Raw genomic sequence first — 57671 nt, 5'->3', positions numbered from 1 at the left:
AGCGTGCTGTCGCAATAACACAGGCGGGTGACGCCCCGATGGTTGAGCAGATGCGCATCGATACGCGCCGCCTGGGGGGTGATATCAGCCCGCACGCCCATGGTCCGGCCGGACAGCTGGTCGACCAGCTTGAAGGTGCGCAGCTTGAGATCCTGGCCGGCACCGGTCAGCAGCGATTCGAGGTACTCCAGCATCGGTGGCATGACCAGTTCGAAACCGCGACTGCGGAAGTGATCAAGCACCGTCCGGCGCAGGCGTTCGATGCGTTCGGCCTCGGCGGGCAGTGCGTCGGCAAGGTATTCGGGTAACAGCCAGTTCATGAGAAGAGCATCAGGAGGATCAGGCCGATCAGCATCGAGGTCAGGCCCACGAAGCGAATCTGCCCATCCGAGAATTGAATGAGACGGCGAAAGGTTTCACGCCAAGCAGCCGGTGCGACAAAAGGCATGAGGCCTTCGAGCACCAGCATCAGCGCGAAGGCGAGCAACAGCGTCGAGATCATTTGCCCTTGTCGTTTCCACGCCCCGAACTCTTCATGTACTTGAAGAATTCGGAGTTCGGTTCGACGACCAGGACGTCGTTCTTGCTCTTGAAGCTGCCGCGATAGGCCTCGAGGCTGCGGTAGAAGGCGTAGAACTCGGGATTCTGGCCAAAGGCCTGGGCGTAGGTGCTGGTCGCCTTGGCATCGCCCTCGCCCTTGATCTTCTGGGCATCGCGATAGGCCTCGGCAATGATGATCTCCCGCTGGCGATCGGCATCGGCGCGAATCTTCTCGGCCTCGGCGGCACCTTCCGAACGCAACTCGTTGGCGACCCGCTTGCGTTCCGCCTCCATGCGGCGATAGACGGCATCGCTGACCTCGGTCGGCAGTTCGACCCGCTTGACGCGGACATCGACGATCTGCACACCGATCTTGCGCGCGTCGGAATCGGCCTTCTCGCGCATCTGGTCCATGATCTTGTCACGCTCGCCAGACACTACATCATGCACGGTGCGCTTGCCGAATTCCTCGCGCAAGCCGGCATTGACGGTCTGGTTCAAACGCGTTTTGGCCCGTGATTCGTCCCCGCCCACCGAAATGTAGAAGAGCTTGGGATCAATGATGCGCCACTTGATGTAGGAATCAACCAGCACGTTCTTCTTCTCGGAGGTAATGAAACGCTCCGGCTCGGCGTTATCCAGCGTGATGATGCGCTTTTCAAAATAGCGCACGTTCTGCACCATCGGCACCTTGAAATAGAGGCCCGGCTCGGCAATTGCCCGCTTGACCTCGCCCAGCTGGAACACCACGGCATACTGGCGCTGATCGACGGTAAACATCGACATCGCGAGGCCAACCAGGGCAGTTGCGACGACCGCCCCAAACAGATTGATACGCGAGCTCATCAACGCCCCTCCCGGTCACGCGAACGCAGCGAACCATCGCGCGAACTTGAAGAATATGAGGTACCCCCCACCTTCGGCGCGCTTTCCATTTGCGGCGGCGCCTCCGACGACAGCGGTGCATTCGGGCGAACGATCGCGGACGGCGCCTGTACTTCCGTCGCCTGCTGCGGCACGGTGGCGGCCGCCGCCTGCATCAGCTTGTCGAGCGGCAGGTAAAGCAGATTCCCCTGCCCCTTGGCGTCGACCATGACCTTGCTGGTGTTGGCGTAAATCTGCTGCATGGTATCGAGATACATCCGCTGACGCGTCACCTCGGGCGCCTTCGCATACTCGGTGACTACCTGCTTGAAGCGGGAGGCATCACCTTCGGCGGTCGAGATCACCCGTTGCTTGTAGCCATCCGCTTCCTGCATCAAACGGGCAGCCGTGCCCTTGGCCTTGGGGATCACGTCGTTGGCGTAGGCCTGGCCTTCGTTCTTCTGGCGCTCGCGATCCTGTCCGGCCTTGACGGCATCGTCAAATGCCGCCTGCACCTGCTCGGGCGGCTGGGCGTTCTGCATGGTGACCTTGGAAATCTGGATGCCACTCTGATAGCGGTCCAGAATTTCCTGCATCAGGTTGGCTGCCTGGGTAGCGATTTGCTCACGCCCCTCATAGAGCACGAAATCCATCTTGCTCTTGCCAACGATCTCACGCACGGCCGTCTCGGCAGCACCCATCACCGCATCGTCCGGATGGCGATTGTTGAACAGGTACTCGACCGGATCCTTCAGGATGTACTGAACAGCGAACTGGATGTTCACGATGTTCTCGTCGTCGGTCAGCATCAAGGCTTCCTTGAGCACCTTGTTGCGCTCGCTGCCGCGATAGCCGATCTCGATGGTACGCACGCCGGTCAGATTGACCAGCTCATGTGACTGGATCGGATAGGGCAAGCGCCAGCGCAGGCCCGGTTCGGTCGTTTCATTAAACTTGCCGAACTGCAGCACGATGCCACGCTGCGAGGCATCGACGATGTAGAAACCGGAAGCCAGCCAGACGATCGCGATCAAGCCGATCAGCAGGCCGATGCCGCCCCCCAGAAACCTCGGATTGAAATCGATCTGCGGCATGCGCGGACCATCGCCGCCACCGTTGCCACCGCCCCCTCCGCGCTTGTTGCCGAACATGCCGTTCAGCTTGCGGTTGAAGTCACGCCAGAGATCTTCCAGATCGGGAGGTCCATCATTGGGACGACGCGGCCCATTGCCGCCCGGCTTTTTATCGCCGTCATCGCCACCACGACTGCCCCACTGCGGGTCATTGAGCGACATGAATATACCTACGGTAGGAATCATGAATGTTGGGGATTCAATAGATGTAGTCGTTATGAGCTTCGCGTTCGGCCTCGTCCAGCGCCTTCCTGCGCGCCTCGGCCTTGGCACGGGCGTATTCGGCCAGGGTTTCGCGCAACAGGTCGAGTCCCTCGCCCGAGCGCGCACTGACACGAACGCGCGCGATATTACCATACTCGTCCCGCTCGACCCCGGAAGCTGCCTCAGTGAGGTCTATCTTGTTCCAGACAAGAACCTGTGGCACGCGTTCAGCACCAATTTCCGCCAGTACCTTGTCAACCTCGGCAATCTGTTCATCCCGCGCGTGACTGGCACTATCCACAACATGCAGCAGGACGTCGGCGTCGGTCGCTGCCTCCAGGGTGGCATGGAAAGCATCGACCAATGAGTGCGGCAAATCGCGGATGAAACCCACCGTATCGGAAATGACGATATTGCCGGCCCCCTCGATCCACAATTTGCGCGAAGTGGTGTCGAGCGTCGCGAACAACTGGTTGGCCGCGTAGACCCCGGCATGGGTCAGCGCATTGAACAAGGTCGACTTGCCGGCGTTGGTGTAGCCAACCAGCGATACGCTGAGCACGTCACCACGCATGCGGGCCTTGCGCTGCACGCCACGCTGCCGGGTCAATTTCTGCAGGCGCTCCTTGAGCAGCTTGACGCGATTTCCGAGCAAACGGCGATCGGTTTCGAGCTGTTTTTCACCCGGGCCGCGCATACCGATACCGCCGCGCTGCCTTTCGAGGTGGGTCCAGCCGCGCACCAAGCGGGTGGAAAGATGTTCCAGCTGCGCCAGTTCGACCTGCAGCTTACCTTCGGCGCTGGAGGCGCGCAGCGCAAAGATGTCGAGAATCAGGCTGGTACGGTCGATGACGCGACACTTCAACTCCCGCTCCAGATTACGCTGCTGGGCCGGCGACAGGTCATGATTGAAAATCACCAGATCGGCCTCACCGGCCGCGACCATGGCGCCGATCTCATCGACCTTCCCCTTGCCGGCATAGGTTTTGGGATCGGGGCTCTGCCGCCGCCCACGCACTTCGGCAGCGACAAAACCGCCGGCCGACTCGGCCAGCAGGCGAACTTCTTCAAGCTGGTCCTCGATGTCGGCCTGACCGAAGTCGAGCTGAACGATCACCGCGCGTTCGCCGGCGGCCGGTCGTTCAATCATGGGAAATTCCTGGAGAGAGAAACGCGAGCCCGCCAGGTTGGCGGGCTGCCAGACAGGGGCTGATTATTCGGCCGCCTGTTCCTGCTGGAGGTTGACCGGGCGAGCCGGAACCACCGTCGAGATGGCGTGCTTGTACACCATCTGGGTTACCGTGTTCTTGAGCAGAACGACGTACTGATCGAAAGACTCGACCTGACCCTGCAACTTGATGCCGTTGACCAGATAAATCGAGACGGGGACATGCTCGCGACGAAGCGCATTGAGGAAGGGGTCTTGTAAGAGTTGCCCTTTGTTGCTCATGGTGTGGACTCCATGGTGTTGTTATGAGGGTCCTAATGTACCCAAAATTGAACAGCGATGCCAAAGAATTTGCAGATTATTTCTTGTCTTTGTCTGCAAACGGGTTCTTCGCGGTAACGAACTGGATACGCAAGGGCGTTCCCTGCAGTTTGAAGGCTTCGCGGAAGGTATGCTCAAGATAGCGTCGGTAGCTGTCAGTAATATGGTCCACCGCGTTGCCGTGGATGACGATGATCGGCGGGTTGGATCCTCCCTGGTGGGCGTAGCGCGGCTTCGGGCGGAAAACGTTGTGCTTGGCCGGCGCCTGCTTGGCCACGGCATCGATCAGGACGCGCGTCAGACGCGGGGTCGTCATCTTGGCCATCGCTGCGGCATAAGCGGCATCGACCGACTTGAAGAGATTTTCCAGGCCAATGTTCTCGCGTGCCGAGATGAAGTGGAACTTGGCGAAATCGAGGAATTTCAGCTTGCGCTGCAGGACCTGGCGAGTCTGCTCGCGGGTATAGGCATCAAGCCCGTCCCACTTGTTGACTGCAACGACCAGGGCACGACCGGATTGCACGATGAAATCGGCAATGTGGGCATCCTGGTCGGATACGTCGGCCTGGGCATCGACCATCAGGATGACGACGTTGGCATCTTCGATGGACTGCAACGTCTTGACCACCGAGAATTTCTCGATCGCCTCGAACACCTTGCCCCGCTTGCGCATGCCGGCCGTATCGACCAGCACGTACTTGCGACCGCCGCGTTCGAAGTCGATTTCGATGGAGTCGCGGGTCGTGCCCGGCGCATCGAAGGCGATGACGCGCTCTTCGCCGAGCAGGGTATTGATCAGCGTCGATTTCCCGACGTTCGGACGCCCGACGATGGCGACGCGCACGGCGTCCGAGTGCCACTCGTCCTCTTCCGGCTCCGGAAAGCTTTCCAGGGCCATTTCGACCAGGCCGCGCACCCCTTCGCCATGGGCCGCAGAAATGGCATTCGGCTCGCCCAAGCCCAGTTCGTGGAAATCAGCCTCGACCATGCCGGCATTCATGCCCTCGGCCTTGTTGACCGCGACAAAGACCGGGCGGTCGATCCGACGCAGCTTGTTGGCGATTTCCTTGTCGTGCGGCGTCAGGCCGGTGCGGCCATCGACCACGAAGATGATGGCGTCGGCTTCGGCGATGGCCTGCTCGGTTTGGCGGGCCATCTCATGCAGGATACCATCCTTGACCAGCGGCTCGAAACCGCCGGTGTCAACGACCAGATAGGGTTTCTTGCCCAGTTTGCCGTGGCCATAATGGCGGTCGCGGGTCAGGCCGGGCAAATCGGCCACGATGGCGTCGCGCGACTTGGTCAGGCGGTTGAACAGCGTGGACTTGCCGACATTGGGACGGCCAACCAGAACGAGCGTCGGTTTCATTGCACCTCGATCGCGCTGACCTCGCCACCGGTCGTCTGGACCAGCACGGCGGAACCGAGCGCTTGCAGCGGCGCGCGAACCGGCGTGCCATCGGTTTTCTGGCGGGCGGCAAAACTACCGTCTTCCCGCGACAGGAAATGAACAATACCCTCCGCATCGGCCACGACAACCAGGCCTCGCCGGATGACGGGAGCCGAGAGGCGGCGATTCTTCAGCTTGTCCTGCTTCCACAGGCTGCTGCCGGACAGGCGGTCGAGCCCGTAGACGGTGCCCTTGTCGTCGGTGACAAACAGGTAGCGGCCGTCCATCGCCAAACCGCTAACCGAGGAGATATCCCGCGACCAGACCATGGCGCCGCCCTGCCCCATGTCAAAGCAGGCAATGCGCCCCTGGAAGGCGACAGCGCAAATCTGACGGCCATCAACCACCGGCGGTGCGACAACATCAGCCACGCGATCCAGTTCGGTCGCGCCCTTGGGCAGGGCGACCGTACCTTCCCAGACCGGCGCACCATTTTGAATGGCAAGGGCGACCAGCTTGCCGCCCGGATAGCCGACAAAAACATAGCGATCGGCCAGGACCGGGGAACCCGCGCTGCGCACGGAGAGCGGCGGCGTCGCCCGCTGGTAGGCCCATTTGCGCCCACCATCCGTGGCATCGAGCAGGAATACCTGATTGTCGCCGCTCTTGACGACGACACCATCATCCCCGACCACGGGGGAGGCGAGCACCTCCGACGACACTTTGGCCTTCCACAACGGCTTGCCATCGTCGGCGGCGAAAGCCAGCACCTCACCCTTCGGCGTCGCAACGACGACCAGCTTGTGATTGGCGCCAACCCCGGCCGACAGCGGCTGGTCGGCATCGATCTTCCATACCGTCTTGCCGTCCTCGATGCGGCTCAGCGCACCCTTGGCCCCGGCGGCATAGACAACGCCCTCGACCACGGCCGGCGTGAAGCTGTAATCACCGGCCTTGGGAATGCTGGCCGACCAGGCGATCCGAACATCGGCCGTCGGCTTGAGCGGCGGCAGCGGAGCCATTTTCGGGCCCGAACTGGAGAACGGGTTGATCGCATCCAGGCCATCGGAAATGGTGGCGCAACCGCCGAGCAGCAAGCCGGCGGCAGCGAACAGGGTGGCAAGGCGGCGCGACATCAGGCGGCCTCGCCCAGGCTGTCGAGTTTTTGCTGGAGCAATTCACGACTGGCGGAGGGCTTGTCGTCCTGTTTGTCGAGTGCTGCCTTGTAGGCCGCACGGGCTTCCACCTTCTTGCCCTGGGCGCTCAGCACATCGCCCTTCAATTCGAGGAAGCGGGCTGCGAAGGCTGGTGCATGCGCCCCCTCCAGTTGTTTGAGGGCATCATCGTAAGCCTGCTCGTCGAGCTGCACGGCTGCCAGACGCAAGCGGGCAAGGTCGCGCGCCTCGTTCTTGCCATGCTCGGCCACCCAGGCCAGCTGGGTCTTGGCGGTTTTCAGGTCGCCACCGTCGAACGATTGCTTGGCGGCGACCATTGCACCCAGCGAGGCATAGGTCGTGCTACCGAATTTCTCAGCCAGTTCGCCGGCTGCCGCCTTGACCTTCTGCGCGTCCCCCGCCGCCGCGGCCTGTTCGAGAACGCCGTAGATTGCCGCGGCCTTGGCGGCCTGTCCCCCCTGGTACCAGTTCCAGCCCTGCCAGCCAACGACGGCCAGTGAACCCGCCATGACCAGTCCGGTTACCAGATTGCCGTAAAGCTTCCACCAGGTTTTCAGCGTGTCGATCTGTTCCTGTTCTTCGAGGTCGTAATGCGCCATGCTGCTTATTCCTCTTCGTCTTCCGAATCAATCAGTTGGTCGAAAATGGCATCGGCCAGGTCATCGACTTTCAGTTTACGTTGTTCCACGCCTTCTTCGCGTAGCGCCTTCAGTTGTGCTTCACCGGTCGCCGCTTCATCGTCGCCAATGATCACGGCAAAAGTGGCACCGCTACTGTCGGCTTTCTTCATCTGCGACTTGAAGGAACCGCCACCGCAATGCAAGAGGACATCGATGCCCTCGTTGCGCAGGCCTTCGGCGACGCGGAAGGCCAGGCGAGCCGCCTCGTCTCCCTGATGCACGACGTAGACGTCCGGCGCCGGGGCCGAGGGTTCACCACCGGATTCCTTGATCAACGCGATCAGGCGCTCGACCCCCATCGCGAAGCCGCAAGCCGGCGTCGGCTTGCCGCCTAGCTGACCGACCAAGCCGTCGTAACGGCCGCCGGCGCAGACCGTACCCTGGGCACCGAGACGGTCTGTAACCCATTCGAAGACGGTCAGGTTGTAGTAGTCGAGACCACGTACCAGGCGCGGATTGATCGTGAACGGGATGCCGGCATCGCGCAGCACGCGCTGTACGCCTTCAAAGTGGGCCAGCGATGCTTCGCCGAGATAATCGATCAGCTTCGGTGCGGCAGCACATAGGTCCTGCAGGGCCGGATTCTTCGTATCGAGAATGCGCAACGGGTTGGTATACAAGCGGCGCTTGGCATCTTCGTCGAGAATCTCGGCGTGCTCCTCGAAATAGGCGATCAGCGCCGCGCGGTGCTGGGCCCGTTCTTCCGGCTGGCCGAGGCTGTTGATTTGCAGTTCGATGCCGTCGAGACCCAGGTCATCCCACAGGCGGGCGCCCATCAGGATCATTTCGGCATCGATGTCCGGCCCGGCAAAGCCGATCGCCTCGACACCGACCTGATGGAACTGGCGGTAACGGCCCTTCTGCGGCCGTTCATGGCGGAACATCGGACCGAAATAATAAAGACGGCGCGGAATCTGATTCGCCAGGCCATGCTGGATGACCGCCCGCACGCAACCGGCCGTGCCTTCCGGGCGCAGTGTCAGCGCCTCGCCATTCAGGCTGTCTTCGAAGGAATACATTTCCTTCTCGACAATGTCGGTAACTTCGCCGATGGCACGCTTGAACAGCGGCGTCGGTTCGACGATGGGCATGCGGATCGGCCGGTAGCCGTAGGCTTTCAGCCAGGAACGGACGATATCTTCGAAGAGTTCCCAGGATTCGGCTTCGTCCGGCAGGATGTCATTCATCCCGCGTACGGACTGGAGGGTTTGACTCATGCTTGCAGTTTCTTCTTGTAGGTGCGCTGGACGTAGCGCTCGATGATGTCCTTGAATTCGCTGGCGATGTTATCGCCCTTCAGCGTCACAGTTTTGACGCCATCTTCGTAAACCGGGGCCGATGGCGCTTCGCCGGTGCCCGGTAGCGAAATGCCGATATTGGCGTGCTTCGATTCACCGGGGCCATTGACGATGCAGCCCATGACGGCCAGCGTCATGTTTTCCGCACCGTCGTAATGCAGCTTCCACTCCGGCATCCTGGCACGCACGAAATCCTGGACCTCGCCAGCCAGTTCCTGGAAAAACGTGCTGGTCGTCCGGCCACACCCGGGGCAAGCCGCGACCATCGGTGTGAAGGCACGCAAGCCCATGGTCTGCAGGATCTCCTGGGCGACGATGACTTCCTGCGAGCGCGAACCACCCGGTTCCGGCGTCAGCGAGACGCGAATGGTATCGCCGATGCCTTCCTGCAGCAGCACGGACAGGGCGGCCGTCGAGGCGACGATGCCCTTGGATCCCATGCCGGCCTCGGTCAGGCCGAGATGCAAGGCGTAATCGGCGCGCTTCGCCAGTTCGCGGTAAATGGCGATCAAGTCCTGCACACTCGAAACCTTGCAGGACAGGATGATCTTTTCGCCGGCCAGGCCAACCTCTTCGGCCTTGGCGGCCGATTCGAGGGCCGAAGTGACCATGGCGTGGCGCATCATTTCCGTCGCATCGAGCGGCTCGGCCCGCTTGCTGTTTTCGTCCATGATGCGGGCCAGCAATTCCTGATCCAGACTGCCCCAGTTCACGCCGATGCGTACCGGCTTGTCGTAGCGGCAGGCGAGTTCGACCATCTGGGCGAACTGCTCGTCCTTCTTCTTGCCAAAACCGACATTGCCCGGATTGATCCGGTACTTGGCCAGCGCCTCGGCACAGGCCGGCTCATCAAGCAGTAGCCGATGGCCGTTGTAGTGGAAATCGCCAATCAGCGGCACGTTGCAGTTCATCTTGTCGAGATGATCGCGGATCTTCGGCACGGCCGCCGCCGCCTCCGGCGTATTGACCGTGATCCGCACCAGTTCGGAGCCAGCACGGGCCAACTCGGCACACTGGATGGCAGTGGCCAGGTAGTCGGCGGTATCGGTGTTGGTCATCGACTGGACAACGACCGGCGCATCACCGCCGATGCGGATGTGGGCGATGGATGTGGCGCGGGTCGGACGCTTGCTCACGGCGCTCACGGCTTACTCCAGAACCAGGCGGGCGACATCGCCCTTGGTGTGCGGTGCCAGGTCGACCGGCTGGCCGCGCCAGAACAGGCGAACGCCCGGTGCGTAACCAATCGTCAGCGACAACGGTCCCTGGCCGGAAACCGCCTGCTCGGCACCGGCACTGAGGCGCTGCGAGAAAATCACCTTGTTGTCGCGATCGCGGACTTCGATCCAGGAATCCTTGTCGAACAGGAAGCGCAACTGGGGCACTGCGACGGCCTGTGTCACCCCCTGGGCCTCCGGTGCAGCGGCCGGCACCGGGGCACTGGCTGGCGCTGGGGCGTCCGCCGGGGCCAGGACCTGCGGATACATGATCTGCTGCTGCGTTGATCCAGGCGGAAAAACCGGCTCATTGACAGCGCTGGCCGCTTGTTCGGTCGCCGGCGCCGGCGACGTAGCCGGAACCGACTCAGCGGCATCTTTGCGCGACAGCGAATCGATCAGCGATTGGGCACGCTCGCGCCAAGCCGACAAATCGCCGGGCATCAGGAAATAGAGCGCGGCGGCAAGGGCGACGAAGCCAAGGCCGAGCGCCATCACCTGACGGTCGCGGCGGGCGCTGCCCGAGGTGATCGAGGAGGGCATCGGCGCCGGCCCGGTATCCTGTTTGCCGAGATTATCGACCGGCTTTTCCAGAATGCGGTCGAGTTGGGCCATCAGCGGGGCCGCGTCGACCTGCACCAGACGGGCGTAATTGCGCACGAAGCCGCGTATGAAGGTATGGCCGGGCAGGTGCTGCCAATCGCCCCCCTCCAGCGCTTCAACCTGGCGCAGGCCGAGCTTGAGTGTCTGCGCGATATCGGCAAGCTGCAACCCGCGCGCTTCGCGGGCCTGGCGCAACTGCGCACCCACCGGCGTTTCGGCAACGAGGGGCGGCGCCTCCTCGATCACTGCATCCTGGCTACTGACCTGCTCGCTCATTCAAAATTACCCTTGAGGAATTCCTGATATTCGGCCGACGACGGATAACGGCTGCGCAATTGCGAGGCAAACCCCCCCTCGGCATTCCGGTTGCCGAGCCGCCGTTCAAGACGGACACCGAGCCAGAGCGCCTCGGCCGAAGGCGGCTCCATCATCTTCAGCGCATCGTTCAGGTAGATGCGCGACTCTTCGAGAATCCCGCGTCGATAGAACAACTTGGCCAGTTCCAGACGGGCCGTCATGGCACCATCGCGCGACAACTGAACAGCCTTGAGCAGATAGTTCTGCGCCCCTTCCAGGTCACCCGCCTTCAGCGCACAAGTACCTGCATTGGTGTAGGCCCGGTCGGGCGTCTCGTACAGCGGACTTTTCAACGCGTTCAGGAAATAGGCGATCGACTGACGCTCCTTGCCCGTTTCGCAGAGGTACCAGCCATAGTTGTTGTTGACCTCGGGGTCGTTCGGCGCGATGTCCAGCGCACGTCGGAAATCGCTCTCGGCCTTGTCGTTTTCCTTGAGCGCCGTATGAACCAGGCCGCGCACACTATATGCCTGGAAATAGCTGGAATCGGCATTGAGCGCAATCTGCAACTCGTCGAGGGCGACCGCGTAATTGCCAGCCTGGAAGTACATGGCACCCAGTTCGGTATGAATCCGGGCCCGATTGCGCGGATCCGTGTTCTTCGGTTCCTGGCCCGCCGGATTGTTGAACTGGTATTGCTGGGCAATGGCTGGCAGGGTGCAGCAAAACGCCAGGCTGATACCGAGCGCCCATTGCTTCACGGAGAGGGATGCAAACATCACGATCTAGCCTCCATCAGGGGGATTACGCGTCCAGAAGTGCGTTTAGTCTTGTCCTTGACCTGCCCGGCCAGTTGGCCGCATGCCGCATCGATGTCGTCGCCGCGCGTCTTGCGCGTCGTGGTGACGATGCCAGCCTGCATCAGGATATCGGCAAAGCGGCGCACCCGCTCCGCCGGTGAGCGCTTGAACGGCGAACCCGGGAAGGGGTTGAAGGGAATCAGGTTGAATTTGCACGGCACGTTCTTCACCAGGGCCAGCAGTTCGCGGGCATGGGCTTCGGAATCGTTGATGCCGTCGATCATGGTGTATTCGAAAGTGATGAAGTCGCGCGGCGCCTTTTCCAGGTAACGCTGGCAGGCGGCCATCAGCTCCTTCAACGGGTATTTCTGGTTGATCGGCACCAGTTCGTCGCGCAGCTTGTCGTTCGGCGCATGCAACGAAACCGCCAGGGCGACCGGGCATTCTTCGCGCAGGCGGTCCATGACCGGCACCAGACCGGAGGTGGACACCGTGACACGGCGGCGTGACAGGCCGTAGGCGTTGTCGTCGAGCATCAACTTGAGCGCGGCGACGGTGTTTTCAAAATTGGCGAGCGGCTCGCCCATGCCCATCATGACGACGTTGGAGATGACGCGTTCGTCACCATGCACGACGCCGAGGGCCTTGTTGGCCTGCCACAGCTGGCCGATGATTTCCGCCACCGTCAGGTTGCGGTTGAAACCCTGCTTGCCGGTCGAACAGAAGGCGCAGTCGAGTGCGCAACCGGCCTGCGTGGAAATGCACAGCGTTCCGCGGTCATCCTCGGGAATGAACACCGTTTCGACAGCATTGCCATTGCCGACATCGATCAGGAACTTGCGCGTGCCATCGTCCGAAACCTTGTCGGAAACGACAGCCGGCGGGGCCACGACCGCCCTCGCCTTGAGCTTTTCACGCAAGCTCTTGGCGATGTCGGTCATGGCAGCGAAGTCCGCCACGCCGGAACGATGCATCCAGCGCAACACCTGCTTGGCGCGGAAGGGCTTTTCGCCCTGCTCGGCAAACCAGGCAGTCAGGCCATCGGCATCGAAATCCAGCAGATTGACGGTCATGCGGTGTTGCTTAGCGGCCAGCGTAGGTATTCATGCCCGGGAAGAAGAAAGCCACTTCCACGGCAGCGGTTTCCGGAGCATCGGAGCCATGCACGGCATTGGCGTCGATGGATTCGGCAAAGTCGGCGCGGATGGTGCCCTTCTCGGCCTTCTTCGGGTCGGTGGCGCCCATCAGCTCACGGTTCTTGGCGATGGCGTTCTCGCCTTCCAGGCACTGGATCATGACCGGACCGGAGGTCATGAAGGAAACCAGATCCTTGAAGAAGGGGCGCTCTTTGTGCACGGCATAGAACTGGCCGGCTTCCTGCTCGGACAGCCAGGTCATGCGGGCGGCGATGACCTTCAGGCCGGCTGCTTCAAAACGGGAATAAATCTGGCCGATGACGTTCTTCTTGACGGCGTCCGGTTTGATGATGGAAAGGGTGCGTTCGATAGCCATGGGTTTGCTCCGAGAAAGCTAGTCAGTTGAAAAACGGACAATTTTAGCAGACTCCATCGCCTGGCGTCCGCTTCACCGTCCAGCGGGCTTTTCGACCGGCAAGCGGGCGAGAGGTTCGCGCAGCAAGGCGAACTGACGCGGCGCAACATACTGCAGCAGTTCCTTGCCATCGCCATCGACGACGACATCCAGCCCCTTGTCCGGATAGAGCAGATGCACCCGTTTTTCGGACACTGCCAGACGCTCGCCGGGCGGGCCGAAACGCTGGATCACCGTCGCCTCGTCGAGATTGACCGTCGGAATGACGCTGATCGCCCGCACCGGCATGCCGTCGACGGCGGCCAAATCATCGGGGTGCAGGGTGATCTTGCGGGTCGTGCTTTCCATGTGCTGCGCTTTCAGCGCCCGTTCCCGCATGGCGACAATCGCCGCTTCCGGTGCATCGACCGTGACGATGACGCGTGCCAGCACAAAGCCGAGCGACACCTGGGCGTAATAGCCCTCCAGCGCACCCGTTTCGTTGGGTTCGGCAATGATCGCAACGTCGATTTCCTGCCCCAATTTCTGCCGCACCTCGCTCAGGGTACTGACCCCCGGTTGCAGACCGAAAACCTTGCTGCCCCCCTGGCCATCGACCTCCACCTGCCAGGGCAGATTGGCGTTTGGATCGACGCCCTCCTGCTTGGCCACGTCGGGAATCAGGAAGGGAACGATCAGGGCGAGCAGGATCAGGGCGATGATGGAGAGGGCAAATTTCATGGTGTTTCGAGCTTGAGAACAGGCGGTGGATTGTGCCATAGCGCCCGGTCGCAAAAAAAACCCCGGTACGCGACCGGGGTTTTTCGGATCAGGGGGAAAGCAGCTTCAGAGCATGCCCAACTGCTGCGGTAGCCACAGCGACAGCCCCGGCCAGTAGGTGACCACACCCAGGAAGACCAGCATTGACAGCAACCACGGCCAGACAGCAATGGTCAGTTCGGTAATGCCCATCTTGGTGATGCCGGACGCCACGTACAGGTTGAGACCAACCGGCGGATGGCACATGCCGACCTCCATGTTCACCACCATCAGGATGCCGAAATGCACCGGATGGATGCCCAGCGCCGTCGCCACCGGGAACAGGATGGGGGCGAAGATCAGCACGATCGACGACGGCTCCATGAAGTTACCGGCGAGCAGCAAGATGACGTTGACCGCGAGCAGGAAGGTGATGACGCCGAGGCCATTGCCCAGCATCCAGTCGGCCAGCGCCTGCGGGATGTTCTCGTTGGTCATGATGAAGGAGAACAGCACGGCGTTGGTGATGATGTAGAGCAGCATCGCCGACATGTTGGCCGAGTTGAGCAGCACCTTCGGCACGTCCTTCAGGCCCATGTCCTTGTAGATGAAGACCGCGACGATGAAGGCATAGACGGCCGACATGGCAGCGGCTTCGGTCGGCGTGAAGATGCCGGAGTAGATACCGCCCATCACGACGACGATCAGGAAGAGACCCCAGACGGACTTGCGGAAACTGTCCCAGCGCTGCGCCCACGAGGCTTTCGGCTGACGCGGGTAGTTGAACTTGCGGGCGCGGTACCAGGTGACGCCGCCGAGCGTTGCCGCCAGGGCCAGGCCCGGGATGACGCCAGCCATGAACAGGGCGCCGACCGAGGTATTGGTCGCCACCGAGTACATCACCATGACGATGGACGGCGGGATCAGGATGCCAAGCGCCCCGGAGGTCGAGATCACCCCGGCACCAAAGCGGTTCGGGAAGCCTGCCTTGACCATCGCCGGCAGCAGGATCGAACCGATCGCCACGACAGTCGCCGGGCTGGAACCGGATACCGCCGCGAACAGGGCGCAGGCCAGCACACCGGCCAGACCGAGACCGCCATACCAGTGACCGACCATCGACGTGGCGAAGTTGATCATCCGTTTCGCCACCCCGCCGTGGGTCAGGAAGTTGCCGGCCAGGATGAAGAACGGGATGGCCATGATCTCGAACTTCTCGATACCGGTGAACAGCTTGAGTGCCACGGACTCCAGCGGCACCTGCGTCATCGTGAACAGGAAGGTCAACACGGTCAGGCCGAGCGAAATCGAGATCGGCATGCCGGTCAGCATGAGGACAGCCAGCAGGCTGAAAATTACCAGGGCGTTCATTGCTGGTCTCCTTGCTTGTCTTGCGACTGACGACGCTCACCGTGCCGGCGCTCACCCTCATCGTGGCCGGACTGGCCCTGACGACGTTCGTCACCGCTGCGGCGTTCACCGATTTGCGTGTGCTTCAGGTCATGCATGTGCAGGTTGTCACCCATGCCATACACATCAACATCGACCGGCAGTGGGGCTTCTTCGTCTAGGCCATCGACATGGCCGTGGTCGTGGTGCGGCAATTCGCCAGTCTTCAGGAAGCCGACCGTGACCTGCAGGAAGCGGAAGCACATCAGCGACGAACCGAGCGGAATGGCGCTGTAGACGATCCAGGTCGGCCATTCCAGGTCGGGCGTGATCGGCCCTTCGAACAAGCCTTCCTGCTCGATGCCGAAGAAGGTGTAGAACGCATAGTGGGCGCCGTTTTCCCAGACGAAGGTGGCGCCAAGCGTGGCGACGATGCCGGTGAACAAGGCCCCGGCGAGCAGGCCGAAAACGATGAACTTGCCGCGTTTCGAGTCATCCAGACGATTGATCAGCACATCGACGCCGACGTGGATGCCGGTGCGCACGCCATAGGCAGCGCCGAACTTGGCCATCCAGACGAACATGATGATGCACAATTCCTGCGCCCAGCTGAAATTGAGGCTGAGCAACCAGTCCTGCAGGCCGGGAATTTCGACCCCGGCCAGATAGCGGTGTGCCACCGAAACGAAGATGATCAAGGTCGCCGCGCCCATCAGGAAGGTGACCAGCAGTTCTTCGAGGTGGTTAAGTGCTCTGTTTAACATGAGAGTTCCCCCGATTGAATGACGGGGGCCGCAGCCCCCGTCGTTATATTTTCAGGCCAGCTTGGCGTTACAGGCTGTCCGGCTTGAAGCCGATATCGCGATACACCGCCTGGATGGTTTCCTTGCCGACACGGCTTTCCATCTTCTGATGCACCGGCACCATCGCCTTCTTGAAGGCCAGGCGCTCTTCCTTGGTCGGCACATAGACAGCCGTCTTGCCGCTCTTCTTCACGGCTTCCAGCGAGCTGTCGTTCTCGACCTTGGCGATCTGGTTGGCGTAGCGGGTGGACTGCTCCATCGCGTCTTCCAGTTGCTTGCGGATATCCGCCGGCAGGCCGTCCCAGAACTTCTTGTTCACGATGACTGCGTAGCCCAGATAACCGTGGTCGGTCAGGGTCAGATGCTTCTGCACTTCATGCATCTTCTGGGTGTACAGATTGGAGATCGGGTTCTCGGTACCGTCGACCACGCCGGTCTGCAAGGCCTGATAAACTTCGGAGAAGGCCATCACCTGGGGCATCGAGCCAACCGAACGCATCTGTTCCTCAAGCACCTTGGAGGACTGAATGCGCATCTTCTTGCCCTTGAGGTCGGCCGGGGTCTTGATCGGCGAATTGGCCGAGAAGGACTTGAAACCGTTGTCCCAGAAAGCCAGACCACGGATGCCCTTGGGCTCCAGCTTGGCCAGCAACTGCTTGCCGACGGCGCCGGTGGTCACTTTGTGCAGGTCGTCGTAGCCATTGAAGATGAACGGCAGGTCGAAGACCTCGAATTCCTTGACGCCGAGCGGGCCGAACTTGGCCAGCGACGGGGCGAGCATCTGCACGGCACCCAGTTGCAGCGCCTCCATTTCTTCCTTGTCCTTGTACAGCGTCGAGTTGGCGTAGACCTCGACCTTGACCTTGCCACCGGTCAGTTCGGCCGCCTTCTTGGCGAACATCTCGGCTGCCTTGCCCTTCGGGGTATCGGCCGCCACGACGTGGCTGAACTTGATGACGATCGGCTGCTGGGCATAGGCCCCCAGCGAGATGGCGCAGGCGAACAAGCCAACCAGCAAATTAGAAATTTTCATATCTCTCCTCCAGGCAATGGGTCGTTTAATTACGACTGGAGCAAAGTATTACCAAAGGCGTAACCATCGAATATTGTGGAAAACCACAGTAGCGACCCACAAACAGAAACCGCCGGACTGGCCGGCGGTTTGTGGTATCGCGAGGAAACGATCAGTGGTGCTCAACCACCGGGCGCGGCACATGGGGAATCATGATGTCCGGCGCGTCGTCCAGTACCAACTCCGGATGATCCGCCTCGTCGGCAGTTTCATCGTTGAGCACGGCGTTCATGCGGTCGACATCCAGCGCCTTGCACCATTTGGCAACAACCAGCGTGGCGACGCTGTTGCCGATGAAATTGGTCAGGGCGCGGGCTTCCGACATGAAGCGGTCGATACCGAGAATCAGCGCAAGGCCGGCCACCGGCACGGTGCCGACGGCAGACAAGGTAGCAGCCAGCACGATGAAGCCGGAACCCGTGACGCCAGCCGCCCCCTTCGAGGTCAGCAGCAGGATGACGAGCAGCGTGATCTGCTGCGACAGATCCATCGGCGTATTGGTTGCCTGGGCAATGAACACGGCGGCCATGGTCAGGTAGATCGAAGTACCGTCCAGGTTGAACGAGTAGCCGGTCGGCACGACCAGACCGACCACCGACTTCTGGGCACCGGCGTTTTCCATCTTGGCCATCAGGCGCGGCAAGGCAGATTCCGACGACGAGGTGCCGAGCACCAGGAACAACTCTTCCTTGATGTACTTGATCAGCTTGATGATCGAGAAACCATGCACCTTGGCGATGGTGCCGAGCACACCGAGAATGAAAACGACGCAGGTCAGGTAGAAGGCCCCCATCAGGTTGGCCAGCTGCACCAGGCTGCCGACGCCGTGCTTGCCGATGGTGTAGGCCATGGCACCGAAAGCGCCGATCGGAGCGACCTTCATGATCACGCCGACGATACCGAACAGCACGTGCGACAGCTTTTCGATCAACTCGAACACCGGCTTGCCGCGCTCACCAAAGGCGTGCATGGCGTAGCCGAAGAGGATGGAGAAGAACAGCACCTGCAGCATGTCGCCCTTGGCGAAAGCATCGACCACGCTGGTCGGGATGATGTTCATCAGGAACTCGGTGGTTGACTGCATCTTACCCGGGCCGACGTACTTGTCGATGCCCTTGGTGTCGAGCGTGCTCGGATCGACGTTCATGCCGGCGCCCGGCTGCCAGAGATTGACGATGATCAGGCCGATGACCAGGGCGATGGTGCTGACCACTTCAAAATACAGCACGGCGTAGCCGCCGGTCTTGCCGACCTTCTTCATGTCTTCCATGCCGGCGATGCCGACGACGATGGTGCAGAAGATGATCGGGGCGATGATCATCTTGATCAGCTTGATAAAGGCATCGCCGAGCGGCTTCATGTCGGCGCCGGCTGATGGGTAGAAATGCCCGAGGGCGACGCCCAGCGCGATGGCGATCAGAACCTGCACGTACAGACTGTGGAATATCGACTTCCTGGCCATGAATACTGTCTCCGAAATGGCGGATGAAATTATCGGGGCGCAGTATCTTCAGTTCGGCCGGGGGCGGCCATTGTGGCTATCCGAATTGTGGATAACCACAATCGGCCCGCCGGGAAAAACGTGAGGTACCATTTTCGCCATGATCACCCCGTTCGCCTCCCCGCCGGGCAACCCACGCCATATACGCTGGCTGCTCGCCCTGCCCAAGTTCGGCATCATCCTTCTGCTGACCGCGCTGCTCGCCCTGCTCTGGCTGCTCCATCGCAACGAAATCGAGGAGGAGCGTGCCGCGCTGATCAAGGACGTGTTGTGGCTGGAACAGAACCTCCAGTTCCACCTCAACAGCAACGAGGAACAACTGCAGCAGTTGTCGATGGACATGAACACGCTGTCCGACAGCCGCAAGGTCTTTCGCCTGCGCGCCGAACACATGCTGCGCAATTCGCCGGAAATCGCACAAATCCTGTGGCTCAGCCCTGACCGCAAGGTGATCGACGCCCTGCCCTCCACCGCCCCGCCCGAGCAGGAAATCGAAACTTTTGGCCCCTCGTCGATCGGCAAGGCTTTCGACCTCGCCCTCCACATCGGCAAACCACACTACAGCGACCCCTTCTTCCTGGAGGGCAACCGGGCTCATGTCGAACTATTGGTACCGATCCATGGCGAAGGCCAGCAGATATCCGGCATGCTGGCGCTGCTCTATCCGCTCGACACGCTGTTGGCCAATCAGGTGCCCTGGTGGTTCACCGAGAAATACAAGGTCGAGATCATCGACGACAACGAGCAACTGTATGCCGCAAAGACACGGATCGAAGGCAATGGCGACCAGCGCTACGTGATCCCGTTCGACCCGCCGGGTGCCGGCCTGCAACTGCGCGTCACCAGCTATCGGACCCCGGACAATTCCGTGCAGCGCTCGTTGGTCGCCGCCATCGTTCTGCTGGCTGCCGGGGTTTTCTGGAGCCTGTGGCTGGTTCGCGACCTGATGAAGAAGCGCAGCCGGGCCGAGGAAGCCCTGCGTTCCGAGCATGCCTTCCGCGCCGCGATGGAGGATTCGCTGACCGTCGGCATGCGCGCCCGCGACCTGCAGGGCAAGGTCGTCTATGTCAATCCCGCCTTCTGCAAGATGACCGGCTTCAGTGTCGACGAACTGGTCGGCGCCACGCCGCCCATGCCCTACTGGGCGCCGGAGCAGTTGGAAGAGAGTTATGCCATGCACCAGACGGTGCTGGCCGGCGAAGCACCGCCCGATGGCTTCGAGATGACCTTCATGCGCAAGAATGGCGAACGCTTCAACGCCCTGGTCTATGAAGCCAAGCTGATCGACGGCAACGGCAAGCACACCGGCTGGATGGCTTCGGTGCTCGACATCACCGAACGCAAACGGGCAGAAGAACTGGCCCGCCAGCAGCAGGAGCAACTGCAATTCACCTCGCGCCTCGTGACCATGGGCGAAATGGCGTCCACCCTCGCCCACGAACTGAATCAGCCGCTGGCCGCCATCGCCAGCTACAACACCGGCTGCCTGAATCTGCTGGCTAACGGCCAGGCACAGCCGGAAGATCTGCGTAGCGCACTGGAGAAGATCAGCACCCAAGCCCAGCGGGCCGGCAAAATCATTCGCCGGGTGCATGATTTCGTGCGCAAGAGCGAACCGAAACGCGCCCCCTGCCAGCTTGGCGATGTGATTGAGGACTGCATCGGTTTCATCGAGGCGGAGGCGCGCAAGCACCATGTCCGCATCGAATGCGACACGCCGCCCGAGTTGCCGGTTCTCGCTGACCGCCTGCTGCTCGAACAGGTCCTGCTCAACCTGATGCGCAACGGCATGGAAGCGATGGCCGGTACGCCCCCCGCCCATCGCGTGCTGCGCATCGGTATTGCTTCGAGCGCCAGCGAACTGTGCATCAGCGTCAGCGACAATGGCTGCGGCATCCCGCCCGAAGCGCGAGACAAGCTGTTCATCGCCTTCTTCACCACGAAACCGGAGGGCATGGGTATCGGCCTGTCGATCTGCCGTTCGATCATCGAATTCCACCGCGGCCGCCTGTGGACCGAGGACAATCCCCACTCGCCAACCGGAAGCGGTACGATATTCCGCTTCACCCTGCCCCTGGAAAGCGCATGAGCACGCCCCAAGCCTATCTGGTCGACGACGACGAAGCGATCCGCGACGCCCTCTCCTGGCTGCTCAAATCGCGCGGCATCCCGAGCAGCAACTTCGCCTCCGCTGAAAGCTTCCTGGACGCCTGGCACAAGGACATGCGGGGCTGCATCGTGCTCGACATGCGGATGACCGGCATGAGCGGCCTGGACTGTTTCGACCAGCTCGGCGAGCGCCAGTCGACCCTGCCGGTGATATTCCTGACCGGCCACGGCGATGTACCGCTCGCCGTCGCCACCTTGAAGAAAGGCGCCTTCGACTTCTTCGAAAAGCCGTTCAACGACAACGAGCTGGCCAGCCGGGTCGAGGAAGCCATCGCCCTCGATACCCGGCAGCGCGAAGCCAGCGCCACCGTCGATTCGGTCAAGGCCCGGCTGGCCAGCCTGACGACGCGCGAGCGGCAGATCATGGACCTGGTGCTCGCCGGCAAGTTCAACAAGGTCATCGCCGACGAACTGAACATCAGCATGCGCACCGTCGAGGTGCATCGCGCCAACCTGTTCGACAAGATGCAGGTCAAGACGGCGGTCGAACTGGCCAACCTGCTCAAGCCCGGATAAGCCACCGGCCTGTTGCGAAACACTCCGTTCCAGCCGCTTGCCCGAAGATCACGGAGCGGCGAATGCTTCCCTAAGGCTTTTTTTTTCGCTAGCATCACGCCAACTTTTCGGTCGCCGTTCCGGCGCAGCCTGTTCCATACCCCATCCCACGAGGAAACCATGAGCGAGCACATCCATTACGTCACTGACGACACCTTTGAAGCCGAAGTGCTGCAGGCGCAGCAGCCGGTTCTCGTCGACTACTGGGCAGAATGGTGCGGCCCGTGCAAGATGATCGCCCCGATCCTCGACGAAGTCGCCGCTGAGTATGCCGGCAAGCTGAAGGTCGCCAAGGTCAATATCGATGACAACCAGGCCACGCCGGCCAAGTATGGCATTCGCGGTATCCCGACCCTGATGATCTTCAAGAACGGCAACATCGAAGCGACCAAGGTCGGCGCCCTCTCCAAGTCGCAACTCGCTGCCTTCATTGACAGCAACCTGTAATCTCCCGTAGTCTCCTGGCCTGAAGGTGCGCTCTGCATCTTCAGGCAGACGCGACGAGGCTCACTGCTACCGTCCGGCGTCCCTTCCCTCCCCTGGCTCTTCGTCATTGCGCCCCGTTCGGGCCTCTCGCCCGTTTCTCAGCCGGCGCCACACATTCCCTCATGCAACTTTCCGAACTCAAGACATTACACGTCAGCAAACTGCTCGACATGGCGACCGAACTCGCCATCGAGAACGCCAACCGCATGCGCAAGCAGGAGCTGATCTACGCCGTCCTCAAGGCCAAGGCCAAGAATGGCGAAACCATCCATGGCGACGGTACGCTGGAAGTGCTGCCCGACGGCTACGGCTTCCTCCGCTCGGCCGACACGTCCTACTTGGCCAACCCGGACGACATCTACGTCTCGCCCTCGCAGATCCGCCGCTTCAACCTGCGCACCGGCGACACGATCGAGGGTGAAATCCGCACCCCGAAGGACGGCGAGCGCTACGTCGCACTGACCAAGCTGGACAGCATCAACGGCTTCCCACCGGAAGCCAACAAGAACAAGATCATGTTCGAGAACCTGACGCCGCTTCACCCGACGCGTCATCTCAAGCTCGAGCGCGACATCAAGTCGGAAGAGAACATCACCAGCCGCGTCGTCGACATGATCGCGCCGATCGGCGCCGGCCAGCGCGGCCTGCTCGTCGCCCCGCCGAAGTCCGGCAAGACCGTGATGCTGCAGAACATCGCCCACGCCATCACGGCGAACCATCCGGATGTCGTGCTGATCGTGCTGCTCATCGACGAGCGCCCGGAAGAAGTCACCGAAATGACCCGCACCGTCAAGGGCGAGGTCGTCGCCTCGACCTTCGATGAACCGGCCACCCGCCATGTCGCTGTCGCCGAGATGGTCATCGAGAAGGCCAAACGCCTGGTCGAACACAAGCGCGACGTGGTCATCCTGCTCGACTCCATCACCCGCCTGGCACGCGCCTACAACACCGTGCAGCCGGCTTCCGGCAAGGTGCTGACCGGTGGTGTCGACGCCAACGCCCTGCAGAAGCCCAAGCGCTTCTTCGGTGCCGCGCGCAACATCGAGGAAGGCGGTTCGCTGACCATCCTCGCCACCGCGCTGATCGACACCGGCTCGCGCATGGACGAGGTGATCTACGAGGAATTCAAGGGTACCGGCAACTCGGAAATCCACCTTGACCGCCGCATGGCCGAGAAGCGGATGTACCCGGCGATCAACGTCAATCGCTCCGGCACTCGCCGCGAAGAGCTGCTGCTCAAGCCGGATGTGCTGCAGAAGATGTGGGTGCTGCGCAAGCTGTGCTACCCGATGGACGACCTCGAAGCGATGGAGTTCCTGCTCGACAAGGTCAAGTCCACCAAGGGCAACGCCGAGTTCTTCGACGCCATGCGTCGCGGCTAAGCCCGTCGCCAACAAAAACATTGCAAGCCCGCGATTTTTTTAGGATAATCGCGGGCTTCTCAGATCGGCCACATCCGCCGGTCGCTTGATTTAAGGACACAAGATGAAAGCCGATACCCACCCGAATTACCACGACGTCGCTGTGACCTGCTCCTGCGGCAACACCTTCACGACCAAGTCGACCATGGCCAAGGACACCTTCCACATCGAAGTGTGCGCTGCCTGCCACCCGTTCTACACCGGCAAGCAGAAGATCGTCGACACTGCCGGTCGCGTCGAGAAGTTCAACCAGAAGTTCGGCGCCATGCGCGGCAAGGCTGCTGCCTGATCGGCTTGCATTTCGCCATCGACAAAGGCAGCCTGAGGGCTGCCTTTTTCTTTGCCGGCTGCCATGTCTGAATTCCTCCCTCTGCTCCGCCGGGGCATCCGCCTGCCGCCGTCGGGCTGGATGCTCGCCGGCATGCTGGCCTTCTACGTGCTGGCCGGCCTGTTCGGCCGCGACCCGTGGAAGGGCGAGGATGCCGTGCACATCGGCGTGGTCTGGCACATGCTGCACCATGCCGACTGGCTGTCGCCCGACCTGGTCGGCCGGGCCTTCCACGAGCCGCCACTCTATTACTGGAGCGCCGCGCTGACCGGCAAGGTCTTCGGCTGGCTGCTCCCCCTGCACGAAGCGATCCGCCTGGCCAGCGGCATCTGGGTCACGCTGGCCCTGATGGGCCTCTATTACGCCGCCCGCGAGTTGTACGGCGAGGAATCGGCCGCCGCCAGCCCGCTGCTGCTCGCCGGCTGCGCCGGGCTGCTCTTCCATGCCCACGACGCCCAGCCGATGCTGATCGCGCTGGCCGCCTACGGGGGCGCCCTCGGCGCTCTCGCCGCAATTGGTCGCAAACCTCGTCTGACCGGCATCTTCTACGGCCTGGCGGTAGCCGGCTGCCTGCTTGGCACCGGCATCGCCCCCACCCTGCCCCTGCTCGCCATCGCGCCAGTTGCCTGGTGGCTCTCGCCCGATCGCCCGAAGGCCCTGCACACCCTGCTTATCGGCCTGGCCATCGCGACCGTGCTGATCCTGCCCTGGCCCCTACTGCTGCTCAGCCTGGAGCCAGCACGCTTCCACGGCTGGCTGGCCACCGAACTGGCGCCCCTGAAAACCCCCTTCTCGATCAGCGGCCTGGGCCGTTTCATGAGCATGGCCCCGTGGTTTGCCTTCCCGGCCATGCCGCTCGCTGCCTGGACGCTGTGGACACGCCGCCACAATCTGGCTGCCGCCAACCTGCTGCTGCCCCTCACTTTCCTCGTCATCACCCTGCTGATGCTGGCCTGGGCCTATCGCCCGCGCGAAATCCCCTCGCTGCTGTTGTTACCGGCCTTTGCGCTGCTCGCCACCCCCGGTTCGCTGACCCTGCGCCGCGGCGCCGCCAGCGCCTTCGACTGGTTCGCCATGACCACCTTCAGCCTGTTCGCCGTCGTGGTCTGGATCGGCTGGTCGGCCGGTATGCTCGGCTGGCCGGCCAAACTGGCCGAACGCGCCCTGGTGCTGCGCCCCGGTTTCGTCGGCCAGATCCATGTGCTGGCCATCGTTATTGCGCTGGCAGCCAGCATGTGGTGGCTGTGGCTGATCGTTACGGCGCCGCGCTCACCCTATCGCAGCCTGACGCACTGGACGCTCGGCTTCACCACGCTGTGGCTGCTGGCGACCAGCCTGGTATTGCCCTGGTTCGATTATGGCAAGACCTATCGCCCCGTCGCCCAGGCTGTCGCCCGGGCCCTGCCCGCCAACCACGGCTGCCTAGCCGAACGCAGCCTGAGCGACACGCAACTGGCTTCGCTGGCCTATTTCGTCGGCATCGAGCCGGTCGCCGAGAACTCAGCGGCCGGCCGGGCCTGCGACTGGCTGCTGGTGGTCGGTGATACGCGACGCGAACTGGCTGCGCCGAGCGGCGAATGGAGCAAGGTCTGGGAGGGCAGTCGGCCGGGCGACCGCCGGGAGAAATTCCGGCTTTACCGGCGCTGATCCGGCACGGGGCTTCTACCTCCCTCCATCACACCAGCCACAGCCTTGCTGCACAGTGCGAAGAACCAGGAGGCGAAGCCCGTCAGTTCCCGAATCAGGCATCCCCACCGCGCAGGAAATGAGCGCGGTAGTACTTCAGTTCCTCGATCGACTCATGGATGTCGGCCAGCGCGGTGTGCTTGCTCTTTTTCTTGAAGCCCTTGTAGATCTCCGGCTGCCAGCGCTTGCACAATTCCTTCAGGGTGCTGACGTCGAGGTTGCGGTAATGGAAAAACGCTTCCAGCGTCGGCATGTAACGCGCCATGAAGCGGCGGTCCTGGCCGATGGAATTGCCGCACATCGGTGAATGGCCGGCCAGCGAATACTTCTTCAGGAATTCCAGTGCGGCGGCCTCGACGGCAGCCTCGTCCAGGGTCGACGCCTTGACCTTGTCGATCAGGCCGGAACGGCCGTGCGTTTTCTGGTTCCAATCGTCCATGGCAGCCAATATCGCGTCGGACTGGTGCACCACCCAGGCCGGCGATTCGGCGACCATTTCCAGTTCGGAATTGGTGACCACCATCGCCATCTCGATGATGCGGTCGCCATCCGGGTTGAGGCCGGTCATTTCCATGTCCAGCCAGACGAGGTTGTTTGCATTGCCTGCCATATAATTGCCCGATTCCTTGAAAACCCCGATTTTCGCACAGCTTCCCCCGACCTTCGTGACCCAGGACTTCACCCAGATATTCCTCGCCTGCTTCGCCTTGACGCTGGGCATCCGCCTCTGGCTCAAGCGCCGCCACATCCGTTTCATCGCCAGCCATCGCGAGCAGGTGCCGGTTGAGTTCGCCGAGCGCATCACGCTGGACAGCCATCGCCGGGCAGCCGATTACACCATCGACCGCAACAAGGCCGCCGTGCTCGGCATCGCCATCGACGCCGGCCTGTTGCTTGCCCTGACGCTCGGCGGCGGTCTTGCCGCCTTGCACGCTTTCTGGGCGCCGCGTCTCGATGGGCTGTTCTACGGCCTGGCCATGATCTTCAGCCTGATGCTGATCTCCGGCCTGGTCGACCTGCCGCTGTCGCTCTACCGCCAGTTCGTCATCGAGGCGCGGCACGGCTTCAACCGGATGACACTCGGCCTGTTCTTCGCCGATCTGCTCAAGCAGTCGCTGCTCGGCGCCCTGATCGGCGCTCCGGTCATCCTCGCCGTGCTCTGGCTGATGGGCGCCATGGGCGATCTCTGGTGGCTCTATGTCTGGCTGTTCTGGTCGGCCTTCAACCTGCTGCTGATGTTCGTTTATCCGACCTGGATCGCACCGCTCTTCAACAAGTTCGTACCGCTTGAGGAAGGCGACATGAAGGCCCGCGTCGAAGCCCTGCTGGCCCGTTGCGGCTTTCGCTCCTCCGGCCTGTTCGTGATGGACGGCTCGAAGCGTTCCAGCCACGGCAACGCCTATTTCACCGGCTTCGGCGACAACAAGCGCATCGTCTTCTTCGACACCCTGCTCACCCGCCTCGACCCGCCCGAGGTGGAAGCCGTACTCGCCCACGAGCTCGGCCACTTCCGCCGCCGGCATGTCGCCAAGCGCCTGGTCATGATGTTCGCCGGCTCGCTGACCTTCCTCTGGCTGCTCGGCCAGTTGATCGACGCACCCTGGTTCTACGCCGGGCTCGGCGTCGATGCGCAGAATACGGCGCTGGCCCTGATCCTCTTCTTCCTGGTCATGCCAGTCTTCACTTTCCCACTGACGCCGCTGATGAGCACCCTGTCGCGGCGCCACGAATTCGAGGCCGATGCCTATGCCGCCGAGCATGCCGCCGCCGACGACCTCATCCGCGCGCTGGTCAAGCTCTACCGCGACAACGCCGCGACGCTGACACCCGACCCGCTGCATTCGCTGTTCTACGATTCGCACCCGCCGGCAGCGCAGCGCATCGCCCACCTGCAACAGCAGGGAAGCCGGAGCTGATGGACGGCCGCGTCATCGCCGCCCACGGCCGGCAATATGTCGTCGAACTGGCCGATGGCAGCCGGCTCTCCTGCTTCCCGCGCGGCAAGAAAAGCGAGATCGCCTGCGGCGACCGGGTCGATATCCAGCGCACCTCGGACGACCAGGGGGTCGTCGAGGCGATCCAGCCGCGCACCAGCCTGCTCTACCGCTCCAACGAAATCCGCCAGAAGCTGATCGCTGCCAACGTCGATCAGATCCTGATCGTCGTCGCCACCGAACCGGGCTTTTCCGACGAACTGGTGACGCGCGCCCTGCTCGCCGCCGAGAGCGAGGAAATCGAGCCGCTGATCGTGCTCAACAAGTGCGACCTGGCCGACAAGCTGCCCGCTGCCCGCCAGCGGCTGGCCGTCCTCGCCGGGCTTGGCTATCGCGTCATCGAACTCTCGGCCCGCGATCATGCCGAAGATCTTCGCCCCTGGCTGGTCGGCAAGACCAGCGTGCTGGTCGGCCAGTCGGGCATGGGCAAATCGACGCTGGTCAATGCGCTGATCCCCGAAGCCCAGGCGGCGACCCGTGAAATCTCGCAGGCGCTCGACTCCGGCAAGCACACGACGACGCACGCCACGCTCTACCATCTCGACACCACGAGCGACCTGATCGATTCGCCCGGCCTGCAGGAATTCGGCCTCGGCCATCTCGATCGCCAGGAAATCGAACTGGCCTTCCGCGAATTCCGCCCCTACCTCGGTCAGTGCCGCTTCCGCGACTGCCGGCATCATCGCGAACCGGGCTGCGCACTGACTGCCGCGCTGGCCGAAGGCCGGATCGACGCCGGGCGTTTCGCAATCTACCAACGCATCGTCGGCCTGCACAACGGCAGCTGACCGGGCATCCTGCTGGCATCGTCAAAATGCGAAGTTGGCAATATTCCTGCCAGGCAGTGATAATTCTCGCAATTTCGCCACTGACGGGCGATTGACCGATATCCATGGATGACCGCCAACCGACCCTGCTAATCGTCGATGACACGCCCGAGAACCTCAGCGTTCTGGGCGAATCGCTGCAACCCTATTTCCGCGTGCGGGCCGCCAATTCCGGGCGCCGCGCCCTGCAGATTGCCAGGGGTACGCCGACCCCGGACCTCATCCTGCTCGATGTGATGATGCCGGAGATGGACGGTTACCAGGTGCTGGCCGAACTCAAGGCTGCGGAGCACACACGCCGGATTCCGGTCATCTTCGTCACCGCCATGGATGGGACGGCCGACGAGGAACGCGGCCTCGACATGGGCGCCGTCGATTACATCACCAAGCCGATCCGCCCCAGCATCGTGCTGGCCCGGGTTCGCACCCAGCTCGAACTGAAGGCGGCGCGCGACCTGCTGAGCGACCAGAACGCCTTCCTCGAGGCCGAGGTCGCCCGCCGCATGCACGAGAACCAGCTGATCCAGCAGGTCAGCATCCACGCCCTGGCCCGCCTGGCCGAAACGCGCGATCCGGAAACCGGCAAGCACCTGCGCCGCACCCAGGAATACGTGCTCACCCTGGCCAGGCGCCTGGCCGATCACCCGCGCTTCAGCCACTACCTCGACCAGAAGACCATCGACGCCCTTGTCCAGTCCGCTCCGTTGCACGATATCGGCAAGGTTGGCATTCCCGACCATGTCCTGCTCAAGCCGGGCAAACTCACGCCGGACGAGTGGGAGATCATGAAAACCCACGCTGAGCTCGGCTGCAACGCCATCGCCCAGGCCGAAGCCGATGCCGAGAAGCCGGTCGGCTTCCTCGCCATCGCCAAGCTGATCGCCCGTTCGCACCACGAAAAATGGGATGGCAGCGGTTACCCGGATGGCCTGGCTGGCGACGACATCCCGATTGCCGCCCGCCTGATGGCGCTGGCCGACGTTTTCGACGCGCTGACCTGCAAGCGCATCTACAAGCCCGCCTTCTCCTTCGACGACGCCTACCGCATCATCGTCGACAGCCGCGGCCAGCATTTCGATCCGGACGTCGTCGATGCCTTCGTCCACGATATCGAAACCTTCAAAACCATCGCCCGCACCTACGCCGAGTAGGGTATCGTCTCCCCGAACCTGCTCCCCCCGAAGCCTGATGCCCATGTCGACCACCGCCCCCCTCGGCAAGATCATGACCCGCGAGGTGCGCAGCCTGCCACCGGGCGCCACGCTGCGCGACGCGGCACGGCTGATGGCCGGCGAGCACATCTCCAGCCTGCTCGTCGTCGCCGATGGCAAGCCACTCGGCATCCTGACCGAAACGAACATCGTCCGCGCGCTGCATGACCGCCGGCGGGGCGACACGCCCGTCGAGGCAATCATGTCGGCACCGCTGATCACCGCGCCCGCCGACCTCGACCTGCTCAGTGCCCGGCAGCTGGTCGAGGAAAAGGGAATCCGCCACCTCGTCATCACCGATGGCGCAGGCCGGCTGACCGGCATCGTCAGCGATACCGATTTCCGGCTGCACCTCGGCAGCGCCGCCTTCCGCCACTTGCGCACCCTGGAAGGCATCATGGATCGCAAGATCCCGCACCTGGCGCCGGATGCCCGGCTCGACGAGGCCATCGCGCGCATGCTGGAAGATGGCGCCGATTACCTGATTGTCAGCGAAGGCGACCGCCCGCTCGGCATCCTGACCGAGCGCGACGTGCCGCGCCTGCTCGACCGTTTCGCCGAGCCGCACGACATACCGCTCGGCCAGGCGATGACCGCCACGCTGCGCAGCGTGCCGCTCGATACCTCGGTGACCGGCGCACTCGAGGTGATGAATCGCTTCCGCCTGCGCCACATGGTCGTCGTCGATACCGACGGACGGGTCGCCGGGGTGATCAGCCAGCGCCGGCTGTTCGAGCAACTGGCCATTGAGCGTCTGGAAAACGCCCTGCAAAGCGTCCAGCTCGAACGCGACCGCCTGCGCCTGGAAACCCACCTCAAGCTGGCACTCGACATCGGGGGCGCCGGCAGCTGGGAATATTCCTACGACACCGACCGCCACACGCTGAGCGAGGGGGTTCTGCGCATCCTGGGCTGCCCGGCCGAGGCGGCCCCGCGCTCGCTGCAGGACTGGGTCGACCGCGTGCATCCAGACGACCGAGCCCTGCTGGGTGCCGCCCTCGAACGCGAACAGAAGGCGGAAACCCCCGCGCAGCGCCTCGAATACCGTATCCGCCACGCGGACGGGCACTGGATCTGGATCGAAGACCACCGCTGTGTCACCGAGCGCAAGGCCGACGGCAGTCCGCGCATCCGGGCCGGCGTCATGAACGACATCACCGCCCGTCAGGAAGACCGCCGCCAGATCAACCGCCAGAACCGGGCCCTGCGCCTGATGAACGGTATCGCGCAGGCGCTCGTCCGGCATACCGACGAGCCCTCCATGCTGACCGAGGTATGCACGGTGATCGTCGAAATCGGCGGCTACCGCATGGCCTGGGTCGGCAACGTGCAGCACGATGCCGAAAAACGCATCCCGCCGGTCGCCTACTCCGGGATGGCCGATGACTACCTGCGCGGCCTCACCGTCACCTGGGCTGACGAACCGCATGGCCGCGGGCCGAGCGGCCGGGCCGTGCGTTCCGGCGTACCGAGCATCGTGCGCGACATCGAGTGCGATGCCAGCTTCGCTCCCTGGCTGGCCGCCGCCAGGCGGTGTGGCTTCCGGTCGACCATGGCGTTGCCGCTGCATGCCGACGGCGGCGTGATCGGCGTGATGAATCTCTACTCGACCGCCGAGGACGCTTTCGACGACGAGGAAATCGCCCTTCTCGGCAACCTGGCCGGCGAGATCGCCGTCGGCATGAGCATGCTGCGCTCCCGCCAGATTCTGGCTCGCAACGAGGCGATGCTGCTCGAGGCCCAGCGCCTGGCGCGCATCGGGCATTTCACCTTCGATGCGGTCACCGATACCCTGACCGGCTCGCCGACGCACAACGAAATCCTCGGCGTACCGCCTGGCGAACTCATGGATACGCAGAGCTGGCTGGCCGTGGTGCATCCCGAAGACCGCGAGCGCACCGCTGCCTATTCGCGCGACCACGTTTTCCGCGGTCGCCAGCCTTTCGACAGCGACTACCGCATCATCCGGCGCGACGACGGCGAAGTGCGCTGGGTGCGCACCGCCGGCCAGCTGGAGATCGGCCCGGACGGCCGGGTCAGCCGCCTGTTCGGCACCAGCCAGGACATCACCGAACGCAAGCTGTTCGAGGAAAAACTGAGTCAGAGCGCCGCAGCGCTCAGTGAGGCACAGGCCATCGCGCACCTCGGCAGCTGGACGCTGGACATCGGCCACGACAAACTGGAGTGGAGCGACGAGGTCTATCGCATCTTCGGCCGGCCGCACGGCGAAGCATTGCGTATCGCCGACTTCATCGCCTGCATCCATCCGGAGGACCGTGAGCGGGTGCTGGCTGACTGGCAGGCCGCCCTCGGCGGCAAGCCCTACGACAGCGAGCATCGCATCGTGGTCGGCGAAGCGACGCGCTGGGTGCGCGAGCGGGCGCATATCCGCTTCGACCAGGATGGCCGGGCCATATCAGCAGTCGGTACCGTTCAGGACATCACCGAGCGCCGGACGGCCGAAGAACAGTTGCGCAAGCTGTCGCTGGCCATCGAGCAAAGCCCGCACAGCATCGTCATCACCAATACCGTGCCGGAGATCGAGTACGTCAATGCGGCTTTCATGCGCAACACGGGCTACACGCTGGCCGAGGCGGTCGGCAAGAACCCGCGTATCCTGAAATCCGGCCGGACCCTGAGCGGCAATTACGACAACCTCTGGCAAACCCTGGCGCGCGGCGAGATCTGGCAAGGTGAGTTCATCAACCAGCGCAAGGACGGCACGATCTACGAGGAACTGGCGATCATCTCCCCGGTCCGCCAGCCGGACGGGCGGGTCACCCACTACCTCGGCATCAAGGAAGACATCACCGAGAAGAAGCGCATCCAGAAGGAACTGGAACACTATCGCCACCATCTCGAGCAACTGGTCGACGAACGTACCGTGCAATTGATGCGCGCCAAGGAAGAGGCGGAATCGGCCAGCCGGGCGAAGAGCACCTTCCTGGCCAACATGAGCCACGAAATCCGGACGCCGATGAATGCCATCATCGGCCTCACCCACCTCGCCCAGCGCCACGCCGGCGACCCCGAACAACAGAAGCGCCTGCAGAAAGTCGGCGATGCGGCACATCACCTGCTGTCGATCATCAACGACATCCTCGACATTTCGAAAATCGAGGCCGACAAGCTGCAACTCGAAGATACCGACTTCTCGCTCGTCAAGACCTGCCAGGCGGCCTGCGAACTGGTCGCCACCCGCGCCGAGGCCAAGCGCCTGCCGGTACGCTGGCATTTCGACCCGGCCATCCCGGACACCTTGCGCGGCGACCCGATGCGCATTCAGCAGATTCTGCTCAACTTCCTGTCCAACGCCGTCAAGTTCACCGAGCGCGGCCAGATCGACCTGCATACCCAACTGCTGGCCCACGATGAGAACAGCATCACCATTCGCTGCACGGTGAGCGATACCGGGGTCGGCATTCCGGCGGCCAACATTCCCCGCCTGTTCATCCCCTTCGAGCAGGGCGACAGCTCGACCACCCGGCGCTACGGCGGCACCGGGCTCGGCCTGGCGATCAGCCAGAGGCTGGCCAAGGCCATGCAGGGGGAAATCGGCGTCGACAGCACGCCAGGCCAGGGCAGCACGTTCTGGTTCACCGCCCGGCTCAAGGTGGCCAGCGCCACGCCCCAAGCCCATGCCGTCCGCCTGCCACCGGCCCACCACCGCCAGGGTGCCCGGGTGCTGCTCGCCGAGGACAACCCGATCAATGCCGAAGTCGCCTGCGACCTGCTGCAGGGTGCCGGCCTCAAGGTCGATCTCGCCCGTCATGGCGGCGAAGCGCTCGAGCTGGCCCGCCAGCAACGCTACGACCTGGTCCTGATGGACATGCAGATGCCGGTCATGGACGGCATCGAGGCTACCCGGCAACTGCGCACCCTGCCCGGCTGGAACCGGGTGCCGATCCTGGCCATGACAGCCAACGCCTTCGATGAGGACCGCCAGGCCTGCATGGCGGCCGGCATGAACGACCATATTTCCAAGCCGGTATCACCCGACATCCTGTACGCCACGCTGGCCCGCTGGCTGCCCCTGCGCCGGGAGCCCCAGGCGTCGGAAGGCGAGCAGGCGCGCATCAGCGTCCTCGACAACATCACCGGGCTGGACAGCAGCGCCGGCATGCATGCGGTGCGCGGCAAGGTGGATACCTACCTCCGCCTGCTCGCCAAGTTCGCTGAAACGCACAATGGCGACTTCGACCTCATTCGCCGCACACTGGCCGACAACAACCGCGACGAAGCGCGTCGTATCGCCCATTCGCTGAAAGGCGTCTCGGCCACCCTCGGCGCGACCTTCATCAACCAGGCCGCAATCACCCTTGAACTGGCCATTCTCGACGGCGAGCCGACCGCCGCGCTGCAGCCCCTGATCGACCGCGCCGAAGAGGCCTACCACGCCCTGCACAGCCAGCTCGCCGCCATCCAGGAAAACGCCCAGCCACCGGCCATCGCCATTGATGTGACGGCGGCCCGGGCCCTGCTACAGGAAATCCGGCACGAACTCGAGCACGGCGACATGAGCGTCCAGGAACGCGTGCGCGTCCATGCCGAGACGCTGAAGCAACTGCTCGGCCCGCGCTTCAGCGAATTCGACAACCTCGTCTCATCCTTCGCTTTCGAAGACGCCCTGGTCTTGCTTGATCAGGCTGGCTGAGCCGCCAAGGCGGCTTGTAGCAAATCGTCACCGCGGTCGCCAACGTGCCGCGGGTCTGGCTGCACAGTGAGGGGTGATCGGCGAGCCCCCGGAGGCACGCAGTTCCGGCATTCACGAAATTCGCGTTTCATCCGCCATCCAACGGTTTGGGGGAAGGGGGAACGAAGCACTCAGCGTAGGCGGCTATCACCCAGCCAGCGCAGCATCCCGGCAGCCGCCACCCGGCCACTGGCCAGGCAGGCGGTGAGCAGGTAGCCACCGGTCGGAGCCTCCCAATCGACCATCTCGCCGGCACAGAAAACGCCCGGTTTGCCGCGCAACATCAGGGCCTCGTTCAGTGCAGCAAAACGGACCCCGCCGGCGGTGCTGATCGCCTCGTCGAGCGGACGGGCTGCGACGACCGGCACCGGTAGCGCCTTGATCGCGGCGGCCAGCAAGGCCGGCGCAGCAAGGGTTTCCGGCGGGCACAATTCGCGCAGCAGGGCAGCCTTGACACCTTCGATACCAGCCCGCCGGCGCAGGTGGTTGGCCAGCGTATCGCGGCCGCGCGGCCGGGCCAGGTCGGCCGCCAGGCGCTCGACGCTGCGCCCCGGGGCCAGGTCGAGCATGAGTGCGGCATGGCCGTCGTGCGCCAAGGCATCGCGCAGGGGAGCCGACAAGGCGTACACCAGGCCGCCCTCGATGCCGGTGGCGGTGATGTTGAATTCACCCTGCCGGGACTGGCCGGCACAGGTGGCAACCACCGGCTTGACCGGCTGGCCGGCAAACCGCTCGCTGAAAAACGGCGACCACGCGACATCGAAACCGCAGTTGGCCGGCTTGAGCGGCGCCACCTCAATGCCCGAATCGCACAGCACCGGCACCCAGGCACCATCCGAACCCAGCTTGGCCCAACTGCCGCCGCCCAGCGCGAGGAGGGTGGCAGCTGCCTGGACAACGATCTCGCCGTCCGGTGTGGCGAAGCGCAACCCCTCACCGGACCAGCCCAGCCAGCGGTGACGAACATGAAAGCGGACCCCCTGGCTGCGCAGCCGATGCAACCAGGCACGCAGCAGCGGCGCCGCCTTCATCCCGCTCGGAAAGACGCGCCCCGAAGTGCCGACAAAAGTGTCGATGCCGAGGCCGTGGATCCAGTCGCGCACGGCGGTCGGACTGAATTCTGCCAACCAGGGCGCCACCTGCCCGGCCCCTGCCCCGTAGCGGCCGACGAAATCGGGCAGCGGCTCGGAATGCGTGATGTTCATGCCGCCCTTGCCGGCCATCAGGAACTTGCGGCCAACCGAGGGCATGGCGTCATAGAGATCGACCGCCAGGCCGGGAAGCGCCGACAGCACCTCGGCGGCCATCAACCCGGCCGGGCCGCCGCCGACGATGGCGATACGTGTGTTCATGGGTGAGGCCTTTGTGATACGACATCTTCGCCGCAGAGGTGTGGAAGGCGCAGCGATGCACGAGGAAAAGCAAAAGCCGTTTTGGCCATTGCCCTTCCTCGGTGTTCCCCTGTGCCTCTGCAGTGAAAAACGCACTCCCGCATCACCCGGCCCCCTTCCGTGATTCGATGGCAGCCAAGAGTTCCCTCGGCATGTCTTCCTCTTCGATCGGGAAAACGGTCACCGCCACTTCCGGCTCGGCCCCGCCCCCGCCGAGGATGATGCCGCGCAGCGGCGAGATGTCGGAAAAATCGCGGCCGAAGGACAGCGTGATGTGCTCGGTATCGGGCAGCAGGTTGTTGGTCGGGTCGAAATCGACCCAGCCGTATTCGCTGCCCGGCACATAGACCGAAACCCAGGCGTGCGAGGCGTCGGCGCCGATCAGGCGGGGCTTGCCGGGTGGCGGCCGGGTCAGCAGGTAGCCGCTGACATAGCGTGCGGCAAGGCCCAGGGCGCGCAGGCAGGCGATCATCAGGTGGGCGAAATCCTGGCAGACGCCGCGCTTGTTTTCGAGCACGTCGAGGACCGGGGTGGATACCGTGGTCGCCTCCGGATCGAAGGTGAATTCCGTAAAAATCTTGGCCATCAAGGCTTGAACGCAGAGCAGGAGCGGCTTGCCGGGTGGAAAGCAATCGGCGGCGTAGTCGGCCAGTTCGTGCTTGATGCGAACGTGCGGGCTTTCGAACAGGAAGCGGGTAGCGTCGAGGTCGGCCGGCTGCGGGTCAGTCGCGTCGTAGGCCAGGCGGTCGCGCACCGCCTCCCAGGGCGGTGAATTTTTCAGATCGCCTGGCAGGTGCGGCTCGACGGCGATGGTCATCACCGAGCGAATGAGCAGACTATCATGCGGCGCATGGAAGGCGACCCAGGTCACCGGATTGCCGAACGCATCGAGGCCATCACGCCGCCAACTGGGGGTTGGCTCGATATCGACGCACTGCTCCTCGACCTGCTGCCAGGCCAGGATGCGCGGCGACAGGTGCAGTTGCTGCTGCGACAGCGAAACCGGGCTGCCGTAGTCGTAGCGGGTTTCGTGCAGGACGTGGTAACGGACGGCGGGCATGGTCATAGCGCCATCGTCTGCCGGCTGACATCGCCGACGTGGGTGAAGTAGCGCATGCCCAGCCAATCGGACAACTGGCCAGCAGCGGTCTGGAGATCACGCAGCAGGCCGGCCAGTTCGCTGCAGGGCGCGCTGGCAAAGCCGCGGCTGTAGGGCAGATGCTCCAGCTTTCCCAAATCGAAGGCGCGCAGGCGCTCGATGGCCTCGGCCAGTTCGCCATCGAAATCGGCGCCCAGTTCGCGGCCCATGCGCTCCAGGTAGCGGGTCAGCACGCCGGCCTGGAACAGCACGCCGTGCGGGTTGCTGTCGTCGAAGACCAGCAGATCGATGACCGGCAGCAATTCCGGCGAGCGGGAATAGCGCGAACGGTAGGTGATGATCGAATCCATCAGGTCCAACAGCCAGTCGAGAGACTCGGGGCCGCTTGCCGATTCCATGGTCAGGAACTGGGCGAGGGACTGCGCCAGAAAGGACAGGCGTTCCAGGCGACGGCCGATGATCAGGAAACGCCAGCCGTCGTCACGCGTCATGTTGTCCATGGCGAAACCGGTCAGCGACGACGACACGCCGAGCACACGGTCGAGGAAGGCGATGGCCTCGGTCAACGTCGGATGCTTCTTCAAAGCCGCCTGCTGGTCGCGCTGCAGGCGGTTCAGCGAATGCCAGTGGTCGAGCGACAGCCGTTCGCGCACATGCGTCGCCGTCCACATCAGGCTGCGGATGTTGCCGGCCAGGCTGCCCGGCTGGTCGGGGTTGTAGATAGCTTCGAGCAGCACGTGCTCGCTGCCCTCCTTGACCGGATCATCCTCGTCCGGCTCGGGCAGAACCCCGACATGTCGGGCCAGGGCCATGGCCGCGATGACGGCCGGCGTCTTGCCGCCCCCGGCCACCACGACACGGCCCAAGGCAACGCGCAACATGCGCGCGCTGTCGTCGAAGCGCTCGGAATAGCGGCCGAGCCAGAACAGGTTTTCGACCACCCGCGACGACAGGTTGGCCCCGGCCCGTACCAGGTCGCGCACGCCAACCGACGGCTTGAGCAGCGAAAAGTCGCTGACCGGGCCGTTGGTCAGCACCCAGGTGTCCTTCGAGGCACCGCCGCGCTGCATCGAGAGGATGCGCGTGTCGCCAGCCGTACCAACCCGCGCCAGCCCGCCGGGCATGACCGAATAGCCGTCCGGCGTGGTCACCGCATAAGCGCGCAGGCCGACCGGCCGGGCGAGCAGGCGGCGTTCGTGGGCGCGGCTCCAGGTCGGTGCCTGCGACAGGTGGACCATTTCCTGGGCGACGTAGGCATGTGGGCGGGCCTCGATGCGGCGCAGAATTTCCGCCCGCTCCTCGCCCTTCACCTCATGGCCGAACACCGGCTCCATGTGCTGGGTCGGATAGGCCGGCTTGATGACCAGTTCGTCGAAATGCTTCTTTACATACTCCAGCGCGGGCTTCTCGCCACACCACCAGGTCGCCACCGACGGCATCATCAGCTTCTCGCCAAGCAGGCGTTCGCAGATGGCGGGCAGGAAACCCATCAGGGCGCCGGAGCCGAGCAGGCCGCTGCCCAGTGCGTTGGCGATGACCACCCGGCCGGCACGCGCCACATTGAGCAGGCCGGGCACGCCGAGTGCCGAATCGCCGCGCAGTTCGAGCGGATCGCAATAGCTGTCATCCTGCCGGCGCAGGATCACGTGCACCCGCTTCAGGCCGCGCAGGGTCTTCAGGTATACCGTGTCGCCGCGCACCGTCAGATCCTGCCCCTCGACCAGCGGGTAGCCGAGGTAGCGGGCCAGGTAAGCGTGCTCGAAATAGGTTTCGTTATACGGCCCCGGCGTCAGCAGGACGATGTGCGGCTGCTCGTCACCCTCGACCGGCGCCAGCGCCGTGAGACCTTCCTGCTTGGCGCGGAAGAAATCGGCAACATGCTGGACGCGCAGGTCGCGGAACATTTCGGGGAAGACGCGCGACACGATCAACCGGTTTTCCAGGGCGTAACCGGCTCCGGAAGGCGCCTGCGTACGGTCGGCAATGACCCACCACTGGCCATTCGGCGAGCGCGCCAGGTCGACGGCGTAGCTGTGCAGCCAGATGTCGCCGGGCGGCTTGATGCCGTGGCAGGGCCACAGGTAGCCGTGCTGGCCGTAGACCAGCGCCGGCGGCAACAGCCCCTCGGCGAGCAGCGTCTGCGGCCCGTAGAGGTCGGCCAGCATGGCATTGAGCAGGGCCGCGCGCTGCGCCACGGCTGCCGACACCTCGGCCCATTCCTCGGGCGGGATGATCAGCGGCACGGGGTCGAGCGCCCACGGCCGGTCGGCGCCGTCCGGTGCGGCGTAGACGTTGTAGGTGACGCCGTTTTCGAGGATGCGGCGGTCGACGAATGCCAGGCGCTGGCGCATTTCGTCCGGCGCCACCGCATCGAGGTGGGAGAAGAACTGCTGCCAATGCGGACGGACAGCCCCATCCGCCGACATCATTTCGTCGTAACGGCGGGCGCTATGGGGGTAGATGGCGAGAAGGGTGCGGGCCATGGAGCCGTCTGTCATGCGCCGCGGCCGGAATCAGCGGATTTCCGGCCAGAAACAAGCGCACATCGGGGGCGAATCGGGTTCAAAAACGGCGCAAGTCTAGCGTAAACGGATGTTCGGCACTGATTTCCGGCGCCTTGGCGACCACCTTGCCCGGGCTGTGCCCGAAGCGGAAGAAGCGCGCCAGACGGCGGCTTTCGGCCTCGTAGGCATTCACCGGAAAAACCTCGTAGTTGCGCCCGCCGGGATGCGCGACGTGGTACTGGCAGCCGCCCAGCGAACGCTCCATCCAGGTATCGACGATGTCAAAGATCAGCGGCGCATGCACGCCAATGGTCGGATGCAGACAAGAGGCCGGCTGCCAGGCCCGGTAGCGCACACCGGCGACAAACTCGCCGTTGGTACCGGTTTTGGTCAGCGGAACCGGCTGGCCGTTGCAGGTCAGCACGTAACGATCTGGTGCCATGCCCTTGACCTTGACCTGGACGCGCTCGACCGAGGAATCGACATAGCGCACCGTACCGCCGGGCGCCCCCTCCTCGCCCATGACGTGCCAGGGCTCCAGCGCGTGGCGCAGCTCGAATTCAATACCCTTGACGGCGAAATCGCCATATTTCGGGAAGCGGAACTCGAAGTGCGGGGCGAACCATTCGGCCTTGAAGGCATAACCGGCCTGCTGCATTTCTTCCATCACATCGGCAAAGTCCTGCTCGACGAAGTGCGGCAGCATGAAGCGGTCGTGCAACTCGGTGCCCCAGCGGGCCAGGCGCTGCGGCGCGTAGGGTTCCTCCCAGAAGCGGGCAATCAGGGCGCGCAGCAGCAGTTGCTGGGCCAACGACATGCGGGCGTGCGGCGGCATCTCGAAGGCGCGCAGTTCGAGCAGGCCGAGGCGACCGGTCGGGCCATCCGGCGAGTACAGCTTGTCGATGCAGAACTCGGCGCGATGCGTGTTGCCGGTGACGTCGATGAGCAGATTGCGCAGCACGCGATCGACCCGCCAGGGCGGAATGTAGCCGCCGACCGGGGGAATCTGCTGGAAGGCGATTTCCATCTCGTACAGCGAATCGTTGCGCGCCTCGTCGACGCGCGGCGCCTGGCTGGTCGGCCCGATGAACAGGCCGGAGAACAGGTAGGACAGGCTGGGATGGTTGTGCCAGTAGGCGATCAGGCTGCGCAGCAGATCCGGGCGGCGCAGGAACGGCGAATCGTTCGGCGTCGCGCCGCCGAGCACGAAGTGGTTACCGCCGCCGGTGCCGGTATGGCGGCCATCGAGCATGAATTTCTCGGTGGTCAGGCGGCTGTAGTAGGCCGATTCGTAGAGGTGGGTGGTCTGGTCGACCAGTTGATCCCATGTCTTGGCCGGGTGGATGTTGACCTCGATGACACCCGGGTCAGGGGTGACGCGGAAGTGAGTCAGGCGCGGATCGGACGGCGGCTCGTAGCCTTCGAGGATGACTGGCAGTTGCAGTTCCTCGGCCGTCGCCTCGACGGCGGCAACGACTTCCAGGTAATCCTCCAGCGTCTGGGTCGGCGGCATGAAGATGTACAGCTTGCCGTCGCGCGGCTCGGCGCACATGGCCAGGCGGGTGATCCAGGCGGCCGATTCCTTGAAGCCGGGCACGGTATCGGTCGGCTTGTCCCATGGGTGGCCCAGTCCATCCGGGCCGCCCTGGCCGAACGCGGGGGCTTGCACGCGCATCTGGGCGCGGGCCGGCTGCTGCCCTGCCGGTTGCCCCATCGCGGCCGCCCGGTAAGCGGCGTGACTGGGCAGCGATGCCTGCGCCATTTCGGCATCCGGCGGGTTGACGTAGGGGTAGTCGCTTTGGGCCGTCCACGGCTGCGAATCGAGCGGCAGGCGGTAGCCGAGGGGCGAATCGCCGGGGATCAGGTAGCAGCGCTCGGCACGCAGGAACCACGGGCCGGTCTGCCACTGGTCGCGGGTGTCTTTCATGATCGGCAGCACATGGCCGACGGTATGGGTCAGGCCCTGCGTGAACACCTTCATCAGGCGTTCGCGCTCCAGCGGGTCGTCGACGCGCGAATCGAAGGGATCGACGTTGCCCGGCAGGCGGCGTTCGCGCCACAGGTAGTAATAGACATCCTCGAAGGCTGGGAATACATGCTCCGCGGTAACGCCCAGGCGCTCGGCAACGCGCCGCAGGAACTGGCCGGCCTGCTCGGCGGTGGCGCCATAGTCCTTGCGTTCGTCGGCATAGAGCGCCGGGGCGTTCCAGATCGGCTCGCCATCCTTGCGCCAGAAGCAGTTGAGCGACCAGCGCGGCAGTTGTTCGCCGGGATACCACTTGCCCTGGCCAAAGTGCATCAGGCCATTGGGGGCGTATTTCTCACGCAGGCGATGGAACAGCTCGGCTGCGTAGAAGCGCTTGGTCGGGCCGAGGGCGGCGGTATTCCATTCGGCGCCATCCGGGTCCTCGCTGGCCACAAAAGTCGGCTCGCCCCCCTGGGTCAGGCGCACGTCCATCGCTTGCAGCTTGCTGTCGATGGCATGGCCGAGGCCTTCGATTTCACCCCATTGTTCATCGCTGTAGGGTTTGGTGACGCGCGGCGCCTCCCAGACCCGGGTGACTTGCATGTGGTGGGCGAATTCGGTTTCGCACGGGTCGATGCCGCCGGTCACCGGCGCGGCGGAAGCCGGCTCGGGGGTGCAGGCCAGCGGGATGTGGCCTTCGCCGGCGAACAGGCCGGAGGTCGGATCGAGGCCGATCCAGCCGGCGCCGGGCAAGTACACTTCAGCCCAGGCGTGCAGGTCGGTAAAGTCGGCCGCCGGGCCGGAGGGGCCATCGAGCGACTTGACGTCCGGCGTCAACTGGATCAGGTAGCCGGATACGAAACGGGCGGCCAGGCCGAGGTGACGCAGGATCTGCACCAGCAGCCAGGCCGAATCGCGGCAGGAGCCAGTTCTCTTGGTCAACGTTTCCTCGGGCGTCTGCACCCCCGGCTCCAGGCGGATGGTGTAGCCGATGTCTTTCTGCACCTGCGCATTGAGGGCGACGAGAAAATCGACACTGCGCTTCCTGGCCAGCGGGATGGCGGCGACGTATTGATCGAACAGCACACCACCGGGAACCTTGTACAGGTAGGGCGTCAGTTCATGGCGCTGCCAGGCTTCGTACTGGAAGGGAAACTCCTCGGCATGCGGTTCGAGAAAGAAATCGAAGGGATTGATGACCGACATCTCGGCCACCAGATCAACCTCGAAGCGGAATTCGCGTGTCTTTTCCGGGAAGACCAGGCGGGCCAGGTAGTTGCCCTGCGGATCCTGCTGCCAGTTGATGAAATGCGCTTCCGGCGTGACCTTCAGCGCGTAGGACAGGATACGGGTGCGCGCATGCGGGCACGGCCGCAGCCGGATGACCTGTGGCCCGAGATTGACCAGGCGGTCGTAGGCATAGTGGGTAACGTGATTAAGGGCGACGTGAATGGACACGGTTGGGCTCCGGGCAGATGACTGAGACCGTAAAAGCAAGAGGCGAACCAGCCTGCAAACAGGCATTACAGGCGCCATTGCAGCCACCTTGGGCCACTTGCGCACCCATTCAAAGCCGGCAACCGGCTTTCATGCACCACGGCGGTGCACAATTCGGCAAACCGCTCAAAAAGGCCACGTCCGTCACGCGAAAAACATTTTTGTTGCAGTGCACAATATTTGTCGCAACTCCTCTATACTGCGCTCCGAACACATCAATTACCCTCTTACAAGGAAACCGCCATGAACCTCAACACCGAACAATTCACCGCCGCCAACAAGGCCACCGTCGACTCCCTGCTGGCTGTCGCCAACACCGCCCTGGCTTCCGCCGAGCGCATCGCCGCCCTCAACCTGAACACCGCCCGCAGCGCCCTGGAAGACACCGCTTCCGGCGTGCAGACCGTGCTCGCCGCCAAGGATCCGCAAGCCGCCTTCGCCGCCCAGAAGTCGCTGGCCCAGCCGGCTGTCGACAAGGCCGTCGCCTACGGCAAGTCGGTTTACGAAATCACCAGCGAAACCCAGCAGGAACTGGCCAAGATGGTCGAAGCCCAGTTCAGCCAGTTCCAGAAATCGGTTGCCGGCATGGTTGAACTGGCCGCCAAGTCCGCGCCGGCCGGCTCGGAAGGCGCCGTGGCCGCCATCCAGAACGCCATCGCCGCCGCCAACTCGGCTTTCGGCAACATGAACGCCGTCGCCAAGCAATACACCGAAGCCGCTCAGGCCAACATCGCGGCAATGACCAAGCGCTAATCGGCCAAAGCCCGCTGATACGGAGGCCCTGCGCAACCCGCAGGGCCTTTTTTCTGATAAAAAGCCGGGCCACGACCATGTATGGAGATTTGCATGTCCGACCTCGACGTCGACCAACAAGCAGAAAAAATGCTGGAAGCCGCCCTCGGCGGCATGACGCCCCATGAGGCGCTGCTCGAAGCCTCGCGCGCCGAAAGCGCTGATGTCGAAGGCCGGGCTGCAGCCATCGCCCGGAACCGCGAGCGCGCCCTGAAATTGCTGGCGGCACTCGAAAAGACCGGCGGCTGACCGCTTCCGCTCAGGCTCCCGGCAGCCTCTCGCCGTCACCGGCCGTCTGCCCGACCAGATGGCGGCAGCCCCCCGCAGGAAGGCCATCTGCCGGTAATCGCCTCGCCTCCCATCCAGCACACTAGCATCATGTCGCCTCCTCGCAGGTCGGCCAGTGCGCGTTGGCCTTGATTCATGTCGGCGCCACACCTAGCCTCACCACACTTGCTATCGACCTTCTTGTCGGCCTGCCTCAATTGATTGCTGGCGGTCAGCAGCGAACCAGCGGTCAGGGGTGCTGAGTCTTTGCTTTCCTCACGACTTTTCCCCGATCGGGTTGGGAAGATCGTGCCTGTTGCTGCGTTGCTCGCCGGATTAGCCGGTGCAACGCCGGATTTGTTATACCGGCCGCCTAAAAACTCCCCCTACCTGCTCAGCGCCCCCGCGAAAACCCCCATTGACGCGAACGCCCAAGGCGCCTAGCCTCAAGGGAGTGCCCAAACGAGCGCAATGCGTTTCGGCACCGTTCAATCGACGAAGTCCGCCAAGGGGGATTTTCGTGGGCATCGAGCAAGCAGAAGGCAGGCCGGGCAATGCCGTCGACCCGATGACCGGCACGGGGCGGCTGGCGCTCGCCCCTGGCCCGCCGCGCCACATATCGCTGCGAGCCAGCCTGATCATGCTGGTCCTTGCCTGCATCCTGCCCGGCCTGGCGATCTCTTCCTACCTCGTTTTCGTCAATTACCAGCTCGAGAAAGCGAAGATCGTCAGCCAGACGGAAGCGCTGGCCGGGCAGATTCTCGTCGAGCTCGACCGTGAACTGGCGGTGATGGAATCCGGCCTACACGTGCTGGCCACCTCGGAACAGCTGAGAAACGGTGACCTGCGGCGCTTTCACCAGATCGCCCGGGCGGCGCTGAAATCGCAGACCGCCTACAACTATGTGCTGATCGACCGCCAGGGCCGACAGGTGCTCAACACCCTGCGTCACGTCGATGCCCCACTGCCGGAAAGCGGCAATCCACCGCAACTCGCCACCATCTTCGAAACCGGGCAGACCGTACTCACCGACCTTTTCCGTGGGCCGCTAACCAACGAGCCGATCATGGCCATGGGGGTTCCCGTGCATGACAAGGAGGGCCAGGTCATCTACACCCTCAATGTCGGCTTCCTCCCCCGCCAGTTGAATGAGCTGCTGCGACGTCAGGCGCTGCCCGCCGACTGGCTGGTGGCGATCATCGACGGCTCGGGGACCATCATCGGCCGCTCGCGGGAAGCCGAGCGCTTCGTCGGCGAGAAAGCGGTGGCGGAATTGCGCGCCGCCCTCAAGTCCGGTCGCCACGGCTCGCTCACCTCACAGACCAAGGAAGGCATTCCGGTTGCCACGGCCTATGCCCGCTCGGCGCTGTGGAACTGGAGCGTTGCCATCGGCGCCCCCAAGTCGGCGACCCGGGACGAGATGGTCCGCCTGTTCGCCGGCATCGGTACCACCGCGCTGGCCCTCATCGCCGTCGGCACCTGGCTGGCCGTCTGCATCACCCGGCGCGTCGTCTCCTCCGTCCATTACCTGAACGACGCAGCGCTCGCCCTGCGCGACGGCAAGCCACTCCCTCCCCCGGCAGTCCAGCTCTACGAAGCCGAGGCAGTCGGCCAGGCCATCGCCCAGGCCTCCCACCTGATGGCGCGGGTACATCACCGGGCCTATCACGACCCCCTGACCGAACTGGCGAACCGCGCGCTGTTCTATGAACTGGTTCAGCACCAGCTCGCCGTCGCCGAGCGGGAAGGCGGACAGCTGAGCATCCTGGCCATCGATCTCGACAATTTCAAGGTGGTCAACGACGAGGAAGGCCATGCGGCAGGCGACCGCCTGCTCGAAGCCGTCGCCCGCCGCATCGAATCGACCATCCGCGCCTCCGATGCAGCGGCGCGCATGGGCGGCGACGAGTTCTCCATCCTGCTGGTCGATGCCGACCAGGCCAGCGCCCAGGAAACCGCGCAGCGCCTGGTCCTCGAACTGGCCAAGCCATACGAGGGCATCGCCACCGGGGTTTCGGCGAGCATCGGCATTGCCGTCTATCCCGCGGCCGGGCGCGATCTCGGCGAATTGCTCGAACAGGCCGACCGGGCGCTCTACGCCGCCAAGCGCGCCGGCCGCAACACCTGCACCCTGGCCGACTGCCCGGAGGCCGCAGGCCCTACCTGAACGGTGGTTGTCCGACCGGCGGCCGTCCGCTATCCTGCCTGCCCCGCCCGTTGCCAGAGGAAAACCCGTGTTCTACATCGTCGAAAGCAGCAAGTCGTTCTACGAGGCCAATCTGGATCTGGCGCCGGTGGTCGAGCGCCTCGGCTTCGTCGTCCTGCATCGCCAGGATATCGGCGAGACCCTGCAGCGGCGTGGCGTCGAGATCGACGAGGAACATGCCGTGCATGAGGTCATCAACTACCGCTACGCCGCCGACCTGCTCGCCCTCGACATGCGGCTCGCCCTCGACCTGCCCTGGCGCATCGCCATCTTCACCGACAACGGGGCGACCCGGATCGGCCTGCTCCGCCCGGCCGCCCTCGCCGCGCTGCTCGTCGACAACCCGGCCGCCGCCCGCCTCGCCGCGGAAATCGAGGCCAAGCTGGTGATGATCGTGGACGAGACGCGCTAAGTGGCCGCCACGGCCCGCAACGTATAATTCGCCCTTTCCCCCCATCTCCCGCACCATGCTCAAGCCTTCCCTGACCGGCCTCCTCCTGCTGTCCACCGCTGCCCTGCTCGCCGCCTGCGGCGAACCGGAGGACACCCGTCCCGGCCAGCCGGTCAAGCAACGCCAGCAGGCCTTCAAGGAAATTATCAAATCCTTCGAACCGATGGGCGTCATGCTGCGCAAGGGTAGCTACGAGGCCGACCGCTTCCTCGCTTTTGCCGAGAAACTGCACGCTGCGCGCGAGCTGCCGTGGCGCCACTTCGGCGCGGACACCAACTACCCGCCGACCAAGGCCAAGGCCGAGCTGTGGCAGCAGCCGCAGCAATTCGAGGCCGATAAGCAGGCCTTCCTGCAGGCCAGCGATGCCCTGCTCGCCGCTGCCCAAAGCAAGGACAAGGCGCGCATCCAGCCGGCCTACGATGCCGTGCACGAGAGCTGCAAGGCCTGCCACGACCGTTTCAAGGCCCGCTGAGGAACCGCCGCCATGCTGCGCATCACCGAACTGAAGCTGCCGCTCAACCATGCCGCCGACGCCCTGCGCCCGGCGATCTGCCAGCGCCTGGGCATCGCCGACGGCGACCTGCTCGATTTCACGATCTTTCGCCGGGGCTACGATGCCCGCAAGAAATCGGCCATTTCGCTGATCTACACGCTCGATTGCACACTGCGCGACGAAGCCGCCATCCTTGCCAAGCTGGCTGACGACAAGCACGTCGGCCCGACGCCGGATACTTCCTACAAATTCGTCGCCCACGCCCCGGCCGGTCTCGCCGAACGCCCGCTGATCATCGGCATGGGCCCCTGCGGCTTCATGGCCGGCCTGCTACTGGCCCAGATGGGCTTCAAGCCGATCATCCTGGAGCGCGGCAAGATCGTCCGCGAACGCACCAAGGACACCTGGGACCTCTGGCGCAAGCACAACCTGCACCCGGAATCGAACGTCCAGTTTGGCGAGGGCGGCGCCGGCACCTTCTCGGACGGCAAGCTGTACAGCCAGATCAAGGACCCGCAGTTCCACGGCCGCAAGGTGCTGGAAGAGTTCGTCAAGGCCGGCGCGCCGGAGGAAATCCTCTACGTCAGCAAGCCGCACATCGGCACCTTCCGGTTGGTCAAGATGGTCGAGAACATCCGCCACAAGATCACCGAACTGGGCGGCGAAATCCGCTTCGAGAGCAAGGTCGAGCGCCTGCTGGTCGACAACGGCCAGATCACCGGCGTTGAACTGGCCAGCGGCGAACAGCTGCGCAGCCGCCATGTCGTGCTCGCCGTCGGCCACAGCGCCCGCGACACCTTCCAGATGGTGCATGACTGCGGTGTCTACGTCGAAGCCAAGCCCTTCTCGATCGGCTTCCGCGTCGAACACCCGCAAACGCTGATCGACCACGCCCGCTTCGGCCCCAATGCCGGCAACGAAATTCTCGGTGCCGCCGACTACAAGCTGGTGCATCACTGCAAAAACGGCCGCGCCGCCTACAGTTTCTGCATGTGCCCCGGCGGCCAGGTCGTCGCCGCCACCTCGGAACCGGGCCGCGTCGTGACCAACGGCATGAGCCAGTACTCGCGCGCCGAGCGCAATGCCAACGCGGCGCTCGTCGTCGAGGTGCGCCCGGAAGACTTCCCGGGCGACTACCGGCGCAATCCCCTGCTCGGCATCGATTTCCAGCGCCAGTGGGAATCCGCCGCCTTCGTCGCCGGTGGCGGCAACTACGACGCCCCGGCGCAAAAGGTCGGCGACTTCCTGGCCGGCCGCCCCTCACAGGCCCAGGGCAGCGTCGAGCCCTCCTACCAGCCAGGCGTGCATTGGACCGACCTCGCCCAATGCGTGCCGCCCTACGTCATCGAAGCCCTGCGCGAGGCGATCCCGGCCTTCGACCGGCAGATTCGTGGCTTTGCCATGGCCGATGCGGTGCTGACCGGCGTCGAGACGCGCACCTCCTCCCCCATCCGCATCAAGCGCGGCCCGGACTTCCAGAGCATCAACACGCGCGGCCTCTACCCGGCCGGCGAAGGTGCCGGTTACGCCGGCGGCATCCTGTCGGCCGGCGTCGATGGCATCAAGGTGGCCGAGGCTGTCGCACGGGACATGCTGCGCCCGGCCTGACCCGGGGCGGGGCGCGCCTCAGCGCCCGGCAGGCTGGGGCGGGAAGTCGAAGCGGAAGGTGGTGCCGCTCGCCTCATCGCTGCTCACCGAGACGTGCCAATCAAGGCGCTCGCAGATGCGGGCGACGATCGACAGGCCAAGGCCGTGGCCGGGGCTGGCCTCACCCTTGGTGTGGCGTTGGAAGAGCGCCGGAAAGCGCTCCTCGGGAATCCCGATGCCGGTATCGTTGATCGCCACGTGGCCGGCGGCCAGCCGGACCTGCACATGCCCGCGGCGGGTGTGAGCACAGGCATTGCGCACCACGTTGCTGATCAGCACATAGACCAGCGAGCCTTCGACAGGCAACACGACCGGCTCGACGATGCGGGTTTCGAGCAACACCGGGCGGCCGTCGAGCAACGGCCGGCAATCGGCAACCACCTCTTCGACCACCTGGCCGAGCACGCAGGACGGATCTCCGTCGGACGCCTCTTCCTGGCCAAGCAGCAGCATGGCTTCGACCACTTGCGACAGGCGCCGGGCATGGCGACCGATGGTAGCGACCCGCTGGCGCACGGCCTCCGGCAGGTCCGGCACTTCTTCGAGCACCTCGGTAGCTCCGGCGATCACCGCGATCGGGGTGCGCAATTCGTGGCTGACATCGGCCGCAAAATAGCTCTCCCGCTCGATGAACTCATGCAGGCGGACGGAAAAGCGGTCGAGCTCCTGCACCAGGCGGCCGATTTCGTCGCTCGGGTAATCGTCGCCCGAAAAACGGATACGCTCGCCGGGCCGCCGCGCCTGGCCGGCCTTCTGCGAAACCTCCTTGAGCAGCCGGGCAATGGGCTGCACGATCTGCCGTGACAGGCGATAGCCGACCAGGAACGAGAGCAGCGTGGTGCCCGCCGTGGTCACCAGCAGCAACAGGGCAATCTGGGCAATGTTGCTGCGGATGTAGGTGCGGTCGTAGACCAGCGCGAACGGCCGGCCTCCGATGCGGGTGAACAGCACGCTGTATTCACCATCGCCCAGGGTGCGAAACTCCAGGCTCTCCTCGCCCTCGGCAAGCTGCGGAAAGAGCGTCAGGTCCGGCGTCGGCAGGTAGAGTCCGCGCAGCAGCGCCGACTCGGCCGGTGCCGCCCGCGGGTTGTGCGACAGGCGGTGGCGGAAGCTCTCCAGTTCGACATGCAGCGCCCGGGCGATGGCCCGCTCCTCGATCTGCACGAGCAGCGCGAAGGTGGTCAGGCTGAGCGTGGCACCGACGATGAAACCGAGCAGCAGGAACGGCTGGACCAGCCGCTGCCGCAGGCTCTCATAGCGATTCATTGGCCAGGGCGATGCGATAGCCAAAGCCCCGCACGGTATGGATCAGCTGTTTGTCGAACGGTTTGTCGATGGCGGTGCGCAAGGCATGCATGTGAACCACCATGGAATGCTTGTCGCCAGCCTCCTCTCCCCAGATTTCGCGGGTGATCGCCTGCTGGCTGACGACATTGGGGGCATGCTTCATCAACAGGGCGAGCAGGCGCAACTGGACAGGCGGCATGCTGATCGGCCGGCCGGCCCGCTCGACACGCAGGGTGCCGGTATCGAGGCGCAGGTCGCCGACCACCAGCACCGGGCTGTCGCCTTCGCTGTTCGCCCGCCGGATCAGCGCGCGAGCCCGGGCCTCCAGTTCCTTGAGGGCAACCGGCTTGACGATGTAGTCGTCGGCCCCGAAGTCGAAGGCAGACACCTTGACGTCCACATCGTCCTTGGCGGTCAGCATGATCACCGGCGTGCGCTTCATCAGTTCGTGGCGCAGGCGGTGACAGACGGCGATGCCGTCGATGCCGGGCAGCATCAGGTCAAGAATGACCAGGTCGTAGTGGCCGGATTGCAATCGGTTGATGGCAGCGAAGCCATCGGGTGCATAGTCGGTGGCGTAGCCACGCAAATCGAGGTAGTCGACCAGATTCCTCGCCAGGTCGCGGTCATCCTCAACAACGAGAACACTGTGTGCCATGCCTGCTCAAGCAAAGGGTGCCGGATCTGCCCGGCGGGCGCGGCGGGCGACATGCCCGCCTAAGCGCGTTTGCGCAATATAAACGGATGGGCGTGGCGGCTCAATGCGAAATCGAGCATGAACTTCAACCACAGGGTCGAACCGGCAATGGCGGTCCAGGTTTCGTAGGGCATGCCGCCGGCCAGTACGCCGATGATGACAAAGCCGATGATGCCTCCGGCAATCAGGTTGATGGCGGCGGCAAAGGGGGCGAAACGGGCCGGATTCGGCGGTGAAACGCCACGCTTGAGGGCCACCTCGGAATAATCCCGGCGCACGACGATGCGCCAGGCCCGGCGCATCCAGAAATAGGTGATCGGAAACAGGGCAATGAAGAGTATCCAGGTCAGGGCGACACTGACGTCAAACACCATGGCTAACTCCCGTCTTCAACAGATGCAACATCTTGTTCGGTCCTTCGAAAACGCCCCGGCCACCTCGGCCGGGGCGGATCTGCGGCGGCCACGAACGGCCGCCGGCAGCATGACTACAACTTAGTGCGCACCATCCACCGCCTTGGCGCCACGCGGGATGCGGACGCTTTCGACCAGGTGCTGGATGTGCTCGGGCGGTTCCTTGGTCATCTTGTCGACCACGAAGGCGACGATGAAGTTCACCAGCGCACCCACGGCACCGAAGGCTTCCGGCGTGATGCCGAAGAAGCTATTCGGACCGCCGATGGCATTCACGAACTCGGTCCCCTTGATGAAGAAGATGCCCTTGTGCGCGAACACGTAGATCAGGGTGACGGCCAGGCCAGCCAGCATGCCGGCGATGGCGCCTTCCTTGTTCATCTTCTTCGAGAAGATGCCCATCATGATCGCCGGGAACAGCGAGGAGGCCGCGATACCGAAGGCCAAGGCCACCGTACCGGCTGCGAAGCCCGGCGGATTGAGGCCGAGGTAGCCGGCGATGACGATGGCGATGGCCATCGAGATCTTGCCGGCCATCAGTTCGCCACTGTCGCTGATATCGGGCTTGATGACACCCTTGATCAGGTCATGCGACACCGCAGCGGAGATCGCCATCAGCAGGCCGGCAGCGGTCGACAAGGCAGCAGCCAGACCACCGGCGGCAACCAGGGCGATGACCCAGTTCGGCAGCAGCGCGATTTCCGGGTTGGCCAGTACGATGATATCGGCGTTGACCGTCAGCTCGTTGCCCTTCCAGCCGGCAGCGTCCGCCTTGGCCTTGACGGCGGCGTCCTTGGTCTTGTCGTTGTAGTACTGGATGCGACCGTCGCCATTCTTGTCCTCGAACTTCAGGAGGCCGGTCTTTTCCCAGCGCTTCATCCAGTCCGGACGCTCTTCGGCCTTCAGGCTGGACTCCGGCGCGAACATGTCGCCGCCCTTCATCGCTGCCACGTTGGTGGTACCGATCAGGTTCATCTTGGCCATCGCGGCAACCGCCGGTGCAGTGGTGTACAGGATGGCGATGAAGACCAGCGCCCAGCCGGCAGAGTAGCGGGCATCCTCGACCTTCGGCACGGTGAAGAAGCGCATGATGACGTGCGGCAAACCGGCCGTACCGATCATCAGCGACAGCGTGTACACGAACATGTTCAGCGTGCTGCCGGCCGTCGTCGTGGTGTACTTGCCGAAGCCGAGATCGGTCACCACCTGGTCGAGCTTCTCGAGCAGCGACACGTTGGTGCCGACCATGTCGGCACCCAGGCCCAGTTGCGGCAACGGGTTGCCGGTCAGTTGCAGCGAGATGAAGACGGCCGGGATCGTGTAGGCCAGGATCAGCACGATGTACTGGGCGACCTGGGTGTAGGTGATGCCCTTCATGCCGCCAAACACGGCATAGGCGAAGACGATGCCCATACCGATGTAGATGCCCATTTCGCTGGACACGCCCAGGAAGCGCGAGAAGGCGACGCCGACACCCGTCATCTGACCGATGATGTAGGTGATCGACGCCGTCAGCAGGCAGACCACCGCCACCGTCGACGCCGTCTTCGAGTAGAAGCGGTCGCCGATGAACTGCGGCACGGTGAACTTGCCGAACTTGCGCAGGTACGGGGCGAGCAGGCAGGCGAGCAGGACGTAGCCGCCGGTCCAGCCCATCAGGAACAGGCCGCCGCCGTAGCCCATGTTGGAAATCAGGCCAGCCATCGAGATGAACGAGGCGGCCGACATCCAGTCGGCCGCCGTCGCCATCCCGTTGGTGACCGGGTGCACGCCGCCGCCGGCGACGTAGAACTCGCTGGTGCTACCGGCGCGAGCCCAGATGGCAATCCCGATGTACAGAGCGAACGAGGCGCCGACCACCAGGTAGGTCATGGTTTGCAGATCCATTTCGGCTCCTCGTTACTCGTGCACGTCGAATTTGCGATCGATCTTGTTCATGGCCTTGGCGTAGTAAAAGATCAGGGCAATGAACACGTAGATCGACCCCTGGTGGGCAAACCAGAAGCCCAGCGGATAGCCGCCGAGTTTGATGCTGTTCAGCGCATCGGCAAACAGGATGCCGGCGCCGAACGAGACTACGAACCAGATGACGAGCACCTTGGCCAGCAGCCCCAGTACAGCAGACCAATAGGCCTTACCTGTATCGTTCATGGGATTGTCTCCTTTGGTTTAATTGACGGGACATTCAGGCGCATTGACCCCAACATCCCGAGTTCAGTTTTTTGCCGGAAACTTACGGCGGGCTGACAAAAAAACGGGCTTTCCCCCTCCGCCGGGGGCGCCTTGATCATTTACTGACCTAGCGTTGATGCAGCCCTGACAAAGCCCGATGGCGACCTTCAGCGAAACGCGGAAAGGCCCGCCCCGAGCGGTATTGCGCCGCCACGCGGAAGGCTTGGCTCACTGATCGAATACTGATCTTTTCCTGATCCAATGCAGACGACCGGCTTGCTATCCTGCGCCTGCTCCCTAGAGCCGGTTCAGAGCATTGCTGCGCTTCGAACACGACATTTCCAGCCCACTTCGGTGGGCTGTTTTTTTGACGCCCCGGCCTTGCCCCCGACTGGCCCCGCCTTCTGCCCGCGATCAGCGCCGGCAACACGCGGCCTGCGCGGAAACGCCGCAGCACGCCCCAATTTCCGCATTGAAACAAGCGTTTGCCACCGAAACAACACATCGTGAAAAATAGTTATTTTTCATGCTGCACTGCAACATATTCGCAATAAAGCTGTTACACTGTCGTGGTAATTATGAATTTTCCACCACGACCACCACAGGAGTGTTCCATGTCGATTAATCCCGAGCAGTTTGCTGCCGCCAACAAAGCCGCTGTCGATTCGCTGCTGGCTGTTGCCAACACCGCCCTGGCTTCCGCCGAGCGCATCGCCACCCTGAACCTCGAAACCGCCCGCTCGGTGCTCGAGGACTCCGTTGCCAACACCAAGGCCCTGATGGGCGCCAAGGACGTCAAGGAAGCTGTCGCCATCCAGGCCTCCCTGACCCAGCCCGGCGTCGAGAAGGCCGTTGCTTACGGCAAGTCGGTCTATGAAATCTCCGCCGAGATGCAGGAGCAGCTGACGAAGATGGTCGAGGCCCAGTTCGGCGACTTCCAGAAGAACGTCGCCAGCATGCTGGAAAAGGCCGCCAAGTCCGCACCGGCCGGTTCCGATGTCGCCGTCGCTGCCGTGCAGAGCGCCATCGCTGCCGCCAACTCGGCTTTCGACAACATGCGCAAGGCTGCTCAGCAGGCTACCGAACTGGCCCAGAACAACATCGCCGCCGCCACCAGCGCCACCGTCAAGGCCGCCAAGAAGGCTTCCGGCAAGTAATTTCCGACCCCCGGAATGCAAAAGGCCCGCCAAACATGGCGGGCCTTTTTCGTTGACCGCGAAGCTCAGGCCGCTTCGTCCATCGGCACGAGGAAATCCTTGCTGATGCCATTGCCGAGCAGGTAGATGCGATCCATGAAGTCCTCCAGCCACTCATGCAGGCCGTGTTCGAGTATGCCCCCGATCCGACCGTAGTGCAGCTGGGCGTGTAGCAGGCCGGCCTGGCGGGCGGTTTCGCCGGATTGGCGGTTGGCGATCAGGTCCAGGTTCTTGATCACGCCGTTCAGGCAGAAATGCAGGGAACGCGGCATGTCCTTGTTCAGGATCAGCAGTTCGGCCACCCGATCCGGCGTGATCACGTCGCGATAGACCTTGCGATAGACCTCGAAGGCCGACACCGAACGCAGCAGGGCCGCCCATTGGTAAAAGTCGGTCGCCCCTTCATCGCCCTGCGGCCGCAGCACGTGATACTTGAAGTCGAGGATGCGCGCCGTGTTGTCGGCCCGCTCGAGCAGCGTCCCGAGGCGAATGAAATGGTAGGCCTCGTCCTGCAGCAAGGTGCCCAGGGTCGTGCCGCGGGTCAACGACGAACGCATCTTGACCCATTCGAAGTACTCGCTGATGCCGGCGCTGAGCAGTTGCTCGAAACTGCGGCTGCGCGCCTCCAGCCAGGTGTAGTTCAGCGTTTCCCACATTTCGGTGGTCAGCGTGCCGCGCACGGCATGGGCATTTTCCCGCGCCATGCGCAGGCAGCTATGGATGGACGAAACGTTGCCCGCATCGCTGACCATGAACTTCAGCACATTCTCGCCATTGACCACGGAATACTGGGCGGCATAAGCCTCTTCTAGGCTGTTCAACGCAATGATGGCGCTCCAGCTCTGGTTGGCCGCTTCCTCGGATTGCGGGACCAGTGACATCTGGTAGGTCACGTCCAGCAAACGGGCCAGATTCTCGGCGCGCTCCATGTAGCGCGACATCCAGAACAAATGATCGGCAGTACGACTCAGCATGATTAGTCCTCCAGAACCCAGGTGTCCTTGGTGCCGCCGCCCTGCGACGAATTGACGACCAGCGAGCCCTTGGTCAGGGCGACGCGGGTCAGGCCGCCTGGCACCATGTTCACGCACTCGCCCGACGACAACACGAAGGGGCGCAAATCGAGATGGCGCGGCGCGATGCCTTCCTCGACGAAGGTCGGGCAGTTGGACAACGCCAAGGTCGGCTGGGCGATGTAGCCGTCCGGCTTGGCGATCAGCAACTGGCGGAAGTGTTCGATCTGCTCCGCGGTCGAAGCTGGGCCGACCAGCATGCCGTAACCGCCTGCGCCGTGCACTTCCTTGACCACCAGTTCCGGCAGGTGATCGAGCACGTATTTCAGATCATCCGGCTTGCGGCACATATAGGTCGGCACATTGTTCAGCGTCGGCTCCTCATCGAGGTAGAAGCGGATCATCTCCGGTACATAGGGATAGATCGACTTGTCGTCGGCGACGCCAGTGCCGACCGCGTTGGCCAGGGTGACATTGCCGGCGCGGTACGCCTGCATCAGCCCCGGCACCCCCAAGGCCGAATCGGCACGGAACACTTGCGGATCGAGGAAGTCATCGTCGATGCGGCGATAAATCACATCGACACGCTGCGGCCCTTGCGTCGTCCGCATGTAGACCACCTGATCCTTGACGAAGAGGTCGCGCCCCTCGACCAGCTCAACGCCCATCTGCTGGGCCAGAAAGGTATGCTCGAAGTAGGCACTGTTGTAGGCCCCCGGCGTCAGCAGCACTACCGTCGGATTGGAGACCCCCTTGGGCGATACGGCGCGCAGCTTTTCCAGCAACATGTCCGGGTAATGCTGGACGGGCGCCACCTTGTGTTTGGCGAACAGTTCCGGAAACAGGCGCATCATCATCTTGCGGTCTTCCAGCATGTAGGAGACGCCGGATGGGACGCGCAGGTTGTCCTCGAGTACATAGAACTCGCCCTCACCGGCCCGTACGATATCGACGCCGGTGATGTGCGCGTAAATCCGTCCCGGCACATCGACACCCTGCATGATCGGCCGGTACTGGGCGTTGTTCAGCACCTGCTCGGCCGGGATGACGCCGGCCTTGAGAATATGCTGATCGTGGTACACATCCCACAGGAACATGTTGAGTGCCTTGACCCGCTGGCGCAGGCCGGCCTGCAAGGCTTTCCACTCGGCGGATGGAATCACCCGGGGAATGATGTCGAAGGGGATCAGCCGCTCTTTCCCCGCCTCCTCGCCATACACCGCGAAGGTGATGCCGACCCGGTGAAAGGCCAGATCGGCTTCGGCTCGCTTGCGCTCGATGCGCTCCGGCGGTGTCGCCTTGAGCCAGTCTTCATACCCTTTGTAATGCCCCCGGACGCCGCCTTGGGCGTCATACATCTCGTTATAGAAGTTCATGTTAGGACTCGTCGCTGAGGATGCTCTCGAACTGAATTCAGCAGGTTCCATGCCACCCGCAAATCAGTCTTAAATCATGCGCCGAATACCACTTTCGAACTATTGACGCACCACAACGGTGCGATGATTTTTTATCTTGGTGCAAATAAAAAAACCCGCCGGATCGCTCCGGCGGGTTGTTCAGGGTGTGCCGCGAAAGGCTTAGACGCGTTCGAAGATGACCGCGATACCCTGGCCGCCACCGATACACATGGTGACGAGGCAGTACTTGCCGCCGATGCGGTTCATTTCATATATCGCCTTGGTGGCGATGAAAGCACCGGAACAGCCGACCGGGTGGCCGAGGGCAATGGCACCGCCGTTCGGGTTGGTCTTGGCCGGATCCAGGCCGAGGCACTTGGAAACAGTCAGGGCCTGGGCGGCAAACGCTTCGTTCGACTCGATGACATCCATCTGGTCCAGGGTCAGGCCAGCCTTCTTCAGCGCCAGCTTGGTCGCCGGGATCGGGCCTTCGCCCATCACGTCGTTCGGCACGCCGGCCACGGCATAGGACACCATGCGGGCGATCGGCTTCTGGCCGGCCGCAGCAGCCTTGGCCGCATCGGCCAGGACGAAGAATGCAGCGGCATCATTGATGCCGGAAGCGTTACCGGCGGTCACGGTACCGTCCTTCTTGAAGGCCGGCTTCATCTTGGCCAGCGACTCCATGGTCGTGCCACGCTTCAGGTGCTCGTCGGTATCGAACACCACTTCGCCCTTCTTGGTCTGCTTGACGATGGGCAGAATCTGCGACTTGAAGTAACCGGCATCGATGGCAGCAGCCGCGCGACGCTGCGATTCAACGGCGAAGGCATCCTGGTCTTCACGGGTGAAACCATGCTTGGCCGCCAGGTTCTCGGCGGTGATGCCCATGTGGCCAACGCCGAACGGGTCGGTCAGCACGGCAACCATGGCGTCGATCGCCTTGGTGTCACCCATGCGGGCCCCGGAACGCAGAGCCGGCATCAGGTAGGCCACCTTGGACATGACTTCGACGCCACCGCCGATACCGTATTCGGCATCGCCCAGCATGATGTTCTGGGCGGTGGTG

General features: G+C 63.5%; 51 protein-coding genes (2 of these 51 running past the window's edge). 17 read left to right on the top strand and 34 right to left on the bottom strand.

Annotated elements, in window-relative coordinates:
* The 20 genes from K420_RS0110505 to K420_RS0110410 all read right to left on the bottom strand — a co-directional run.
* Nucleotides 1–320 carry the start of an ATP phosphoribosyltransferase regulatory subunit gene (locus K420_RS0110505; RefSeq protein WP_027458024.1) on the bottom strand. 835 nt of this gene lie to the left of the window's left edge, so the window shows 320 of its 1155 coding nt (coding positions 1–320); it begins with the start codon at nucleotides 318–320; its stop codon lies off the left edge, out of view.
* On the bottom strand, nucleotides 317–502 hold the full coding sequence (locus K420_RS0110500; RefSeq protein WP_027458023.1) for a DUF2065 domain-containing protein: 186 nt from the start codon (nucleotides 500–502) through the stop codon (nucleotides 317–319). The genes K420_RS0110505 and K420_RS0110500 overlap by 4 nt, the downstream gene beginning before the upstream one ends.
* Entirely contained in the window at nucleotides 499–1386 is an 888-nt protein-coding gene (gene hflC, locus K420_RS0110495) for a protease modulator HflC (protein WP_027458022.1), read from the bottom strand. Before hflC ends, K420_RS0110500 begins: the two co-directional genes overlap by 4 nt.
* Nucleotides 1386–2699 carry an FtsH protease activity modulator HflK gene (gene hflK / locus K420_RS0110490; protein ID WP_027458021.1) on the bottom strand — a complete coding sequence of 438 codons (1314 nt, stop codon included), beginning with the start codon at nucleotides 2697–2699 and terminating at the stop codon, nucleotides 1386–1388. Before hflK ends, hflC begins: the two co-directional genes overlap by 1 nt.
* Before the next feature lie 37 nt (nucleotides 2700–2736).
* Nucleotides 2737–3891, bottom strand: coding sequence for a GTPase HflX (gene hflX / locus K420_RS0110485; protein ID WP_027458020.1), 1155 nt, complete (start codon nucleotides 3889–3891; stop codon nucleotides 2737–2739).
* Nucleotides 3892–3954: 63 nt separating this feature from the next.
* On the bottom strand, nucleotides 3955–4191 hold the full coding sequence (hfq, locus tag K420_RS0110480; protein ID WP_011288708.1) for an RNA chaperone Hfq: 237 nt from the start codon (nucleotides 4189–4191) through the stop codon (nucleotides 3955–3957).
* A gap of 76 nt (nucleotides 4192–4267) precedes the next feature.
* A complete protein-coding gene (der, locus tag K420_RS0110475; RefSeq protein ID WP_027458019.1) occupies nucleotides 4268–5599 on the bottom strand; it encodes a ribosome biogenesis GTPase Der in 1332 nt (443 codons plus the stop codon).
* Nucleotides 5596–6756, bottom strand: coding sequence for an outer membrane protein assembly factor BamB (bamB, locus tag K420_RS0110470; RefSeq protein WP_027458018.1), 1161 nt, complete (start codon nucleotides 6754–6756; stop codon nucleotides 5596–5598). Before bamB ends, der begins: the two co-directional genes overlap by 4 nt.
* Nucleotides 6756–7394: a YfgM family protein gene (locus tag K420_RS0110465; RefSeq protein ID WP_027458017.1), complete on the bottom strand. Its 639-nt coding sequence runs from the start codon at nucleotides 7392–7394 to the stop codon at nucleotides 6756–6758. Before K420_RS0110465 ends, bamB begins: the two co-directional genes overlap by 1 nt.
* 5 nt (nucleotides 7395–7399) lie before the next feature.
* Nucleotides 7400–8692, bottom strand: a complete 1293-nt coding sequence (gene hisS, locus K420_RS0110460; RefSeq protein ID WP_027458016.1) for a histidine--tRNA ligase — start codon at nucleotides 8690–8692, stop codon at nucleotides 7400–7402.
* The gene (gene ispG, locus K420_RS0110455) at nucleotides 8689–9918 is read right to left on the bottom strand and encodes a flavodoxin-dependent (E)-4-hydroxy-3-methylbut-2-enyl-diphosphate synthase (protein ID WP_027458015.1); all 1230 of its coding nucleotides are present in this window, start codon (nucleotides 9916–9918) and stop codon (nucleotides 8689–8691) included. The genes hisS and ispG overlap by 4 nt, the downstream gene beginning before the upstream one ends.
* Before the next feature lie 3 nt (nucleotides 9919–9921).
* Nucleotides 9922–10869: a RodZ domain-containing protein gene (locus K420_RS0110450; protein ID WP_027458014.1), complete on the bottom strand. Its 948-nt coding sequence runs from the start codon at nucleotides 10867–10869 to the stop codon at nucleotides 9922–9924.
* Nucleotides 10866–11669, bottom strand: a complete 804-nt coding sequence (gene pilW / locus K420_RS0110445) for a type IV pilus biogenesis/stability protein PilW (protein WP_035854725.1) — start codon at nucleotides 11667–11669, stop codon at nucleotides 10866–10868. The genes K420_RS0110450 and pilW overlap by 4 nt, the downstream gene beginning before the upstream one ends.
* Nucleotides 11669–12763 carry a 23S rRNA (adenine(2503)-C(2))-methyltransferase RlmN gene (rlmN, locus tag K420_RS0110440; RefSeq protein WP_027458012.1) on the bottom strand — a complete coding sequence of 365 codons (1095 nt, stop codon included), beginning with the start codon at nucleotides 12761–12763 and terminating at the stop codon, nucleotides 11669–11671. The genes pilW and rlmN overlap by 1 nt, the downstream gene beginning before the upstream one ends.
* 10 nt (nucleotides 12764–12773) lie before the next feature.
* A complete protein-coding gene (gene ndk, locus K420_RS0110435) occupies nucleotides 12774–13202 on the bottom strand; it encodes a nucleoside-diphosphate kinase (RefSeq protein WP_027458011.1) in 429 nt (142 codons plus the stop codon).
* A gap of 72 nt (nucleotides 13203–13274) precedes the next feature.
* Nucleotides 13275–13961 carry a hypothetical protein gene (locus K420_RS0110430; RefSeq protein WP_027458010.1) on the bottom strand — a complete coding sequence of 229 codons (687 nt, stop codon included), beginning with the start codon at nucleotides 13959–13961 and terminating at the stop codon, nucleotides 13275–13277.
* 105 nt (nucleotides 13962–14066) lie between these two features.
* Complete coding sequence (locus K420_RS0110425) at nucleotides 14067–15350, bottom strand: TRAP transporter large permease (RefSeq protein ID WP_027458009.1); 1284 nt, start codon at nucleotides 15348–15350, stop codon at nucleotides 14067–14069.
* Complete coding sequence (locus K420_RS0110420; protein WP_027458008.1) at nucleotides 15347–16132, bottom strand: TRAP transporter small permease; 786 nt, start codon at nucleotides 16130–16132, stop codon at nucleotides 15347–15349. The genes K420_RS0110425 and K420_RS0110420 overlap by 4 nt, the downstream gene beginning before the upstream one ends.
* A gap of 67 nt (nucleotides 16133–16199) precedes the next feature.
* On the bottom strand, nucleotides 16200–17204 hold the full coding sequence (locus K420_RS0110415; RefSeq protein ID WP_027458007.1) for a TRAP transporter substrate-binding protein: 1005 nt from the start codon (nucleotides 17202–17204) through the stop codon (nucleotides 16200–16202).
* A 151-nt stretch (nucleotides 17205–17355) separates the two neighbouring features.
* The gene (locus tag K420_RS0110410) at nucleotides 17356–18705 is read right to left on the bottom strand and encodes a dicarboxylate/amino acid:cation symporter (RefSeq protein WP_027458006.1); all 1350 of its coding nucleotides are present in this window, start codon (nucleotides 18703–18705) and stop codon (nucleotides 17356–17358) included.
* 139 nt (nucleotides 18706–18844) lie between these two features.
* Here K420_RS0110410 and K420_RS0110405 point away from each other — a divergent pair, with 139 nt between their 5' ends.
* From K420_RS0110405 to K420_RS0110380, 6 genes are all read left to right on the top strand, one after another.
* Nucleotides 18845–20833 carry a PAS domain-containing sensor histidine kinase gene (locus K420_RS0110405; protein ID WP_051453073.1) on the top strand — a complete coding sequence of 663 codons (1989 nt, stop codon included), beginning with the start codon at nucleotides 18845–18847 and terminating at the stop codon, nucleotides 20831–20833.
* Nucleotides 20830–21429 carry a response regulator transcription factor gene (locus K420_RS0110400; RefSeq protein WP_027458004.1) on the top strand — a complete coding sequence of 200 codons (600 nt, stop codon included), beginning with the start codon at nucleotides 20830–20832 and terminating at the stop codon, nucleotides 21427–21429. The genes K420_RS0110405 and K420_RS0110400 overlap by 4 nt, the downstream gene beginning before the upstream one ends.
* Nucleotides 21430–21588: 159 nt before the next feature.
* Nucleotides 21589–21915, top strand: a complete 327-nt coding sequence (gene trxA / locus K420_RS0110395; protein ID WP_027458003.1) for a thioredoxin TrxA — start codon at nucleotides 21589–21591, stop codon at nucleotides 21913–21915.
* Nucleotides 21916–22076: 161 nt separating this feature from the next.
* Nucleotides 22077–23336 (top strand): transcription termination factor Rho, encoded by a 1260-nt coding sequence (gene rho / locus K420_RS0110390; RefSeq protein ID WP_027458002.1) that lies wholly within the window; start codon nucleotides 22077–22079, stop codon nucleotides 23334–23336.
* 103 nt (nucleotides 23337–23439) lie between these two features.
* Entirely contained in the window at nucleotides 23440–23664 is a 225-nt protein-coding gene (rpmE, locus tag K420_RS0110385; RefSeq protein ID WP_027458001.1) for a 50S ribosomal protein L31, read from the top strand.
* Between the two features lie 63 nt (nucleotides 23665–23727).
* Entirely contained in the window at nucleotides 23728–25350 is a 1623-nt protein-coding gene (locus tag K420_RS0110380; protein WP_027458000.1) for an ArnT family glycosyltransferase, read from the top strand.
* 94 nt (nucleotides 25351–25444) lie between these two features.
* Here the strand turns inward: K420_RS0110380 and orn are convergent, their stop codons facing one another.
* A complete protein-coding gene (gene orn, locus K420_RS0110375) occupies nucleotides 25445–25999 on the bottom strand; it encodes an oligoribonuclease (protein WP_027457999.1) in 555 nt (184 codons plus the stop codon).
* 16 nt (nucleotides 26000–26015) lie between these two features.
* Between orn and K420_RS0110370 the strand changes: the two genes are divergently transcribed.
* The 4 genes from K420_RS0110370 to K420_RS19735 all read left to right on the top strand — a co-directional run bounded on the left by K420_RS0110370 (nucleotide 26016) and on the right by K420_RS19735 (nucleotide 34075).
* Entirely contained in the window at nucleotides 26016–27305 is a 1290-nt protein-coding gene (locus K420_RS0110370) for a M48 family metallopeptidase (protein WP_408605867.1), read from the top strand.
* The gene (gene rsgA, locus K420_RS0110365) at nucleotides 27305–28171 is read left to right on the top strand and encodes a ribosome small subunit-dependent GTPase A (protein ID WP_035854723.1); all 867 of its coding nucleotides are present in this window, start codon (nucleotides 27305–27307) and stop codon (nucleotides 28169–28171) included. The genes K420_RS0110370 and rsgA overlap by 1 nt, the downstream gene beginning before the upstream one ends.
* Nucleotides 28172–28275: 104 nt before the next feature.
* Nucleotides 28276–29361, top strand: a complete 1086-nt coding sequence (locus tag K420_RS0110360; RefSeq protein WP_027457997.1) for an HD-GYP domain-containing protein — start codon at nucleotides 28276–28278, stop codon at nucleotides 29359–29361.
* A 37-nt stretch (nucleotides 29362–29398) separates the two neighbouring features.
* Nucleotides 29399–34075, top strand: coding sequence for a PAS domain-containing protein (locus tag K420_RS19735; protein ID WP_051453072.1), 4677 nt, complete (start codon nucleotides 29399–29401; stop codon nucleotides 34073–34075).
* A gap of 170 nt (nucleotides 34076–34245) precedes the next feature.
* Here K420_RS19735 and K420_RS0110350 read toward each other — a convergent pair whose 3' ends face one another.
* The 4 genes from K420_RS0110350 to K420_RS0110335 form a co-directional block, all read right to left on the bottom strand.
* Nucleotides 34246–35466, bottom strand: coding sequence for a TIGR03862 family flavoprotein (locus K420_RS0110350; protein ID WP_027457996.1), 1221 nt, complete (start codon nucleotides 35464–35466; stop codon nucleotides 34246–34248).
* A 142-nt stretch (nucleotides 35467–35608) separates the two neighbouring features.
* The gene (locus K420_RS18700) at nucleotides 35609–36565 is read right to left on the bottom strand and encodes a transglutaminase family protein (RefSeq protein ID WP_088177842.1); all 957 of its coding nucleotides are present in this window, start codon (nucleotides 36563–36565) and stop codon (nucleotides 35609–35611) included.
* A gap of 2 nt (nucleotides 36566–36567) precedes the next feature.
* Nucleotides 36568–39087 (bottom strand): circularly permuted type 2 ATP-grasp protein, encoded by a 2520-nt coding sequence (locus K420_RS0110340; protein ID WP_027457995.1) that lies wholly within the window; start codon nucleotides 39085–39087, stop codon nucleotides 36568–36570.
* A 79-nt stretch (nucleotides 39088–39166) separates the two neighbouring features.
* Nucleotides 39167–42532, bottom strand: coding sequence for a transglutaminase family protein (locus tag K420_RS0110335; protein ID WP_027457994.1), 3366 nt, complete (start codon nucleotides 42530–42532; stop codon nucleotides 39167–39169).
* A 282-nt stretch (nucleotides 42533–42814) separates the two neighbouring features.
* Here K420_RS0110335 and K420_RS0110330 point away from each other — a divergent pair, with 282 nt between their 5' ends.
* Together K420_RS0110330 and K420_RS0110325 are read left to right on the top strand one after the other, a co-directional pair.
* Entirely contained in the window at nucleotides 42815–43324 is a 510-nt protein-coding gene (locus tag K420_RS0110330) for a phasin family protein (protein WP_027457993.1), read from the top strand.
* Nucleotides 43325–43417: 93 nt separating this feature from the next.
* The gene (locus K420_RS0110325; protein ID WP_027457992.1) at nucleotides 43418–43612 is read left to right on the top strand and encodes a hypothetical protein; all 195 of its coding nucleotides are present in this window, start codon (nucleotides 43418–43420) and stop codon (nucleotides 43610–43612) included.
* Between the two features lie 35 nt (nucleotides 43613–43647).
* On the opposite strand, the gene K420_RS21230 is transcribed toward K420_RS0110325, so the two are convergent.
* Nucleotides 43648–43848 (bottom strand): HvfA family oxazolone/thioamide-modified RiPP metallophore, encoded by a 201-nt coding sequence (locus K420_RS21230; protein WP_456297574.1) that lies wholly within the window; start codon nucleotides 43846–43848, stop codon nucleotides 43648–43650.
* A gap of 302 nt (nucleotides 43849–44150) precedes the next feature.
* Here K420_RS21230 and K420_RS18695 point away from each other — a divergent pair, with 302 nt between their 5' ends.
* The 4 genes from K420_RS18695 to K420_RS0110305 all read left to right on the top strand — a co-directional run bounded on the left by K420_RS18695 (nucleotide 44151) and on the right by K420_RS0110305 (nucleotide 48388).
* Complete coding sequence (locus K420_RS18695) at nucleotides 44151–45797, top strand: sensor domain-containing diguanylate cyclase (RefSeq protein WP_051453070.1); 1647 nt, start codon at nucleotides 44151–44153, stop codon at nucleotides 45795–45797.
* A 67-nt stretch (nucleotides 45798–45864) separates the two neighbouring features.
* Nucleotides 45865–46248 carry a DUF302 domain-containing protein gene (locus tag K420_RS0110315; RefSeq protein ID WP_027457991.1) on the top strand — a complete coding sequence of 128 codons (384 nt, stop codon included), beginning with the start codon at nucleotides 45865–45867 and terminating at the stop codon, nucleotides 46246–46248.
* Between the two features lie 55 nt (nucleotides 46249–46303).
* On the top strand, nucleotides 46304–46759 hold the full coding sequence (locus tag K420_RS0110310; RefSeq protein ID WP_027457990.1) for a c-type cytochrome: 456 nt from the start codon (nucleotides 46304–46306) through the stop codon (nucleotides 46757–46759).
* 12 nt (nucleotides 46760–46771) lie between these two features.
* The gene (locus K420_RS0110305; protein WP_027457989.1) at nucleotides 46772–48388 is read left to right on the top strand and encodes an NAD(P)/FAD-dependent oxidoreductase; all 1617 of its coding nucleotides are present in this window, start codon (nucleotides 46772–46774) and stop codon (nucleotides 48386–48388) included.
* Nucleotides 48389–48406: 18 nt separating this feature from the next.
* Here K420_RS0110305 and K420_RS0110300 read toward each other — a convergent pair whose 3' ends face one another.
* The 5 genes from K420_RS0110300 to K420_RS0110280 all read right to left on the bottom strand — a co-directional run bounded on the left by K420_RS0110300 (nucleotide 48407) and on the right by K420_RS0110280 (nucleotide 52975).
* Entirely contained in the window at nucleotides 48407–49693 is a 1287-nt protein-coding gene (locus tag K420_RS0110300) for a sensor histidine kinase (protein WP_027457988.1), read from the bottom strand.
* Nucleotides 49680–50372 carry a response regulator transcription factor gene (locus K420_RS0110295; protein ID WP_027457987.1) on the bottom strand — a complete coding sequence of 231 codons (693 nt, stop codon included), beginning with the start codon at nucleotides 50370–50372 and terminating at the stop codon, nucleotides 49680–49682. The genes K420_RS0110300 and K420_RS0110295 overlap by 14 nt, the downstream gene beginning before the upstream one ends.
* A 59-nt stretch (nucleotides 50373–50431) precedes the next feature.
* Entirely contained in the window at nucleotides 50432–50785 is a 354-nt protein-coding gene (locus tag K420_RS0110290) for a hypothetical protein (protein WP_027457986.1), read from the bottom strand.
* A 120-nt stretch (nucleotides 50786–50905) separates the two neighbouring features.
* Entirely contained in the window at nucleotides 50906–52711 is a 1806-nt protein-coding gene (locus K420_RS0110285) for a sodium:solute symporter family protein (protein WP_027457985.1), read from the bottom strand.
* A gap of 12 nt (nucleotides 52712–52723) precedes the next feature.
* Complete coding sequence (locus K420_RS0110280) at nucleotides 52724–52975, bottom strand: DUF4212 domain-containing protein (protein WP_027457984.1); 252 nt, start codon at nucleotides 52973–52975, stop codon at nucleotides 52724–52726.
* Nucleotides 52976–53610: 635 nt separating this feature from the next.
* Between K420_RS0110280 and K420_RS0110275 the strand changes: the two genes are divergently transcribed.
* Nucleotides 53611–54153: a phasin family protein gene (locus K420_RS0110275; protein ID WP_027457983.1), complete on the top strand. Its 543-nt coding sequence runs from the start codon at nucleotides 53611–53613 to the stop codon at nucleotides 54151–54153.
* 65 nt (nucleotides 54154–54218) lie between these two features.
* Here K420_RS0110275 and K420_RS0110270 read toward each other — a convergent pair whose 3' ends face one another.
* From K420_RS0110270 to K420_RS0110260, 3 genes are all read right to left on the bottom strand, one after another.
* A complete protein-coding gene (locus tag K420_RS0110270; RefSeq protein ID WP_027457982.1) occupies nucleotides 54219–55166 on the bottom strand; it encodes an alpha-E domain-containing protein in 948 nt (315 codons plus the stop codon).
* Between the two features lie 2 nt (nucleotides 55167–55168).
* The gene (locus tag K420_RS0110265; RefSeq protein ID WP_027457981.1) at nucleotides 55169–56581 is read right to left on the bottom strand and encodes a circularly permuted type 2 ATP-grasp protein; all 1413 of its coding nucleotides are present in this window, start codon (nucleotides 56579–56581) and stop codon (nucleotides 55169–55171) included.
* Nucleotides 56582–56782: 201 nt separating this feature from the next.
* On the bottom strand, nucleotides 56783–57671 hold the 3' portion of the coding sequence (locus K420_RS0110260; RefSeq protein ID WP_027457980.1) for an acetyl-CoA C-acyltransferase family protein. The gene runs 293 nt beyond the window's last position; the window shows 889 of its 1182 coding nt (coding positions 294–1182); its start codon lies off the right edge, out of view — the gene reads right to left on this strand; its stop codon occupies nucleotides 56783–56785.

Origin of the sequence: Dechloromonas agitata is5 (assembly GCF_000519045.1) — a bacterium.
Lineage (GTDB): Bacteria > Pseudomonadota > Gammaproteobacteria > Burkholderiales > Rhodocyclaceae > Azonexus > Azonexus agitatus.
The sequence above is the reverse complement of the archived record's forward strand: the minus strand, read 5'-3'. Positions and strand labels throughout refer to the sequence as shown.

Bases quoted from the DNA above. Each gene is read 5' to 3' on its own strand.
- K420_RS0110500 (WP_027458023.1), bottom strand. From the start codon at position 502: ATGATCTCGACGCTGTTGCTCGCCTTCGCGCTGATGCTGGTGCTCGAA.
- hflC (WP_027458022.1), bottom strand. From the start codon at position 1,386: ATGAGCTCGCGTATCAATCTGTTTGGGGCGGTCGTCGCAACTGCCCTG.
- hflK (WP_027458021.1), bottom strand. From the start codon at position 2,699: ATGTCGCTCAATGACCCGCAGTGGGGCAGTCGTGGTGGCGATGACGGC.
- hflX (WP_027458020.1), bottom strand. From the start codon at position 3,891: ATGATTGAACGACCGGCCGCCGGCGAACGCGCGGTGATCGTTCAGCTC.
- hfq (WP_011288708.1), bottom strand. From the start codon at position 4,191: ATGAGCAACAAAGGGCAACTCTTACAAGACCCCTTCCTCAATGCGCTT.
- der (WP_027458019.1), bottom strand. From the start codon at position 5,599: ATGAAACCGACGCTCGTTCTGGTTGGCCGTCCCAATGTCGGCAAGTCC.
- bamB (WP_027458018.1), bottom strand. From the start codon at position 6,756: ATGTCGCGCCGCCTTGCCACCCTGTTCGCTGCCGCCGGCTTGCTGCTC.
- K420_RS0110465 (WP_027458017.1), bottom strand. From the start codon at position 7,394: ATGGCGCATTACGACCTCGAAGAACAGGAACAGATCGACACGCTGAAA.
- hisS (WP_027458016.1), bottom strand. From the start codon at position 8,692: ATGAGTCAAACCCTCCAGTCCGTACGCGGGATGAATGACATCCTGCCG.
- K420_RS0110450 (WP_027458014.1), bottom strand. From the start codon at position 10,869: ATGAGCGAGCAGGTCAGTAGCCAGGATGCAGTGATCGAGGAGGCGCCG.
- pilW (WP_035854725.1), bottom strand. From the start codon at position 11,669: ATGTTTGCATCCCTCTCCGTGAAGCAATGGGCGCTCGGTATCAGCCTG.
- rlmN (WP_027458012.1), bottom strand. From the start codon at position 12,763: ATGACCGTCAATCTGCTGGATTTCGATGCCGATGGCCTGACTGCCTGG.
- ndk (WP_027458011.1), bottom strand. From the start codon at position 13,202: ATGGCTATCGAACGCACCCTTTCCATCATCAAACCGGACGCCGTCAAG.
- K420_RS0110430 (WP_027458010.1), bottom strand. From the start codon at position 13,961: ATGAAATTTGCCCTCTCCATCATCGCCCTGATCCTGCTCGCCCTGATC.
- K420_RS0110425 (WP_027458009.1), bottom strand. From the start codon at position 15,350: ATGAACGCCCTGGTAATTTTCAGCCTGCTGGCTGTCCTCATGCTGACC.
- K420_RS0110420 (WP_027458008.1), bottom strand. From the start codon at position 16,132: ATGTTAAACAGAGCACTTAACCACCTCGAAGAACTGCTGGTCACCTTC.
- K420_RS0110415 (WP_027458007.1), bottom strand. From the start codon at position 17,204: ATGAAAATTTCTAATTTGCTGGTTGGCTTGTTCGCCTGCGCCATCTCG.
- K420_RS0110410 (WP_027458006.1), bottom strand. From the start codon at position 18,705: ATGGCCAGGAAGTCGATATTCCACAGTCTGTACGTGCAGGTTCTGATC.
- K420_RS0110405 (WP_051453073.1), top strand. From the start codon at position 18,845: ATGATCACCCCGTTCGCCTCCCCGCCGGGCAACCCACGCCATATACGC.
- K420_RS0110400 (WP_027458004.1), top strand. From the start codon at position 20,830: ATGAGCACGCCCCAAGCCTATCTGGTCGACGACGACGAAGCGATCCGC.
- trxA (WP_027458003.1), top strand. From the start codon at position 21,589: ATGAGCGAGCACATCCATTACGTCACTGACGACACCTTTGAAGCCGAA.
- rho (WP_027458002.1), top strand. From the start codon at position 22,077: ATGCAACTTTCCGAACTCAAGACATTACACGTCAGCAAACTGCTCGAC.
- rpmE (WP_027458001.1), top strand. From the start codon at position 23,440: ATGAAAGCCGATACCCACCCGAATTACCACGACGTCGCTGTGACCTGC.
- K420_RS0110380 (WP_027458000.1), top strand. From the start codon at position 23,728: ATGTCTGAATTCCTCCCTCTGCTCCGCCGGGGCATCCGCCTGCCGCCG.
- orn (WP_027457999.1), bottom strand. From the start codon at position 25,999: ATGGCAGGCAATGCAAACAACCTCGTCTGGCTGGACATGGAAATGACC.
- rsgA (WP_035854723.1), top strand. From the start codon at position 27,305: ATGGACGGCCGCGTCATCGCCGCCCACGGCCGGCAATATGTCGTCGAA.
- K420_RS0110360 (WP_027457997.1), top strand. From the start codon at position 28,276: ATGGATGACCGCCAACCGACCCTGCTAATCGTCGATGACACGCCCGAG.
- K420_RS19735 (WP_051453072.1), top strand. From the start codon at position 29,399: ATGCCCATGTCGACCACCGCCCCCCTCGGCAAGATCATGACCCGCGAG.
- K420_RS0110350 (WP_027457996.1), bottom strand. From the start codon at position 35,466: ATGAACACACGTATCGCCATCGTCGGCGGCGGCCCGGCCGGGTTGATG.
- K420_RS18700 (WP_088177842.1), bottom strand. From the start codon at position 36,565: ATGCCCGCCGTCCGTTACCACGTCCTGCACGAAACCCGCTACGACTAC.
- K420_RS0110340 (WP_027457995.1), bottom strand. From the start codon at position 39,087: ATGGCCCGCACCCTTCTCGCCATCTACCCCCATAGCGCCCGCCGTTAC.
- K420_RS0110330 (WP_027457993.1), top strand. From the start codon at position 42,815: ATGAACCTCAACACCGAACAATTCACCGCCGCCAACAAGGCCACCGTC.
- K420_RS0110325 (WP_027457992.1), top strand. From the start codon at position 43,418: ATGTCCGACCTCGACGTCGACCAACAAGCAGAAAAAATGCTGGAAGCC.
- K420_RS0110310 (WP_027457990.1), top strand. From the start codon at position 46,304: ATGCTCAAGCCTTCCCTGACCGGCCTCCTCCTGCTGTCCACCGCTGCC.
- K420_RS0110305 (WP_027457989.1), top strand. From the start codon at position 46,772: ATGCTGCGCATCACCGAACTGAAGCTGCCGCTCAACCATGCCGCCGAC.
- K420_RS0110300 (WP_027457988.1), bottom strand. From the start codon at position 49,693: ATGAATCGCTATGAGAGCCTGCGGCAGCGGCTGGTCCAGCCGTTCCTG.
- K420_RS0110295 (WP_027457987.1), bottom strand. From the start codon at position 50,372: ATGGCACACAGTGTTCTCGTTGTTGAGGATGACCGCGACCTGGCGAGG.
- K420_RS0110290 (WP_027457986.1), bottom strand. From the start codon at position 50,785: ATGGTGTTTGACGTCAGTGTCGCCCTGACCTGGATACTCTTCATTGCC.
- K420_RS0110285 (WP_027457985.1), bottom strand. From the start codon at position 52,711: ATGGATCTGCAAACCATGACCTACCTGGTGGTCGGCGCCTCGTTCGCT.
- K420_RS0110280 (WP_027457984.1), bottom strand. From the start codon at position 52,975: ATGAACGATACAGGTAAGGCCTATTGGTCTGCTGTACTGGGGCTGCTG.
- K420_RS0110275 (WP_027457983.1), top strand. From the start codon at position 53,611: ATGTCGATTAATCCCGAGCAGTTTGCTGCCGCCAACAAAGCCGCTGTC.
- K420_RS0110270 (WP_027457982.1), bottom strand. From the start codon at position 55,166: ATGCTGAGTCGTACTGCCGATCATTTGTTCTGGATGTCGCGCTACATG.
- K420_RS0110265 (WP_027457981.1), bottom strand. From the start codon at position 56,581: ATGAACTTCTATAACGAGATGTATGACGCCCAAGGCGGCGTCCGGGGG.